Source organism: Mycobacterium asiaticum, assembly GCF_001673315.1.
Lineage (GTDB): Bacteria > Actinomycetota > Actinomycetes > Mycobacteriales > Mycobacteriaceae > Mycobacterium > Mycobacterium asiaticum_B.
The window spans coordinates 57672-103411 of the sequence record NZ_LZLQ01000059.1 but is presented as its reverse complement, the minus strand read 5'-3'; the positions used below and the strand labels follow the sequence as shown (position 1 = coordinate 103411).

The window sequence follows — 45740 nt, the reverse complement described above, 5'->3', positions numbered from 1 at the left end:
GTCGTATGCCTCCGCTACAGCACTGCACTGCTGATAGGCCTGCCCATGACCAGAAAACAACGCCGCCAGCGCCACCACCCAGCTCCGAGCCAGCGCCACCACCCAGCTCCGAGCCGGCGCCGCCACCCAGTCCCGAGCCCAGCGCGGAACCCGGCCCCACGCCCACCCCGTGATGTGGATCGGCTGGCTCGAGTTCGATGTTCTGCTCGGCGACGTGCGATCACTGAAACAAAAGCGCTCGGTGATCCGACCCGTCGTGGCCGAGCTGCAGCGCAAGTTCAGCGTGTCCGCCGCCGAGACCGGCTCACAGGATCTGTACCGGCGGGCGGGTATCGGCGTCGCCGTGGTGTCAGTCGACCGCGCGCATGCCGTCGACGTGCTGGATGCTGCCGAGCGATCGGTCGCGGCGCATCCGGAGTTCGAGTTGCTGTCGGTGCGGCGTGGGCTGCACCGAAGCGATGATTAGTTAGCCGTCGCGGCCCTCACGCTTGCGGCCCAACGGTGCCGGAGCTACCGCACCGGGCGCGAGGCGGCGGGCCGCAACCAGAAACGCGGTGTGCCCCCGCATGGAGTGCTGCGGCCGCACGGCGAGCCCCACGACATTCCAGCCGCGCTGCAAGGTTTCCCACGAACGCGGCTCGGTCCAGCATTGCTGGGCCCGAACCGCTTCCACGACTTTCGAGAGTTGGGTGACCGTTGCGACGTAGATCACCAGCACACCACCGGCGACCACTAGCCGCGATACCGCGTCCAGGACCTCCCACGGCGCCAGCATGTCCAGCACCGCACGGTCGAACGAGTCGTCGGGCAGGTCGGACTCGGCGAGGTCGCTGATGATGAGTCGCCAGTTCGCCGGTGGCGCGTCGTAGTAGGCGCTGACATTGCGACGGGCGTGCTCGGCGTGATCAGCGCGGGCCTCGTAGGACACCACCTCACCCTGCGGTCCGACCGCGCGCAACAAGGACAACGTCAGCGCACCGGAACCGGCACCGGCTTCCAGCACTCGGGCACCGGGAAAGATGTCCCCTTCGTGCACGATCTGAGCGGCGTCCTTGGGGTAGATCACCTGGGGCCCGCGCGGCATCGACATGACGTAGTCGACGAGCAGCGGCCGCAACGCCAGGAACAGCGCGCCGTTGCTCGATTTCAGGACGCTGCCCTGCTCCTGTCCGATGATCGTGTCGTGGGCGATCCGGCCGCGGTGAGTGTGGAATTCGGCTCCCGGGGTGAGCGTGATCGTGTAGTGCCGGCCCTTGGCGTCGGTGAGCTGGACGCGCTCGCCGACGCTGAACGGACCCGTTGCTGCCACGGCGTCCAGCGTGCCAGCCGACTCGCTGCAGTCGGTGCTTGGGGTTGTCGGTACCCCGTCCTAGGCTGCGAATATGACGGCCGTACCGCAGCCGGACGTGCCCCGCGCCCGCCCGGCGCTCTCACCCTCGCGGGCCGCGGATTTCAAGCAGTGCCCGCTGCTGTACCGGTTCCGGGCGATCGACCGGTTGCCTGAGGCGCCGTCCGCGGCGCAGTTGCGGGGGTCGGTGGTGCACGCCGCGCTCGAGCGGCTCTACGGTTTGCCGGCCGGGCAGCGCGGGCCGGACACGGCCCGTTCGCTGATCGATCCGGCGTTGGACCAGGTGCTGGCCCGCGACCCAGACCTGGCCGGTGATCTGGACGCCGAGCAGCGGGCCCAGCTACTCGACGAGGCACGTGCCCTGCTCGCGGGCTACTACCGGCTGGAGGACCCAACCCGGTTCGACCCGCAGTGCTGCGAACAGCGGGTGGAGGTGGAACTGACCGACGGCACGTTGTTGCGCGGCTACATCGACCGTATCGACGTCGCCGCCACCGGCGAACTGCGTGTCGTGGACTACAAGACGGGCAAAGCCCCGCCGGCCGCGCGTGCGCTGGCCGAGTTCAAGGCCATGTTCCAGATGAAGTTCTACGCGGTGGCGCTGCTGCGTTCGCGTGACGTGCTGCCCGCCCGGCTGCGGCTGATCTACTTGGCCGACGGGCAGGTGCTGGATTATTCGCCGGATCGCGACGAGTTACTGCGCTTCGAAAAGACACTCATCGCCATCTGGCGTGCGATCCAATCCGCCGGCCAGACCGGCGATTTCCGGCCCAAGCCGTCACGGCTGTGTGACTGGTGCTCCCATCAGGCGCTCTGTCCCGCTTTCGGGGGGACGCCGCCGCCCTATCCCGGCTGGCCCGAATATGCGCGTAGCGCGCCGGAGTCGCTGCCGACCGAACCGGCGGCGTGACGATCGCGGGTCAACGGGTTGGATCTGTTCTGCCCCTGGTGCTGCTCCATGGCGTGACGATGTCCGCTCGGGCCTGGGATCCGGTTATCCCGATGCTGACCCCGCATCACGACGTCATCGCCCCGACCGCCGCGGGCCATCGCGGCGGTCCGCCGCTCGTCGGTCAGGCAAGCATCCGGGCCCTCACCGACGAGACCGAACGCTTCCTGGACGCGCGGGGCTTCGACCGCGTCCACATCGCCGGCAATTCTATGGGTGGCTGGATCGCCATAGAACTGGCCCGCCGCGGCCGCGCCCGCTCGGTCTGCGCCCTATCCCCGGCCGGCTTCTGGACGCCTGGAACCGCTGATGAAACCCGCGCCACCAGAAAGATCCGCCGGAGCAAGCGTCTGGCACAGATCGCTGGACCGGTTGCCGGCGCGTTTCTTCGCTTCGGAGTCGTCCGGTCGCAGACCATGCGCGACATTGCCGAGCACGGTGACCGACTCACCCGCGGCCAGGCGCTCGCCGCAATGAGTGATCTGCTGGGCTGCCCCTGCGCCGACGATCTGCTGGGCACCCTCGAGAGCGTCGCCCCGCTGGATCCGCTGCCGTGCCCGGTGACGCTGGCATGGGCGGCCAGGGACAAGATCTTCCCGCCAGGCGTGAACGGTGTCGTTGCCCGCCAACGTCTTCCGCAAGCCACTTACGTACTGCTGCCCGACGTTGGCCACGTGCCGATGATCGACAACCCGCGCCTGGTTGCCGACACCATCCTGAAAGTCACCGGTGCGGCGGGCTGACCGCTCCGACGTCAGTCGAGCGGCGACAACTCCTGCAGCACGGTGGGAATCAACTCGCTGACCGTCGGATGAATATGCATGGTGCGAGACAGCGTGGTGTAGGGCGCTTTGGTCGCCATGACGTCGAGGATGCAGTGGATAGCCTCGTCACCGCCCACCCCGAAGACGGCAGCTCCCAAGATCTCGTGGGTGTCGGCGGCGACCACGATTTTCATAAACCCTTGCGTCTCACCCTTTTCCACCGCGCGGCCCACCCGGGTCATCGGGCGCTTGCCGATCAACGCCCTGCGGCCCGACTGACGAACCTGCTCCACGGTCAGTCCGGCCCGCCCCAGCGGCGGATCGATGAACAGCGCATAGGTGGTGATGCGGTCACTCACCCGACGTTGGTCGCTGTCGAGCAGGTTGGCCGCCACGATCTCGAAGTCGTTGTAGGAGGTGTGGGTGAAGGCGCCCTTGCCGTTGCAGTCACCCATGGCCCAGATGTGTTCGACGTTGGTCTTGAGTTCATCGTCGACGACGACGTAGCCGCGTTGATCGGTCTGCACACCCGCGGCTTCGAGGCCCAGGTCGTCGGTGTTGGGCTGGCGCCCCACCGCCAGCAGTAGGTGGCTGCCCGCCACCGGGGCCGCTCCGGCGCGAGGTGTTAACTCAAAACCGTTATCCCGCTTGGCGATTCGGATATCGTCGGCACCGACGACGACGTCGACGCCTTCGTCCTCCAGGATTTCGCGAATCGTGGCCGCGACGTCCTCGTCCTCGCGCGCCGCCAGTCGCGGGCCACGTTCCACGACCGTGACCCGGGCCCCGAAGCGCCGGTACATCTGCGCGAATTCCAGTGCGATGTAGCTGCCACCGACGATGACGAGATGCTCGGGCAGCGTGTCGAGGTCCAGGACCGACACGTTGGTCAGGTACTCGACCTCGGAGAGTCCCGGGATGTCCGGCACCACCGCGCGCCCACCGACGTTGAGGAAGATCCGGTCCGCGCGCAGCAGTTCGTCACCCACCCGAATGGTGTGTGGATCCTCGAAACGAGCGTGCCCGCGGAACACGGTGCACCCGTCCATGCCGTCCAGCCAGGATTGGACGCCATTGCGGTCGTTGAGCATGATCTCGTCTTTGCGGGCCTTGACCTTGGCCATGTCCACGCTGACCGGTCCGGTGCCCACCCCGAAGTCCGCGCCGCGACGCGCCAGGTGCGCGGCGTGGGCGCTGGCCACCATGGTCTTGGTCGGGATGCACCCGTAGTTCACGCAGGTACCGCCGACGTGTTGGCGTTCGATGACCGCGACCCGCTGCCCAGCGGCGGTGAGGCGACCCGCCAGCGGTGGCCCGGCCTGACCGGCCCCGACGATGATTGCGTCGAAGGTTTGCGCTGTCGAGGACGCTCCGGTCACAGAGCCGCCGCCGCGGCGACGATGGCAATGCCGCCGAGCACCGCCACTGCATCTTCGAGGAGCGCGATCGGCAGGTCACGCCCGCCGTTCTTGACCACGAGCGCGCGGCGCGCCCGGAAGCCACCCAGCGTGCCCAGCACGGCACCGACGATTCCGGCGCCGAGCGAACCGAACTTGTAGTTCCAGGCGGTGCCGATGACCGCGCCGGCGAACCCGCCCATGATCAGGCGGACAGCGAACACCGGCGGCGCGGTGCGCGGCGGCGTCTTGGGGAGTTTGTCGTTGACCAGTTCGGCTACCGCCAGCACGCTCAGGATCACCACCGTGACCAGGTTGCCGACCCACGATGCCCAAGTTCCGTGCAGGTTGAGCCAGCTGAGGAAGACGGCCCAGGAGACCGCGGCCGCAGCAGTCAGTGACCGCAGGCCGGCGACTACGCCGATCAACAGAGCCAACAACAGAACGAGAACTTGTGTCACAGCGATCCCTCCTGGGAAAGACGTCGGCCCGGCGACGATGACAGAACCCCGCGGGGGGTCGCGGGTCCCAGCGGGACGCTAACATAGCCGCGGCCGCGGCACAGGCTCAGAATCTGCAGAATCTGATGTCGGAAGCCAGGATCGCTTTGGCCCCAATGGCAGCGAGCCGGTCCATGATGCCGTTGACGTCGCGGCGCGGCACCAAGGCGCGCACCGCGACCCAGTCCGGATCGGCCAGCGGAGCAATGGTCGGGGACTCCAGTCCGGGCGTGATCGACGTGGCCCGGTCCAGTGCGGAGCGCGGGCAGTCGTAGTCCAGCATCAGGTACTGCTGACCGAACACCACTCCCTGTACCCGGGCCACCAATTGCTCACGGGCAGAATCGGATTCGCCGTCGTGGTCGGCCCGCTCAATGAGCACCGCCTCCGAATCACACAGCGGCTCACCGAAAGCCACCAGATCGTGCAGGCTCAACGTGCGACCCGAGCCGACCACGTCGGCGATAGCGTCAGCGACGCCGAGTTGCACGGAAATCTCGACGGCGCCGTCCAGCCTGATGACGGTTGCCGTAACACTTTTGGCAGCAAGGTCTTTCCGAACCAGATTGGGGTACGCGGTGGCGATCCGCTTGCCCGCCAAGTCGGCCACGGTCCAGTCCCTACCGGCCGGCGCCGCATAGCGAAACCTCGACGAGCCGAAGCCCAGTGCCAAACGTTCGCGTACCGGCGCGTCGGACTCCAGCGCCAGATCACGCCCGGTGATACCGAAATCCAGCTCCCCCGAACCGACGTAGATGGCGATGTCTTTGGGTCGCAGGAAGAAGAATTCGACGTTGTTGGCCGGGTCGATGACAGTCAGGTCTTTGGGGTCGGTGCGGCGCCGGTAGCCGGCCTCCGACAGGATCTCGGCGGCCGGCTCGCTCAGTGCGCCCTTGTTGGGCACCGCAATTCGCAGCATGTTCAGAGTTTCCGATAGATGTCTTCGAGGGACAGTCCGCGGTAAATCATCAACACCTGAGTCCAATACAGCAGTTGGCTGATCTCCTCGGCCAGCGCGTCGTCGGGTTCGTGTTCGGCGGCCAGCCACACCTCGCCGGCCTCCTCCAGGATTTTCTTGCCCAGCGCGTGCACCCCAGCGTCCAGCGCGGCGACGGTGGCACTGCCGGCCGGGCGGGTGCGGGCGCGCTCGCCGAGTTCGGCGAACAGATCCTCGAAGGTCTTCACGGCCAGCGATTGTGTCATGTGCAGGTCGACGAAGTCACTTTGGTTTGGCCGCGAGCGTCCCCAGCTGTACACGATTCACGGCGTGTCGCTGTACCTTTGCGGCCGCTCGCGGAAGCCGCTCGCGGGCGCAGGGCTCAGTCCTCGGGGTTGTACCCGAGGTTGGGGGCGAGCCAGCGCTCGGCTTCTTTCAGGGTCCAGCCCTTGCGCTTGGCGTAGTCGGCGACCTGGTCCTGGGCCATCCGCCCCACCACGAAGTACTGCGACTGCGGGTGCGAGAAGTACCAGCCGCTGACCGCGGCGCCCGGCCACATCGCCATTGACTCGGTCAGCTCGATGCCGGTCCGCTCCCGAACGTCCATCAGCTGCCACAGCGTCGCCTTCTCGGTGTGCTCCGGGCAGGCGGGGTAGCCGGGGGCGGGACGGATTCCGACGTACTTCTCACCGATGAGTGCCTCGTTGTCCAGGTGCTCGTCCGGCTGGTAGCCCCAGAATTCCTTGCGGACCCGTTCGTGCATCCGTTCGGCGAACGCTTCTGCCAGCCGGTCGGCGATCGATTCCAGCAGGATCGCGCTGTAGTCGTCGAGGGCGGCCTTGAACTCCGCGATCTTTTCCTGGCTGCCGAGACCCGCGGTGACGGCGAAGGCGCCGACATAGTCCCGCAGACCTGTTTCTTTGGGGGCGACGAAGTCGCCTATCGACCGATTCGGGACGCCGTCGCGGTGCTCGCCCTGCTGGCGCAGGTTGTGCAACGTGGTCAGCACTTCGGTGCGGGTGTCGTCGGTGTACACCTCGACGTCGTCACCGACCGCGTTCGCCGGGAAGAACCCGATCACTGCGTTGGCGGTCAGCCACTTCTCCTTGATCAGCGTGTCGAGCATCTCCTGGGCGTCGTCGTACAGCTTGCGAGCAGCCTCACCGGAGGCCGGGTTGTTCAGAATGTCGGGGAATCGGCCCTTCATCTCCCAGGCGTTGAAGAACGGCTGCCAGTCGATGTACTCGCGCAACTCGGCGAGGTCGTAGTCGTGAAAATCGCGTACTCCCGCACCTATCGCGGGCACCGGCGGTGTGTAGCCGTCCCAGTCGATCGGCGTCCGGTTCGCGCGGGCCTTCTCCAGCGTCACCATCGGCCGCTCGTTCTTCTGGGCGTGCCGTTCGCGCAGAGACGCGTAATCCTTCTCGGTGGCCTCGAGCAGTGCCGGACGCTGCTTGTCGTCGAGCAACGCGGCAGCCACGGGCACCGAGCGCGACGCATCTTTGACCCAGACCACCGGACCACTGCGACGCGGCGAGATCTTCACCGCGGTGTGGGCGCGTGAGGTGGTCGCGCCGCCGATCAGCAGCGGCATCTCCAAGCCCTCGCGTTCCATCTCGGCTGCGAAGTTGGACATCTCGTCCAGGGACGGGGTGATCAGCCCGGACAACCCGATCATGTCGGCGTCGTGCTCTTTGGCCGCGTCCAGGATTTTCTGGGCAGGCACCATCACCCCGAGGTCGATCACTTCGTAGTTGTTGCACTGCAGCACGACCCCGACGATGTTCTTGCCGATGTCGTGGACGTCGCCCTTGACCGTCGCCATCACGATCGTTCCGTTGGTGTCCTTGGACGAGACGCCGCCCGAGGCTGTGTTCTGAGCCTTCTCCGCCTCGATGAACGGCAGCAGGTAGGCCACGGCCTTCTTCATCACCCGGGCCGACTTCACGACCTGGGGCAGGAACATCTTGCCGGCGCCGAACAGGTCACCCACGACGTTCATGCCGTCCATCAGCGGGCCCTCGATCACCTCGATGGGGCGGCCACCCGCTGCGGCGATCTCGGCCCGCAATTCCTCGGTGTCGTCGTCGACGTGCGCGTCGATGCCCTTGACCAGGGAGTGTGTGATCCGCTCGCGAACCGACAGGCTGCGCCACTCGGCGGCGGCCGGGTCTTCCGACTTCTCCGACTTGTTGAAGCGTTCGGCGATTTCCAGCAACCGCTCGGCGGCATCCTCACGACGATTCAGGACGACGTCCTCGATCCGGTCCCGCAGTTCGGGGTCGATCGAGTCGTAGGGCACCAACGCACCCGCGTTGACGATGCCCATGTCCAGGCCCGCTTTGATGGCGTGGAACAGGAACACCGCGTGGATCGCCTCACGGACGGGGTTGTTGCCCCGGAACGAGAACGACACGTTCGAGATACCGCCGGAGATGTGCACCCCGGGCAGGTTCTCCTTGATCCAGGCGCAGGCCTCGATGAAGTCGATTCCGTAGGTCGCGTGCTCCTCGATACCGGTCGCCAGCGCGAAGCAGTTCGGGTCGAAGATGATGTCCTCGGCCGGGAAGCCGACCTCTTCGGTCAGGATCCGGTAGGCGCGCCCGCAGATTTCCTTGCGGCGCTCCAGGTTGTCGGCCTGCCCTTGCTCGTCGAAGGCCATCACGACTACCGCGGCGCCGTACTTGCGGCACAACCGTGCCTCGCGGACGAACTTCTCCTCGCCCTCCTTCATCGAGATCGAGTTGACGATCGGCTTGCCCTGCACGTTCTTCAAGCCAGCCTCGATGACCTCCCATTTGGAGGAGTCGATCATCACCGGGACCCGGCTGATGTCGGGTTCGGCCGCGATCAGCTTGGTGAACCGATCCATCGCGGCGACACCGTCGATCATGCCCTCGTCCATGTTGATGTCGATGACCTGCGCACCGACCTCGACCTGCTGCAGGGCCACCGACAGCGCGGTGTCGTAATCCTCGGCCTTGATCAAGTTGCGGAACCGGGCGGAGCCGGTGATGTTGGTGCGCTCACCGATGTTGACGAACAGGGAGTCGTCGGTGATGTTGAGCGGCTCGAGACCCGAAAGCCGGGTAGCTACCGGGATCTCGGGAATCTCGCGCGGCGATTTGCCCTCGACGACCTTGGCGATCTCGGCGATGTGCGGGGGTGCCGTTCCGCAGCAACCACCGACCAGGTTGACCAGGCCGGACTCGGCGAAAGCGGCGATGTAGCCGGCCTGGCGCTCCGGAGTTTCGTCGTACTCGCCGAAGGCGTTGGGCAGGCCCGCGTTCGGGTAGCAGGAGACGAAGGTGTCGGCGATCCGCCCCATCTCGGCGATGTAGGGCCTCATCTCCGGCGCGCCCAGGGCGCAGTTGAGGCCGACCGCGATGGGCTTCGCGTGCCTGATCGCGTTCCAGAACGCCTCAGTGACCTGACCGGACAACGTCCGTCCGGAAGCGTCGGTAATGGTGCCCGAGATGATCAGCGGCCAGCGGCGTCCGCGGTCTTCGAAGAGTGTCTCGACGGCGAACACTGCCGCTTTGGCGTTCAGTGAGTCGAAGATCGTCTCGATGATGAGGATGTCGGCGCCGCCGTCGACCAGGCCGTTGGCTGCTTCCAGGTAGGCGGCGACCAGCTGGTCATAGGAGACATTGCGGGCTCCGGGGTCGTTGACGTCCGGCGAAATCGACGCGGTTCGCGTCGTCGGGCCGATGGCACCGGCGACATAGCGAGGTTTGTCCGGGGTGCTGTACTCGTCGGCGGCCTTGCGGGCCAGGGCGGCGCCGGCGTAGTTCAGCTCGTAACTCAGATCAGCCATGTCGTAGTCGGCCAGCGAGATCGCGTTCGCGTTGAACGTGTTGGTCTCGAGGATGTCGGCGCCCGCCTCGAGGTATTCGCGGTGAATCCCCTCGATGATGTGCGGCTGCGTCAGCGTGAGCAGATCGTTGTTGCCCTGAAGAGCGGTCGGCCACTCCGTAAATCGGTCGCCGCGGTAGCCGGCCTCATCCGGGCGATCCCGCTGGATCGCTGTGCCCATCGCGCCGTCGATGACAATGATCCGCTGGCGCAGAGCAGCCGTCAGTTCTTCGGTGCAGTCGGGGCGGATGTGCGGCTCGAAGGTGTTCGGCTCAGAGTTTTTCGACTCAACGACGTTCACATACGTTCCTTCCATAGCGGAAGGCGTCCTTGACTCTGCCGAGCGTGGCGGATACCAGGGGGAACCCAGGACCCCCGATAGCCGTTGCAACGCCTCTCGACGGTGAAAAGTCTACGTCGTCACCCGACGTCTGGACGCCTAGCTCGACCCGACCCGCGTGCCGATGGCTCCGCCCTCCGAGCGCCAGCCCGCAGATCAAGTCGACGATGTCCGTAGTTAGCAAAATCAACCAGACTGCAGCCGAACATATTTCAGCTCGACCACTGCCAAGGATAGTCCGCCTATGCATATGCATCGGGCGTTAATAGGTCCTGGCTGAGTGACGACGACCACGCTCACCACTCATGCAACGTTGGTTTGATCACACCTGCCACAGGCGTGCCATCCGACACGGTCACCGGCTCGGGCTTTGACGCGCACTCCCACACCCCACGTGCGCGACAGGGGCGGCCCCTCACGCCGTAGGCTGGCTAGGTGACTTTGCCGGATGGCGGGCCGCACGACGACGAGATGCTGCCCCAACTGCACAACACGGTCGTGGTGGCGGCTTTCGAGGGCTGGAACGACGCCGGCGACGCAGCCAGCGACGCGGTAACCCACCTGGCTGCCATCTGGGACGCCCTGCCGATTGTGGAGATCGACGACGAGGCGTACTACGACTACCAGGTCAACCGCCCGGTCATCCGCCAGGTCGACGGCGTCACCCGGGAGCTGGAATGGCCGGCTATGCGAATCTCGCACTGCCGTCCGCCCGACAGCGACCGGGACGTGGTGCTGATGCACGGTGTCGAGCCGAACATGCGCTGGCGCACCTTCTGTGACGAGCTGTTGGCAATCATCGACAAGCTCAATGTCGACACCGTGGTGATCCTGGGTGCGTTGCTGGCCGACACCCCGCACACCCGGCCGGTGCCGGTGTCGGGCGCGGCCTACTCGTCGGAGTCGGCGCGTCTGTTCGGCCTGGAGGAAACTCGGTACGAGGGGCCGACGGGAATTGCCGGGGTCTTCCAATATGCCTGTGTGGCGGCCGGGATCCCGGCGGTGACCTTCTGGGCGGCGGTGCCGCATTATGTGTCGCACCCACCCAACCCGAAGGCCACGGTGGCGTTGCTACGCCGCGTCGAGGAAGTGCTCGACGTCGAGGTGCCGTTGGGCGAACTGCCGGCCCAGGCCGAGGCATGGGAGCGCGAGATCACCGAGATGGCTTCCGACGACGAGGAACTGGCCGACTACGTGCAGTCCCTCGAGCAGCACGGCGACGCGGAGATCGACGTCAACGAGGTAATGGGCAAGATCGACGGCGACGCGCTGGCCGCGGAGTTCGAACGCTACCTGCGCCGCCGTCGGCCGGGCTTCGGTATCTAAGCGTCGCTGCCGCTGCGCAGCATCGCGATCACCGCGTCGGGTTCGCCGACCATTGCGGCGACGACACGCCTGTTGACGCCGGGAATCCATACCGACCGCAGCGCCGTACGGCGCAACCACAATTGGAACGACGACGTCGGCAAAAATTGGTTGGCGGCGTCGCGGCCAGTTTTCTGCTTCTCCTCGATCACAGGCCGCCACAGGCGTTCGTAGAAGTCGAGCGCACGGTCCACCGACGAGGTGCGGCGCAACTGCTCGGCCAGCACATAGGCGGCACCGATCGCCAGCGAAGCGCCTTGACCAGCCAACAGTGAAACCGCAGCGCAGGCATCGCCGATCAACACAACCCGGTTCCTGCTCCAGCGGGGCATCTCGATCTGGGCGACCTGGTCGTAGTAGATCTCCTGAGACGGCGGACAGCGCTGCAACGCCTCGGGCACCAACCAGCCAAGGTCCGCATAGCTGGTCTGCAACGCCGCGCGGGCATCATCAGGCAATCCTGGATCCGGCGTGCGGTGCACCGCGAACACCGCGATCCGGCCGTCGCGCAGGGTGTAGAAGCCCATCTGACGGTCGATGGTGTCGGTGAGAGCGACGTTATCGCCGATCGCCTCGCGGATGGTGGGAGCGTCGAATATGAAAGCGGCGGTATGGAATCCGAGATATCGCAGATACTGCGCTTCGTCCCCGAAAACTAGCGCGCGCACCGTCGAGTGGACTCCGTCGGCGCCGACGAGCAGATCGGCTTCCAGCGTCTCGCCACCGGCCAGCGTGATGGTCACACCCTCGCCGTGGTGGGTGACACCGGTCAGCGACGCACCGAAGCGCACCTGGACGTCATCGGACAGATTGTCCCGCAACACGGCTTCCAAATCGGGCCGCATCACGCTGCACAGCCGCCCGCCGAGTGCTTTGTCGATCTCGCCATACCGAACCGCGGCTCGACGGCGGCCTTCCTCGTCGACCAGGCTGGCTTCGTCGAAGTTGTATCCGACGTCTCGGATCGCGGGCAGGATGCCGACGGCCTCCGCGGCGTCATAGCCGGCGCCGAAGAAGTCGATCATGTAGCCCTGCGTGCGGGGCTGCGGCGCGCGCTCCAGCAGCACCACCTCGGCGCCCAGGGACGACATGCGCTCGGCTGCGGCCAGCCCGGCGATCCCGGCGCCGCAAACGGCCACCTTCACGGTGTCACTGGGACTTCGGCGGGGTCTCTAGTCCGTGCGTGTAGGCGCTCATGTAGCGACCGAGTTCGAGAACCTGGGCGTCCATCTTCGGTAGCACCTCGGCTGCGGCCCTAGACACCACGAGTTCGCCCGCACGGCTGGCCAGCACCGGCTTGAGCCAGCGGAACAGCACCACCCAGGCCGGGCAGTACACCTGCGACTTGCGGCCCTCGATTCCCTTCACCAGGGCCGTAGCGCACTTGGTGACCGAGGTGGTCTTGTTCAGCGGCCATGGCAGCTTGGCGAGCAGTTCCCCGAATGCCGGCAGATCGCCCTTGGTGTCGCGGACCAGCGCCGTGTCGATCCAGGACATGTGCGCCGAGCCGACACTGACGCCGAGATGACTCACCTCCAGCCGCAGTGCGTTGGCGAGGTGCTCGTTGCCGGCCTTCGACATGTCGTAGGCCGCCATCCCGGGCGCCGCGGCAAAGGCGGCCAGCGACGAGACAACCAGCACGTAACCGCGGCGCTCGATGATCGACGGCAGTGCGGCGCGCACAGTGTGGAAGACGCCGAGCAAGTTGACATCCAGGACCCTTTTGAAGGCGTCCGGGTCGATGTTGAGTACCGAGCCATAGCTGGCAATGCCGGCATTGGCGACGACGATGTCGATTCCGCCGAACTTTTCGACGGCCTGGTCGGCGGCGCCCTGCATGGCGGACATGTCGCGCACGTCGGCGACGACGGTCAGCACGCGGTCATCGCCGCCTAGTTCGGCGGCGATCGTCTTCATCTCCGCGTCGCCCACGTCGGTGAGCACCAGCTTGGCGCCCCGATTGTGCAGCCGACGTGCCACCTCCGCGCCGATCCCGCGGCCTGCGCCGGTGATCAATACGACCTTGCCCTGCACCGAAGTCATGGCGGAAAACGTACCATCGCGGCCCTACAGGGCGACCCCCAGCAGTGCGTCGACGGCGGTCGCGACCAATCGGGGCGCCGCCGCGTCATGACCGCCGTACTCGAGCGCGTCGGTTGTCCAACCATCAAGTGCGGCAAGCGCTTTAGGGGTGTCGAGGTCGTCGGCCAGGTACCGCCGGAGCCGTCTGATGAGGTCGCCCGCGTCCGGCCCGGCGGGAAGGGCGGCGGCAGCGCGCCAGCGGTGCAGGCGGTTTTGCGCCTCGTCGAGCACCTGCTGGCTCCAGAAACGGTCGGCGCGATAGTGCCCGGACAGCAGTCCGAGCCGGACCGCTGCCGGATCGACGCCCTGGTCGCGCAACTTCGACACCAGGACCAGGTTGCCGCGGCTCTTGGACATTTTGTGCCCGTCCCAGCCGATCATTCCGGCGTGTACGTAGTGCCGGGCGAATCTGCGTTCACCGCTGACACATTCGGCGTGCGCGGCCGTGAACTCGTGGTGCGGGAAGATCAGGTCGCTGCCACCGCCCTGAATGTCAAGGTTTGTTCCGATGCGGCTGAGCGCGATCGCGGCGCACTCGACATGCCAGCCCGGTCGGCCGGGTCCGAACGGGGAGGGCCAGCTCGGCTCGCCGGGCCTGTTGACCCGCCACAGCAACGCGTCGAGTTCGTCGGTCTTTCGGGGCCGGCGCGGGTCGCCGCCGCGCTCTTCGAACAACGCGAGCATCGTGTCGCGGTCGTAGCCGGACTCGTAGCCGAACTGCAGCGTGGCGTCGGCCCGGTAGTAGACGTCAGGGTGCTCGTCGTCGAGGACATACGCGGCACCCGAAGCGACCATTTTCTCGACCAGCTCGACCATTTCGGCGACAGCCTCGGTGGCCCCGACGTATTCCTGCGGCGGCAGCACCCGCAGTGCGGTCATGTCTTGGCGGAACAGCTCGGTTTGTTCGTCGGCGAGATCGCGCCAGTCGACGCCGTCGCGCTCCGCACGCTCGAACAGCGGGTCGTCGACGTCGGTGACGTTCTGCACGTAGTGCACTTCGTGGCCGAGATCCAGCCACAGCCGATGGATCAGGTCGAAGGTGAGGTAGGTGGCGGCGTGGCCCAGGTGCGTTGCGTCATATGGGGTGATGCCGCAGACGTACATCGTGGCCCTGTCGCCGGGCGTCACTGGCCGCACCTGACGGTCGGCGGTGTCGTAGAGGCGCAACTCCGGACCGCGTCCCGGCAGTGCCGGGAACGCTGGAGAATCCCACGACCGCATGCGTCGACTTTAAGCCCGGCGACGATGCGCTTGCCTTGGCGGGGCGAGGAGGAGGTAGCTGATCGGCTTTGAGCTTGGCGATTGTGGGCTTTGTCTCCGGCGGGACTGAGGAGGCGGGGGCTGATCGGCTTGAGCTTGGCGACTGTGGGCCTTGTCTCCGGCGGGGCGAGGAGCAGGCGGGGGCTGATCGGCTTGAGCTTGGCGACTGTGCTGTTTAGCGCGGCGGGGTCGAGTGTGCAATTGCGGCTTCGACAGTGAAGCTGCGGCGGAAAAATCGCGATTTCACCGCCATGGCCGCACACTCACTGCCACAACTGCACACTCACCGCCACAGCCGCACACCCACTGCCACAACTGCACACCCACCGCCACAGCCGCACACTCACCGCCATAACTGCACACCCACTGCCACAGCTGCACGCCCGAAGGCGGTGATGCTCCGCTAGTACCAGGACCGCTTGATCGCGTCCAGCAGAATCGGCGCGACGTCCCTTCGGCACATCACGAAGTCGGGCAGATACGGATCCAGCTGGTTGTAGAGCAGCGGCGACCCATCCAATCGCGACGCATGCATCCCGGCCGCCAGCACCACCCCGGCGGGTGCAGCCGAATCCCACTCCCACTGGCCGCCGGCGTGCAGGTACGCATCGGCGACGCCGTCGATCACGGCCATGGCTTTGGCTCCCGCCGATCCGATCCGCACCAGCTGAATGTCGACGAATTGCCGGATCCGGTACAGGATCGCCGGCGGCCGGGTAGCGCTGACGGCGATCCGAACGACATCCGGGACGCCGACGGGCGCGCTGTCGGCGGTGACGGTGTCGCTGCGGTAGACAATGTTGCCGCGCGCCGGCAGGGACACCGCTGCGTCGGTTATCTGTCCGCCGCCGTCCGCGGAGCGTTGCCACAGGGCGATGTGCACTGCCCAGTCGTCACGGCCAGGGATGGAGAACTCTCGGGTGCCGTCCAACGGGTCCACGATCCAGACCCGGTCGCAGCGCAGCCGGACCAGGTCGTCGTGCGCTTCTTCGCTGAGTACCGCATCGCCTGGCCGTTCGGCTCGTAACCGGCGCAGGATCAGCGAGTTCGCCCGACGGTCACCGGCATCGCCCAGTTCCCATGGGTAGTCGAAACCGACTTCCTCGCGCACGGCGAGCAACAACTCCCCCGCGTCCGCGGCGAGTTCGGCGGCCAGCGCAGCGTCCGTCAGGTCACGCGTGGCCGGGTTCACCGACCCAGTATCGCCGACGGTATGCAACCGCTCAGAACGCCGGCCACGGGATGGGTCGATGCCGGTTGGGTTCAGGCATCACCGGATCGCGGAGCAGTGCGTGCGCGCGCCGGCTCAACGCCGCTATTTCGGTGCTGGTAATGCATCCTCTGAGTTCCTCGGCAAGCGGGCCGCGCAACGCGTCGACCAACCGCTCGACCGCTTTCAGAGTCTTGTCGTCGATCGGATCACCGGCCCAACCCCAAAGGACGGTGCGCAGCTTATCCTGCACATGCAGGCTCACCCCGTGATCGACTCCGTAGACATTGCCCTCGAGGTCCACCAAAATATGGCCGCCCTTGCGGTCGGCGTTGTTGACCAGGATGTCGAACACCGCCATCCGCCACAATCGGATGTCGTCGGCATGCATCAGCAAAACCTCATCGCCGGTGTAGTCGTAAGCCCGCAACACCGGCAGGTAGCCCGGTTGCGGCTTTCTCACCGGAAAAAGATCAACCAGGTCGGGACCCTCGGGGGGATCGGAGTCGACCGCGTCGCCAGGCTGCTGCACCCACAGTTGCAGCATGCCGGGGCCGGCTGGCCCGTTGCGAATTATGGTGTGCGGCACAATGTTCCAGCCCAGATAGGTCGACACCAGGTAGGCGCCAACCTCGCGTCCGGCCAATGTCCCGTCGGGAAAGTCCCACAGCGGCTGCTCTCCGGAGACGGGCTTGTAGACACAGTGCACGACGTCGGAACCCAGCGCTGCCTCACACAGGAAGGTGGCGTTGCTCGCCGAGCGGATCCGTCCCAGAACGGTCAGCTCGCCGTCGCGCAACACCTCATGTTTGTCATTCCTCGGCGTCATCGCTGGACCCGAAGAGCGCTTCGCGCCGGTAGCCGTTGGTGCGTGCGCAGATGTGGCCTTCCGGGTCCAGTGGTTCCTCGCACAACGGGCATGGCGGGCGGCCGGCCGAGATGACGCGGTTGGATCGGGTGGCGAATTGCCGCGCCGACTCCGGCGTCAGGAACACCCGCACCGCGTCCGGTCCTTCGTCGGTGTCGTCAAGCACGACGGAGGCATCGAATTCCGCGTCGGTGACGGCCAGTAGTTCCACCACGACCGTCTGCGCTTCGGAGTCCCAGCCCAGCCCCATCGTGCCGACCCGAAATTCGGCATCCACCGGCATGATCAGCGGGCTGAGATCGTCGACCTCGGTGGGCTCCGGCGGTACCGGGGTGCCGAACCGGCGATTGACTTCGAGCAGCAACGCGCCGATTCGTTCGGCCAGCACTGCGACCTGCTGCTTTTCCAACACCACCGACACAACCCGGGAGTCGTGCACCGCCTGGATGTAGAACGTGCGATTTCCTGGCTGACCGACGGTCCCGGCCACGAAGCGGTCGGGTGTGCGGAAGACGTGAATAGCTCGGGCCATGGCAATTCCAAAATACCGTGCAGGCGCCGCCGCCGTGCGACTCGCACTCCTGAGGAGACGACGGCCCGACCCGCGAGAGTGCACCGGTGGTACGGGATCTCCGGCGTGTCGGTGTACCGGAGTGCACGTTCGCGCGGGAGAGCCGGACGTTCAGCCGCGAGCTTCAGTGCCGGGCGATCCGCCGAGAGAGCCTCAGTCGCCGGGAGACCCGAGTGAGTCAGTCGGTCGAGCCGCCGACCACCGCGTCGCCCTGCGGCACCTCACCGTCGGGCGCATCCTTCTTCGGTTCCGGCGGCGGCGGCGCGGCACGCAATCCGGCCGACAGCCGCGCCCCGGTGTGGTTGACGTGCAAGACGAATGGTCGCAGCGGCGTGTAACGGATCACGCTGACCGACGCGGGATCGGCGTTGACGCGCTGGAAGCTGTCCAGGTGCATGCCGTAGGCATCGGCGATGATCGCCTTGATCACGTCGCCGTGCGTGCAGGCCACCCAGAGCACGTCCCCGCCGTGCTGCTCGCTGAGCCGCCGGTCGTGCTCGCGCACCGCGGCGACCGCGCGGGCCTGCACCTGCGCCAGTCCCTCCCCGCCGGGAAACACCGCCGCACTGGGGTGGGCTTGCACCACCCGCCACAACGGCTCGTTGGTCAATTCGCTGAGCTTGCGACCCGTCCATTCGCCGTAGTCGACTTCGGCGATTCGCTCCTCGATCTGCGGCTCCAGACACAGCGCCTCTGCCAACGGTTCGACGGTCCGACGGCACCGCAGCAGCGGCGAGGACACCACAGCCCGGATCGAGAGGTCGCCGATGCGGTCGATCAGTCCCGTCGCCTGCTCCCGGCCTTTGTCGTCGAGGTCGACACCCTCGGACCGGCCGGCCAGCACTCCCGCCGTGTTCGACGTGGACCGGCCGTGGCGTAACAGCAGGACGGTCATGTCGCCGCTACCGTCCCGGTCGCCAGCAGGATCAGTACCGCGACTCCGGCGACAACTCGATAGCCCACGAACCAATACATGTTGTGCCGCACCAGAAATCGCAGGAACCACGCGACGGCGGCCAGGCCGATGATGAACGCGATCACGGTAGAGGCCAGCAATTGCGGGCCGGTGGCGCTCATCCCTTCAGTCACGGGGTGAAATGCGTCAGGCAGCGAGAACAACCCTGAAGCGAACACCGCCGGGATGGCCAGCAGGAAGCCGAACCGGGCGGCCAATTCGCGTTCCAGCCCCAGGAAAAGGCCGGCGCTGATCGTCGAACCGGAGCGCGAGACGCCGGGCACCAGCGCCAGGCATTGCGCCGCGCCCACCACGACAGCGTCGCGCCAGTTCAATCGTTCGATGTCACGGGTCTGGCGACCCAGGTACTCGGCCAGCGCGATCACCGCGGAGAAAACCACCAACGCCGTCGCGACCACCCAGAGGTTGCGGACCCCGGACCGGATCACATCCTTGAACAACAGGCCGAGCACACAGATAGGGATGGTCCCGATGATGACGAACCAGCCCAACCGGTAATCGGCATCGCGCTGCGATTTCACCAGCAAGCCGTGGAACCAGGACCGTAGGATCCGGATGATGTCACGCGCGAAGTAGACGAGCACGGCCGCTTCGGTGCCCAATTGGCTCACTGCGGTGAACGAAGCGCCGGCGTCGCCGCGGAAGAAGACTCGCGACACGATCGCCAGGTGCCCCGACGATGAGACCGGGAGAAATTCCGTCAGGCCCTGGACGACGGAAAGAACGACGACCTGGCCCCAGGACATCGGCACCACCGCAGACACGACGACGACCGTACCCGGTGCGGTTGGTCGCTACCGGATTCGACTCTCAACGAGCGACGGGCACCGCGCAAGCTACGGAGTCACGGACCGCTGCGGCTACGCTGCGCTCATCGGTGAGGTCGATGTCACGGACGCTGCGAACTGCGCGTGCGACGACGTCTTCGGCGTGCGGGACGGGCCCGGCCAACCGAGGCCGGTAAATTTCGACGATCAGCGAGTGGTGTTCCACGTGAAAGGAAAAACTGCGTCCATCTCCCACTTGTCCGTACCCACTGGCGTAGATACCCGCAGTCATGTCTTCGACAGCAAACTCGCGGTTTGTGGTATGCCGGTCAGCGGTGACGGTCATGTCGGCAGAGTACCTCCGCTGCAGCGCTTTACACCTCCAACTTGCAAATTGGGCGCGATAACGTTCCTTAGAGTTTCATTTGAGCTTCGTCGATACGGGAGATTACGGTTGCTGTTTGCTGTTCATAAGCGCGTTTATCAGCGCATTGCCGTCGGTGTTGTTTTGCTGACTCTAGTGGCGGCGTGCTCGTCGAATCCGCTGGACACAGCTCCCCGAACCATCGAACCCGCCGCGCCGGCCGCCTCACCGCCGGCTTCGGATCCCGCCGGTGTGGTACGGCCGCTGGGCGGTCACGCCCAGAACGCGCTGTTCGACGGGGGGTCACGCCAGCTGGTGGTCCTCTCCCCCGGCGCTGACCCGACGGGTCCGGCCAGCATCACCATGTTCGCCGGCGCGGACCAACTGAGCCCGCCGCGCGTCGTCGGACTGCCGGGACCAGCTACCGCAATGGCCGGCGACGGACGCGGCACGGTGTACCTGTCCGGACGCGGCGGCTACCTGACGCTGGACCTGTCCACCGGGGCCAGCAGAACGACACCGGTTGCCGATGCCGCCAGAACCGAATTCACCGCGATCGCGCTGCGCGGCGACGGCAGGTTGGTGCTGGGCAGCGCCGATGGCGCCGTCTACACCCTCGCGGCCGACGGTTCGGTCACCGAACACAGCAAGATTTTTGCCCGCGTCGACGCGCTGGTGACACAGGGAAACACCACCGTGGTGCTGGATCGGGGTCAGACGTCGGTGACGACGCTCGGCGCCGACGGCCATGCCGGGCAGGCCCTGCGGGCAGGTGCGGGCGCCACCACGCTGGCAGCCGATCCGCAGGGCCGCGTGCTGGTGGCCGATACTCGCGGTAACCAGCTATTGGTCTACGGAGTCGACCCGCTGATCCTGCGGCAGGCCTTTCCGGTGCGCCAGGCGCCCTACGCGTTGGCCGGGACACGCGACCTGGCCTGGGTGACCCAAACGGCAGCCAACACCGTTATTGGTTACGATCTCAGCACCGGAATCCCCGTGGAGAAGGTGCGTTACCGAACCGTGCAGCAACCCAACTCGCTGGCCTTTGACGAGTCAGCAGACACCCTCTACGTGGTGTCGGGGTCGGGTGCCGGGGTCCAGATCATCGAGCACGCCAAGGGCAGGCCGTGAGCGTCGGGCGGGCCCCGCGATGGAGTCGGCTGCCCGCCGGGTGGGAAGCGGAGATGTCCGACGAGTACGAGTGGGCGCCGCTGCGGCTACCCCCGGACGTGACCCGGCTCAGCGCGTCCACGCGATTGTCCATCGAAGCGGAGTACCGCGGCTGGGAGTTGACCCGGGTACGCCTCTACACCGACGGCAGCAGACGGGTTTTGTTGCGTCGCAAAAAATCTCGCCTCGAGCAAGTACCCGATCAGCCGGAATCATGACGGTGACCGAAGACCGTCATCGCCTGTACGGCGTGCTGCGCAGCCTGCTGTTCACGGTTTCCGCCGAACGGGTTCACACCCTGGTGTTCGCCACGCTGCGGGGCGTCACAGCGGGTGCGCCGGTGCGACGCGCGCTGCGGCGTCGGCTGGCACCGACCGACCCGGTGCTGGCCAGCACGGTATTCGGAGTGCGCTTCCCCGGTCCGCTCGGCCTGGCGGCCGGATTCGACAAGGACGGCTTAGGGCTATCCATCTGGGGCCCTTTGGGTTTCGGGTATGCAGAAATCGGCACCGTCACCGCTCACGCCCAGCCGGGCAACCCGGCACCGCGGCTGTTCCGCCTGCCGGACGACCGTGCCCTACTGAACCGGATGGGCTTCAACAACCACGGCGCCGGGGCGTTGGCCGCGCGCCTGGCACAGCACGTCCCCGACGTCCCGCTCGGCATCAACATCGGCAAGACCAAAAAGACGCTCGCCGCCGATGCCGTCGACGATTACCGGGCCAGTGCCCGGCTGTTGTCTCCCCTGGCGTCCTACCTCGTGGTCAACGTCAGCTCACCGAACACCCCGGGACTGCGCGATCTGCAAGCGGTCGAGGCGCTGCGGCCCATCCTGTCGGCGGTGCTGGCCGAGGCTTCCTCGACGCCGGTGCTGGTCAAGATCGCGCCGGATCTGGCCGACGCCGAGATCGACGACATTGCGGACCTGGCCGTGGAACTGGGACTGGCCGGCATTGTCGCGACCAACACCACCATCTCCCGGGACGGGTTGCGCACCCCCGGCGTGGAAGCGCTCCGTGCCGGCGGCATCTCCGGGCCGCCGGTGGCCGGCCGTGCGGTCGAGGTGCTGCGTCGCCTCTATGGCCGGGTCGGTGACCGGCTGGTTCTGATCAGCGTGGGCGGAATCGAGACCCCGGACCAGGCTTGGGAACGAATCACCGCGGGAGCGTCACTGCTGCAGGGCTATACCGGTTTTATCTACGGCGGCGGCTTGTGGGCCAAGGAGATTCACGACGGCATTGCGCACCGGTTGCACGAGGGCGGGTTCGCCTCCTTGCAGGACGCGGTGGGGTCGGCGGTTGCCCGGCCGGAGAACCCGCCGGGTTGAAGTCAGCCCGCCGGGCCAGGAGGTCGGAGAAACGGGCTGGTCAACTCATACCTGACCATCGCGATTCGAGCCTCTACTTGCTCCAAGCCATGCAGCAGCCACACCGCGTCCGATGTGGCTACACCTCGGTCAATGGCCGCACAGAGCCGATCTAACGCCGCATCAAGGCGGTCAGATATCAAATCAACTTGCTCGTAGGTGTTTTTCGAACGCATGCCCGGAAGGCTAACCAGGGCTACCGACAATTCGGTTCAGTACGCTGGCGTCAACCGTGGCACAGCTGGTCTGCGACGAAATCCATTGTGCGAGCGTGCCATTCACGCCAACGGCGCACCATGTGGTGGCCCACACCGTCGATGCCCACCCACTGCGCATCCAGCCCGCGCTGCCGGGCCCGCAGCGTCTGCGCACGCGAAATCTCGGGGTCGGTTCGGGTGTCGGCGGTACCGTGCACAACCAGCAGTCGCGTCCCCACCGGGATCAAATCGGCTTTGTCTCCGTACCACCACGGCGCCAGGGCTACCACAGCCGCGATGCCACCTTGGGCGGATAACTGCGCAGCAACCCGCGCCCCCATTGAATGACCTACCAAAACAACGGCTTTCGGCTCATAGCGGGCGCGAATCCCGCGCAGCACATCCTCGGCATCGCGGACCGGGTCCTGCCGCGGGCTGTTCCAGCCGCGCAGGCGGTACTGCACCCGCACCACTTTGACGTCGCGTCCCAGCCGGCGCTGTAATGCGCGGGCCAGCAACATCATTCGCAAGTTGGCTGGGTGCCACCACCGCGACGGCTCGTCGCTGCGCATCCTGCCGCCCGGCAGAACCAGCACACAGGCGCGCAACGTCGCGGTTATGTCTGTTCGTAGGTCGCGTGGATGACGGCCCGGGCGATGGCGTGCTGGAACAGGTTGAAGCCCAGATAAGCCGGGGCGGCGTCCTTGGGAAGATCCAGTTTGTCGACGTCGACCGCGTGCACCGCGACGTAGTAGCGGTGCGGGCCGTGGCCGGGAGGCGGTGCGGCACCGATGTAGCGGCGCTGCCCGGCGTCGTTCGCCAGCGTCAGCGCACCACCGGGCAGGTCGCTGCCGTCGCCGGCGCCGGCGGGCAAGTCGGTGACGTCGGCGGGCAGGTTCGCCACTGCCCAGTGCCAGAACCCGGATGCCGTCGGGGCGTCGGGGTCGTACACGGTGACTGCGAAGCTGCGGGTCTCCTCCGGGAAACCAGACCAGCTGAGTTGCGGGCTGACGTCCTGCCCACCCGCGCCCATGATTCCGCTGACCTGGGAGTTGTCCAGCGGCTGCCCGTCGGTGATCGACTCCGAGGTCAGGGTGAACGACGGCAGCTCGGGCAGCGCGTCGTAGGGGTTGGGCACGGTCATGATCGGTCCTCTCGTGTGATCAGCAGTGGGTAAGGAAGTGCGCCAGCACCTGGGTGCCGAACCTCAACGCGTCGATGGGTACCCGTTCGTCGACGCCATGGAACAGCGACGAGAAATCCAGGTCCGGCGGCAACCGGAGCGGGCTGAAGCCGAAGCAGCGAATTCCCAAGCGCATGAAGGACTTTGCGTCGGTACCGCCGGACAGCATGTAGGGCACCGTCCGGCCGTCCGGATCGACGCTCAACACGGCGGCGTTCATCGCGTCGACCAGTTCGCCGTCGAAGGATGTCTCGTAGGGCGTCAGGTTGCGGATCCATTCGCGGGTGACGTCGGGTCCGAGCAGCGCGTCCACCTCGGCCTCGAAAGCGGCCAGCCGTCCGGGCAGCACGCGACAGTCCAACACCGCCTCGGCCGTTGCCGGCACCACGTTGGCCTTGTATCCGGCCTTGAGCATTGTCGGGTTCACGGTGTCGTGCAGTACCGCCTTGAGCATCCGGGCCATCGGCCCGAGTTTGTCGATCACGCCGTCGAGGTCGGGTGACTCGATGTCGAACGTCAGGCCGGTCTCGTCGCTGACCGCCGCCAGAAACTCGGCGACGGTGTCGGTGACCACCAGCGGAAACTGATGCCGCCCCAGGCGCGCGACGGCTTCTGCGAGAGCGACGACCGCGTTCTGATCGTGCACCATCGACCCGTGTCCGGCCCGGCCACGGGCGGTGAGCCGCATCCACTGGATGCCCTTCTCGGCGGTCTCGACCAGATACAACCGACGCTCACCGCCATCGCGGCGTGGCACCGTCAACGAGAACCCGCCGACCTCGCCGATTGCCTCGGTGACCCCTTCGAACAGATCGGGCCGATTGTTGACCAGCCATTGCGCCCCATAGGCGCCCCCGTGTTCCTCGTCGGCCAGGAATGCGAAGACCAGGTCGCGGGGTGGCACGATGCCGGCCCGCCGGAAGTGCCGGGCCAGCACCAGCGTCATGCCCACCATGTCCTTCATGTCGACGGCGCCGCGACCCCACACGTAGCCGTCCTCGATCGCCCCGGCGAACGGGTGCACGCTCCAATCGGCGGGCTCAGCCGGCACCACGTCGAGATGCCCGTGGATCATCAGCGCACCGCGCGACGGGTCCGCGCCCGGGAGGCGGGCAAACACGTTGCCTCGGCCCGGTGCGCCGGACTCGACGTACTCCGTCTCGTAGCCGACCTCGGCGAGTTGCTCAGCGATCCAGTGGGCGCACTCGGCCTCGCCTTTTGTCGTCGCAAGGTCGCCGGTATTGGTGGTATCGAACCGAATCAACTGGCTGACCACTTCGGCCACATCATCGGCGGGGTCGCTGGGGCGGTCGCCCGATGGGGCATTCGCTCCAATCTCACGGGTCACAGTCACCCTTACTACCACTGGTCTGGTGATGGCGGCGAGGCGGCAGGCGAGTTACCGCCGAGTCCGTTTGGGGCGGTGCGCGGCGATCCGATAGCCTTAGCTGCCAACTCAGGTTGGTCTGGTCCGAGTGGCGGAATGGCAGACGCGCTAGCTTGAGGTGCTAGTGCCCTACTAATGGGCGTGGGGGTTCAAGTCCCCCCTCGGACACAAAATCCCCGGCAGCATCAGTGCAGCTAGACAGCGGTTATGCGACGTGTACCGCGCCGGTCGACCGGCTCTTTGGACACGCTTTGGACACTAACTGCAATTTTCGCGTCCAGATTGACGGCCACCGCATCGAGGTCACTGTCGAACAGGTCGGCGTAGATCCGCAGCGTCACGCTCGGATCCTGATGACCGAGCATCCGAGACACCGCAAGGACGTTCGCGCCTGAACTGACCGCCAGACTCGCGCACGTATGCCGAAGATCGTGCGGCGTGATGGTCTGTACTTCGGCGCGCTCTACGGCCCTGTTGAACCACCCCGTCGAGTCGTAACTCGGCCGCTTCATGTAGCCACCCCCGCGGGCAGGGAACAGCAGATCGCCGGCACCGCGATCCTCGCACCGGACCGCCAGCCGGGACAGCACCGACGCCGCAACCGGCACCATCCGGCTTTCCTTGCCCTTCGTCTGCCCGACCTCGAACTCTTGCCCGACCTGAACAGCATTGCGGTGCACAGAGATTCGACGTTTCAGGAACTCAACGTCGGCGACAGTCAGCGCGATCGCCTCACCCCACCGTAGGCCGGTGAACGCCAGCGTCAGCACCAGATCGGCGTAGCGGCCGGACTCTTCGGCGAGCCGGCACACGTCTGTCTCGGTGAGGTAGACGTGGCGCTTCGGCGCCTTCGTCGGCTTCTCGCCGCGCTTGAACCGGCGGGCCGGATTGAACGCGAGCGCGCGGTGCTCGATCGCGTCGTCGAGGATGCCGGCCAGGATGCCGACCGCGCGGTTGACGACGGTGGCGCTGGCCCCGTCGCGGGTCATGGCCGCGGCCCACGCCTTCACGTCCAGAGTGTCGACCTTGCCGACCGGGACGCCGGCCCACTTCGGTTCGATGTGTTTGCCGTAGGCGTACGCGATGGTCCGGTAGTACGACGGCGAGAGCGTCTGTTCCTGTCGTGCCAGCCATCCGACCGACAGGTCGCCGACCGTCACCCGGCCGCGCGCCGGCGACACGTAGGCCCCTTCGGCCTTCGTCGTCTCGACCTTCGATGCCCACGCGGACGCGTCGCGCTTCGTCGTGAATCCGCGCTTCCGACTGGTGGCGCCGTTCGGCTGCCGGTATCGAACTTCCCACCGTTCGCCCGCGGCCGTCGGGTAGCGCTTAATCGTCGCCATTGGGCGAATCCATCTGGTCGATCATCTCGCGCATGGCTGACCTGAGCCCGCGTTCGCTGAGTAGTCGCTGCTCCATCGTCTTCGCGGCCCACGTCGGCACCGCGCGGGCATAGAACGCGAGCGCGGATTCACCCGAGTCCGGCAACGGCAGGTCGCCACCTATCCACTCCCATGCGTACCCGGCAGGCACCTGCTCGTTGCACCCGGTGAGCGTCACCGCATCCTCAGCGCTAGCGCTTTCAGGCATCAAGAGCGTGGCGGGTGAAACCCCAAGCGCCACAGCAATACTCACTAGATCGTCAACGTCCACCCGACGCGTCCCATCCTCGATCCTTCGCAGACCCAACGGTGGAATCGGCCGGCCGAGCGCTTCCAGTCGACGCGAAAGCTCCGTGACCGGGATGCCCAGCACGTCGTCTCGGATACGCCTGATGTTCGACTGCACCGTCTCGCCGGTCGCGTCGAGCCGGCGACCCGCCTTGTCCTGACTTTGCGCCATGTCACACGACATTAGGTGATCAGATTTGATCTGTCACCTACTCACTCTTGACAAACTACACACCTGTGATTCAACCTGATCGCCATGACGATCAAAACTGATCATCTCGACGATCAATCCCGAAAGGGCAGCTGGTGACTATCCCGATGACTCCGACCGCGCTGGACCGCCTCATCGCCGACCTCGAACGGTCGATTCCCACAGAAGCACTCCCGCCAGTGGCGACCGGCAAGCACGTCGCCGCGGTCATGGGCACGACCGAGGGCGCGCTCGCACAGGACAGGTATCAGGGCAAGGGAATCCCGTACACCCGCATCGGAAGCCGGATTCGCTACCTCCGGGCTGACGTGCTCGGGTTCCTGGCGTCGAACCGTGTCGACGGCACCCGGTGAGAACCGCCGAAGCGCACGTGATCGCGGCACGCCTCGCGGGAGCGAGTGAAGTGTTCCCGATCAAGCAGGCCGACGACTGGGATTCGACCGCGCGCGTCACCGCGACCGGCGACGCGATCACCGTCGTAGTGACGGACCACATGGGCCGAGCCACGCGCGAATACCGGGCGGTCATTCAACAGGTCGCCGCGGGCCCGTAGGCGCCGCGGCCCGATGAATCACTTTCTCCCAACGATGAAGCGAAGGACGCGTGATGGCAGGCGACGAGTTCGGCGGGCTCGCCCCCGTTGACCGGGAACGGCGCACTGGCCCATGCGACGTTGGCCTGGCCGGAACGAACGGTCAGCCATGACAAGCGCGGCGACGTTCAACAGTGCGGCGTGGCGCCGGCGAGTGATCGCGATGCCCAAGGGCGCCCTATCGCCCTCGCAGAAACTCGTCCTCCTGATGTTGGAGACATTCGCCGACTACCGGGACGGAACCAACGCCCATCCCGGCATTCAGATGTTGGCCGAATTGTGCGGGCTGACAACGAACGCCGTCGGGCCCGCGCTGCGTCATGGCCGCGATTTGAACCTGATCGAGCGGACCGAAGTAGCAAACCGCGGGGGCGGCAAAGCCGACGTCTACCGACTCATTCTTGCCCCCACGGCCGTTGGGGTAACTGCGCCACTTACCCCCACGGCCGTTGGGGTAAGTACGGCCGATTACCCCAACGGTGACGATGCGATTACCCCCACGGCGACGGCCCGATTACCCCAACGGCCGTTGGTACCACCAACTCAAGACCAACTCAATACCAATGGGTTGTCGCCTCAGCCGGGTACGTCACCAGGGCAGCCGGGTCGGTCGACAGACGAAACGACGGAACCGGCGGATCGGCAACCAGCGAACCGCAAACCGCCGTCATGGATTCGCGGACCCTTCGGGCCGCGCTGTCGGGCCCACGGCCACCACAAGACCGCACCCGCCGACTGCGATCGCGGCCAGGACGCCGCGATCGCTGCCAGGAAGTCCGCATGAGCCGGCCGATCCCAGCGGCGTACCGCGGCGCCATCGAATCGCCGTGCCCGACGTGCGGCGCCGAACCGGGAGAGTTCTGCCTCATCGACGACGACCGCCGCGGCCCGCGCCGGCGACGGGTGCCGTGCGTCCGCCGGTGCCCGCCAAGCCCGCCCGACGTCGAGCACCAGGCCGCGCCGGCTCACCTGACCCGCTCGTTCAGCGAGCCCCTTCGTCCGCACTATGACAGCCAGGAGTAACCCGTGACCATCGAACCGTTCGCCGACGAACACGCGGCGCTCGAAGCCGGCGAGTCACGCCACTCGGAGCTCGAAGCATGACCAACTGGAACACCCTGCAACCGCTGCTCGCCGGCATTCCCGCGCTGCCGGGTGCGCGGTGCAAGGGCCGCAGTGATCTGTTCGAGCGGACCATCCGCCAACGCGGCGCCAGCGGCCGACTCGACAGTGCCGAACTCGAGAACGCTCGCTGTGAGGCGCTGCGGCTCTGCAACGACAGTTGTCCGGCACTTGCTGCCTGTCGTGCGTGGCTGCAACGCCTGCCGGCGACACGGCGCCCGCGCGGAGTCGTCGCCGGCCTGGTCATCACGTCGTCCGGGACGCCGGCCAGGCGCACCGACTCCGGGGCGGAACCGTGAGCGACGAGTCTGGCCTGACGCGCGTCGGTCCCGTCGTGGTCCTCTCCGGGTCCGCGCTGCGGTTGGTGCTCGAATGCGCCGCGATCGCCGTCCGGCACCGGAAGATGACCGCCGGCCTGCCGTTCTCGACGCAACCCTACGAGCTTCTGGCCTGCGAACTTCGCGCCGCGATGGCCGCAGACGGTCACGCGGACGTCCGCGCTGGCGCCGTCAGCGATCCTGTGCCGGTGGACGAACAACCGACCGTGCCGCTCGCCGAAGCAGCTGCCTTCCTGGGCATCTCGCACAGGCAGGCCCGCCGGCTCGCCCCCCAACTCGGAGGCCGCAAGGTCGCCGGCAGCTGGTTCGTCGAAGAGACGGCCCTACGCCAACACATCGAAGGAAGGCCATGAACCGACAGGAACGAGCCCGCGTGATCGCCTCGTTGACCGACGACGAGCTACGGCAGCTTCGCGGACGTCTGAAAGACCCCGACACGCGCGACGCCGACAAGCGGTTCGCGCAAAACCTGTTCACCGGATCGAACGACGCCGGCGACCAGGACGACGACGACCAGGACGACGGCGAGTACACCGACGAACAGCGGCAATGGGCGCGAGAACTGTTCGCCACCCTCGACGACGAGAACGACGGCTTCGCCGGCCTCTCGAACGGCCGAAACGTCTCCCGCACGACACCCTGACCGCCACCCGCACACACCCGAAAGGACTCCCCCACATGATGCGAATCTCGGCTCACACCAGGGCCCAAGCCGTTACCAATGCCGCCAACACGCTCCACGTCGCACTGCCCCCCGCCTACGTCGAACAGTTCGCCGAGGCGGAAGCGTTCACGGAAGCGGCCAACCAGACCGTTTGCAAGCCCGAGACTCTGCACCGCGCCGTCCTCGACGCCATCCAGGAAGGTCGCAACTACGTCACCGACCCGGTGATTCGGATGATGGCGCTCAACGCGCAACTCACCGAGGGGAACATCCTCGCCGCCGCACGCAGCCGCGCCGAGCAGTTGAAGTTGGCCGCACTCGGCGATCACGCCGGCGACATCCTCGACGGGTGGGCCGACGCGCTCGACGAGCACTCGGCGAAGCTCGCCGCCGCCGCGGACGCCGGCGTGAACCTGAACGACGCTGCCGGCGCCGTCGCACGCGGCGGCGCCATCATGTCCCACCTGCACAACGCGCAGGTCGCCGTGCGGGCGTGGACCACGGCGACGAACGGCTTCTACGCGCTGGCCGCGGTCGCCGGCGTCAGAAACAGCGCCGACTCAGTGACCGTCCTGACCCCCGCGCGTCTCGCCGACCTGGCTCCGGCGTACGAGATGGCGCGAGACGAGCGCGCCCGCGAGGTCGGCGTGTGGGTTCTCGCGCGCTGCGGAATCCCGCTGCGACTCGCGAATCTCGACGAGTTCAAGGCGCGCGCCGCGCAGATGAAGGCAGACGCCGAAGCCGAGGCCCGCGGCCTCGCCGCACGCGCGAACGCCGCCGGCTTCAACCGCCGGTAGGGCAACCACGATCACCTGACGGCCGGCGCGGGACGGAAGTCCCGGTTACCTTCCTGGCGCGCCGGCCGTCAGGCCCAGCACCACGACGAGGACCAGGCCGTGAACACAATCCACGAACAGCGCGAAGCGTTCGCGCTACTCGACGACGCGATCGGCGCACTGCTCGCCACCACACGCGACCCCAACGCCGCGACCGTTGACGCCGTGCTGATCGTCGGGGTCCAGCGCGCCGAAGACCACGGCGCCCACGTCGACCTGTTCCCGCGCGCCGGTGCTCAACCCGCCGCCATCCGCTGGCTGATCGAGAAGGCCGGCAAGCTGCTCGACGACGAGCACAACGACATATGCGCGCACTGCGGCCACGCGCCCGCGTACCTGCACGGGCACAACGGCAACGTCGTGACCCACTGGCACACCGCGCAATCATGCCCCGACGGCTCCGGGCGCACCGCCAGCCTGCCCACCGATCAGGACGACGCGACGACGTGAACACACCGCCCGCCGACTGGCGTCCACGCTGCGACGCCTCGCACCCCGAGCCCCAAAAGCCGCCAGCGCCGACCCGCAACGCGGCACACAGGCACCCAGGGCGGGTGACCCCTACCCCGGTCCCGCAGCGCCCCCCGAGGCATTGGCGCTGCCCCCTCCTCGTTTCCCCACAAAAAAGACTGCTGGAAAGGAGCGAGCCGTGCCGCGCAAAGCTGACGTGCCGTGCGTCGTCTGTGGCCGGCTGGTGCCGACGTACCGGGACTCTGCGCCGGCCGATCGCCGGCGTTGCGGAGTGTGCGTGAAGGCCGCGTCTGAGCAGTGGGAGCACGGCACCCGCCGGGGGTACCGGCAGAAGCGGTGTCGCTGCGACGAGTGCCGCGCGTGGAACAAGACAACGCAGACGGCGTACGCGGCCGGCTACCGCGCTCGGACTGGTGTCAGCGTGCGCACAAAGTATCGCCGAACGGCACAGGACGCGATCGCGGCGACGCCGATCGAGCCGAGCAATTGAGCACCGGCCGGCCGCGGCGACGCCCCGGTCCTGGTCGTTGTCGCAGGCGCCGTCCTGGTCGTCGGCGTGGGTCCGCCGGGCTGGGCCCACGCGGCTGCATCCTTGAGGAGTGACGTCGAAGCGCGCTGAGTACATGTTCGCGCTCTACTCGGGTTCGCTCGCCGATCCGGGAGACTGCAACCCGTATGCCGGCGGCGAATCGCTGTTGCTGCCGAAGCTTTGGATGCGCGGTTACATGCGGATGCTGCGGGTACGGATCGAAACCGGGCCTGCCATGCAGACGTACCGCGGGGCGGACACCGGCCGCGACCCAGCTGGCTGATTACGACACCGGTAGGACCTAGTGCTGAGCGGGGGTGCCGTCCGGTGCTTGGCGCGGCTAAGTCCTGCGGCCCGCGCCGTCACCCGGCGCGCCGTTAATGACGTCGATCAGTGCATCCTCGGCGGCGCCGATCGCGTCCCAGGTCTCTTGAGTGAAGACACCGACATGCGCCAGCAGCGCATTGAACACCTGCTCAGCTGCCTTTCGACCCTCCTGATCGAGCACCATGCACACCGTCGAAAGGGTGCGTCGAACATCGGCGGTTTCCGACGGTAGAAGGTCCGAGTAGTCGGCGCCGTCGGGCACTTGATCTCGACTCTCGGTCGCCAACATCCAAACGGCCGAGACGAATTCAGCGCCAAGCTCGCGGCGACGGTCCAGAACCCGCGCCTGGTGCTCGAACTCGCGGTTCGCCGCCGCGATTCGATCCTGGCGCGCATCGGCCCGCCGCTGCGTGTACACGACCCCGCCAACACCGACGAGAGCGACGAGCAACGCGGGGATGCCGCCGATCAACACACTGGCGAGTGTCACATCTGCCACAAGTCGATTACTCGTTGTCGGCGTCGGCGAGTTGTCGACCGGCCTTGTCGGCGTCAGCTAGCTCGTCCAGCAGATCGCGGACCCAGACCTCGGTGGGTCTCATCACGGCCACCCCGTCGACTGTTTGACCGATCGGGAAGCCCTCGTCGTGGGTCATCAGGTAGCTGCAACCGAGCCGAACGGCTGCCGCGAGGTGCGTCGCATCTGCGCCGCCGAGTCGCTTGCCGGGGGCGCTGAACTCCTGCCACAGCCGGGCCAGGCGGGCAGCATCGCGGCCCAGGAATCGGTCAACGTCCGTCCACACCGTCGAAGCGGCGGTAAACCATCCGCGGACTTGCTCGTTGACCGACTCGTCGCCGTCCCGCACGATCGGAATGCAGTTCACCTCCGCCTCAAGGAGCGCCGACGCCGCGAGGGTGATGCGGTCGGCGTTTACGGCATCGAGGAGCGCTTTTGCGCTCTCCCAGCGCGGTCGCTGTGTTTCCTTATGCTCGGCTTCGTTCTTGGCGAGCAGGTCGATATAGACGCACGTGTCGATGTAGACGAGCGGGGTCGGTTCCGATGCGCTCGACGTCCATGCGAATGGCCTGGCCGCGAGCATTGCGTTTGATTTTCCCGCCGAGCGTCACGCGGCGACGCCACACGTCCCCCGCCACATCGGCGAGGGACGCAGGCGCCTCGCCGTCGATCGCCGCCCGAGTCAGTTCGTCACGGATCGTCAGCTTCACCCGACCGGCGCGTAGCTCCTTGACCCCAAACACACGGCCGGTGACCGTTCCCCACGAAATTTCAAATGGCTTCACTGCTGCGGCGGCGTTGTCCTTGACCGACTCGTCGAGGTCGACCTTCTCGCCACGCTCGCCGTTGTACGTCGCTAGCGAGACGCTTTGAACGCCGTCGCGCGGTACAGAAAGGCCAGCGAGCCGGTTCACGGTGGCCGGTGTGAAAAGCCGCGGCACGGCGGGAACCGATTGGAGGACGTGAGCACCATCGACGAGCGCCTGGACCGGCACGAGCATGTCCGATAGATCCCGCTTGGCCTGCACGTTGCGCGCCTCAAGACGCACGATCAAGTTGCCGCGGCGATGGCGCAGGGACGCAAGAACCCATGTCGCTCGCGTCTCGTTGGCGATGTACACCTCGTCGATCTCGCGTAGCGACCGCACGATCTCGTCGAGCGTGCGTGTGAACCGCGACACCTCGGCGCGTTCGCGTCCCTGGTGCAGCGTCACCTCCAAGCCCGTCGCCGCCATGCGCCCACGGTAGCGGCGCGCGGTGACTGTCGGGCCGCAACGAGGTACCAGAAGAGAAACGTAGTGGGTAGCCATTCGGCGACCACCAATTGGGCGGACCTCGACAGTGCGCTGACTTGGCATTCTCGTCGGTGGATTGATGCAGAATGCGTTCGTGCCGTCCGCCACGCCCGTGCCGGGTCAATCCTTTGCCGACTACTACCCCGAAGTCGCCGCGCAGTGGCACCCGACGCGCAATGGTGACCTCAAGCCAACGCACGTCAAGGCGGGCAGCAATAAGCGAGTGTGGTGGCAGTGCGTCGAAGGGCACGAATGGTCGGTCCGACCGGCCGACCGCCGGCGAGGCGAGCAGTGTCCTGAATGCGCTGAGCGTCAACGTCATGTCGCGAAGGCGACGCCGAAACCAGGCCGGTCACTCGGCGACCTTTTTCCTGAGGTAGCCAAAGAGTGGCACCCAACCAAGAACCTCACTGTGACCGCGTTCGACGTCAACCCCGGCAGCAAGCAGCGCCGGTGGTGGCGGTGCGCTGATTGCGGCCATGAATGGCAGACCGACCCCGATCACCGCACCCGAGGTGGACGACGTTGCTCCAAGTGCGCATACCGCAGCATCAGCGTTTCAAAGGCAGTTCCGAAGCCGGGTGAATCACTGGCAGAAAAGGCTCCGGCCCTGGCCGCAGAATGGCACCCCGACAAGAACGGCGCATTGACGCCTTTCGACGTCCGACCGCGAGGCCGGGCTTCCGTGTGGTGGCGCTGCAAGTTCGGTCATGAGTGGAAGGCGATGGTGGCGCCTCGGGCAGTCGGAATTGGATGTCCCAAGTGCTCGATCATCGGGACGTCCGAACGGCAAACGCGTTTGGAATGCGAACTAGCGGCGGCCGGGCTCCCGGTCGTTCAGGATCATCCGCCGATACCTGTTGAGGGCCGGCGTCCTGTCCGCGCTGACATCGTTATGCCATCTCTGCATTGCATTGTCGAGTACGACGGCTCGTACTACCACGCAAAGAAGGTTCGGGCCGATCGCGCGCAATCAGCAGCGCTTGAGGCCGCTGGGTGGTTAGTGGTTCGAATTCGCGAACAGCCGTTGCCGTCGATCGGTGGCCTAGAAGTGGTGGTGACGCCAACTGAGTCAATCAAGTCGGTTGCAGTCAAAACGCTTCAGCTACTGGCCCGCGCCGGGTACAGCGCGCGTCATCTCGCACGCTACGTCGAAGACAAAGGTCTATGGGGCACCGACGCCGCCGCGACAGCGCTGTACAAGCACCGGGCAGTGAGCTTGGCAACTGAAAACCCGGACCTCGCAGCCGAATTCCACCCGACCAAGAACGCTGACATCACCGCGGGTCAAGTCCATCCCGGCAGCAACACCACCTTCTGGTGGAAGTGCGGAGCCTGCGGACACGAATGGCAGCAAAAGGTATCCATCCGTGCGAGAGGTCACGGGTGTCCTCCTTGTGGAGTCGAACGACGTGTCAGGTTGCGCGCGCTTCCAACACCGGGCAACTCATTCGCTGATCTGTTCCCCGAAGTCGCTAAGCAGTGGCACCCGACGCGTAATGATCTGGGACCCGACGAGGTTGCAGCGGCGAGCGGCAAGGTGGTCTGGTGGAGGTGCGCCAACGGCCATGAATGGCAGGCCAAGGTTGTCGTTCGACGGGTGCACGGACGTTGCCGCCAATGCCCACCTTCCGAGGGCGGGTCGCTGCGACGACGAAGGGTCGGTCGCGGCCCGGCCACTTCCTAGCAGCCATGGTGGTTTCGGCCGGCGCTGACCACCGGCGGGCCGTGCCGCGGATGTCCAGAACGTGACGGCGGTGGTCGGGCGCCTGGGCGAGTGCCACAACATCAGCCGACGGAGGTCACGCCAGCGACGGCCGTGGACACCGTTTGGACACAAACTTCCTCGATTCACAGATAGTTCTCGTGAACTGCCGTGACCTGTTTTCGCAGCTAGAGTCGGTTTCGGCGCCCTGACCAGGAACCTCTTTGGGGGTTCAAGTCCCCCCTCGGACACGTCCGGCGACACGACTTAAGTCGGCAGTCGCCGTGACTCGCTGAAGATGCGGGTCGTAGTCGAGGCGCAGGCCCAGGCTTGCGTATACCTGAGCGCGTTCCGCCCCGGTTGCCTCACCAAGCACTGCTGACAGCCCGCCCAATTCCTCAACCAACTCGCTGATTTGTGCGGCAGTCATGACGCGAGGTCGCTCCGCTTGCTCAAGACGGACCTTCAGCTCGTCGCGCTCGGCGGTGCGGCGGCGCAATGCAACAGTCAAATCCTCAACGGCCACACCAGACTCCACGGCGGTAACCAGAGCAGCAACCTTCGCATTCGCCTCGCTGAGCTGGCGCCGCAAGGCCGCGTAGCCAGCCCCTGCTACCGGGTCCGCGTCTTGCCCGCGTGCCAAGTCGGCCGGATCGGCCAGGGTGGCGATCCATTCGTCAAGTCGCGCAGTCACCTCATCTTCACGGAGGTAGACGGTGCGCGGGTGATCACTCAGGTCCGCGGGTACCGAACGCGACTTACCGAGCTCACAACGGTAGAGGATGCGTGTTGTTCGCTTCCCGGCGCGGGCAGCGCCCTGCATCCGCCGTCCACATGCGGCACAGAACAGCAGCCCACGCAGTGCATATGGCACTGTTGACTCTCTGCTGCAAACAAGACCGGGACCCCGCCGCGCCTGCATCCGAAGACGAACAGCCTGCGCTAGTTCGTCACGGATCAGCGCTTCATGCGTGCGGCGTTCTGGTGCGATCCAGTCGGCCTCATCACGCCACCGCATACGAGTCTCATACCCCGCAGCGACATCATCGGGGTTGACCAGAACCTCGTATTTCTCCTGCTTGCCCCAAACACGGATACCGCGGTACGCCGGGTTGTCGAGTATCGCGCGGATCGCCGAATGGGACCATCCTCGTGGGTCACGATGCCGATTCCGTGCCGGGTCGTACTGGCTCGGTGACGGTACACCATCGTCGGTGAGCCGTTGCGCGATATAGCGCAGGCCCGCTCCGTCGGCGTACATGCGGTAGATCCGCTCGACGACCGAAGATGTCGCGGGGTCGGGTTCGAGGCGGTGAAGCCGCTGCCCAAGATTGGCCTTGGCAGGGTTTGGATGCGGGCCGGCATCGACGAGCCGGTAACCGTAGGGTGGTCGACCACCGAGATATCTGGCGGTGTCGTGCGCGAGTGCTGACATCGCCGTACGGACGCGCATCTGGATTCGAGCGCGCTCTCCCTTGCTCATGCCGCCGAACAGAGTCATCACCAGGTCGTGTGCCTCGGAGCCGGGATCGACCGCTCCGCCGACCTCGGGTACCCACAGGCCAACTCCGTAGTGCGTGAGGACAGGGAAGGTGAGCGCAAACTGCGGCCCGTAGAACGCACGGGCGGGTTCCCCAATCACTACGGCATCAAAGCTACGGTCCCGACAAGCGACATCAGCAAGCAGACGTGACGCCTCTGGCCTGCGCTTCCACGGCAGTGAACGGCTCTGTCCCACATCGAAGTAGTCGGCGGCGATGAATCCGCCGTGCGGAGTGATCAGGTCCATGGCACGCCGCTTCTGCCAGCTGCGGCTCGCCTCCGGGTCTTGAGCGTCCTCCGTGCTCACTCGGCCATAGAAGGCGAACCTCAGGCTCACGCCACTCCCCTCCCTGATCCAAGCATCCGGTCCCGCACAGCCATTATCACGTGTACCAGCGCGCGGTTGGCCTCGGACGGAAGTCGATATTGGTTGGGCACAACAATTTCAACACCCCCCTCTGACACCGTCGGCGCATCGGGACGAGCGTCACACCCGGAGCGAGCACGTGCTGCTCGGGACCTGTCAGCCATCGCTTCCCCCTGGCGGATCCCATTGTTGATTGCGGGCTTGGCCACGGACTTCGATCAGTCCGATGCGGCGGGTGTGGATGTGTTGGACGGCCGCGGAGTAGATGAGGGTCCGGTCGCCGAGGCTGGTGGGGCCGGCACGATCGAATTCCCATGCCACCAGATCATCGCCATCGGTGGAGTCGAGGCCGAGATCATGTTGGTGCGCAGTGCTTTTTAAACGTTGTTCACGGGTCCAGGCCGCGCGACGTTCGCGCAGCGCGGTCATCGTGGTGGAATAGCGGCGGGATTTGCTGGTGATGTGGCCCCGGTAGCCCAGGGTGTGCAGCCACCGACCGACACCGGCCAGTCCCTTATCGGCGAGTTGGCTGATGGCGGTCAGGATCGCCCGAACGTGGTCGCAGACATCGAGGTCAGCGATGGCCTCGGTGGAGATGCGTCGCGCGCTGATCCCGACGTCAGCTAAGGATTTGGTGACGTATTTCGCGAGGTAGCGAGCTACGCGGCGGCCTGGAAGAACCCCGCCGTGTGGTGAATCCTCCTGCACAGCAGAGCCGTCCGTGCCGGCGTGCCGGTTGTCGATGGGTTGGGTGTCGACTTGTGTGCCGAACCTGATCACCCGTGTCGCTGTATTTGAGGATGAGTCGGTGACCGTCACGGCCACGGTTCGAACGGCCTGTTGGATGATGGTGGCCAGTTCGGTTGCCGCAAGGGGCGCATGCCAGTCATGACCGCCAGAGTCATCGCTGTCGGGCGGGTCGAGGCGGATCAGGGCATGAATGTGCGGGATGAGCCGGGCTTGCAGTTCGACGACTTTGATGAAGCTGACCTGCACCGCATCCGGGTCGGCGCCCGAAGCACGTAGCTCTCGGCGCAGTGTGCGTCGCAGGGTGATGGTGAAGCGTCGCCACAGTTCGGGCAGGTGCCATGTGAACAGGACATGCCCGGTGTAGTCGTAGCAGTCCGCGCAGATCGGCTGTCCCGCATAGATATCACCTTCGCCGTGGGTTGTGCTGCACCACAGTGGTTTTCCATGCGGGCATCGGCGGTAGCCGCCAGTGTGGTGGTGGTCGCGACACACACGCTGCTTCTTGTCGCCTGCACGCGCGGCGGCGTGAACAGGCCCGTAGCTAGGTGCGGTGAGGGTGACGAACACCTGCGGACGATCGGCCACTGCTGCGGGGATGTTGTGGTGGCCGCCGGCGGTGCCAGCGTGCACGAGCTGCCACGTGTCGCGGGCGTACAGGTCTGAGCACGATGGGCATACCTGTGCGCGGCGGTTGTTGCACCGTGTCCACACCACCCGATCGCGGCCTATCTCGTCGGTACCTCTGAGTTGGATGGGGTGGGCGCAGAAGCCAACAGATTCCGCGCGCCGCCACCACGATTCGAACCCCGTCGAGGACGCGCGGCGCACCATCTGATCCACCACCGCATTGGTGTCGATCGAGCCGGGAACCCCGGGCAACACCAGCGTGGGGGCTGTCGTTGCAGTAGTCACCGTTGACCCCGGGCGGTGTCGGTGCGCCCGCTGTTGGACTGGTTGGTTCGGGTCGCGGCACGAGGTGGCCGGAATCGTGCTGCCAGAGTGGCGATGTCGTGGTCGGCGACGTGAAATGCCCGTACCCGCACCGGTTGGGCCGTGCCATCGATCATCATGTAGCCCACACCGGGAGTGGTGTCGGGGATGTGATCGCAGTCGGCCCCCGCGTCGCGGGCGCCCTGGCCCAAAACCATGGTGGTTTGGGTGGCTTCGGTCAACCGCAACCCGATTCGCACGGTAAACAGCTGCCGCACCGGCAGGGTGTCTTTGGCCGGATCTTGCACCGCTGCCACCACCGAAATGCCGACGGCCCGGCCTTGGGAGAGCAGCAGGCCCAACAGCTGTTCAATTTCGCTGCGCACCTTGCGGTCGGTCACATACGCAGTCAGCGCGGCGATCTCATCGATCACCACCACGAATAACGGCTCAGTCGGAGTCGGGGTGTGCATGCGCGTCTTGCCCCGTAACCGATTGGCGCGGGCGTGCATCACCTCCACTAGTTGCCGCAGCAGGTACAGGGTGGTGCCAGTGGCGTCGTGGGTGAACACCGTGAACATGGGTGCTCCGGCGCCCAGTTCCATGCCGCCTTTCGGGTCGATGACGCAGAGCCGCACTTGTCCGGTTTTCACGGCGGGGGCGAGGCCAGCGATCAGTGACCACAACACTGAACCTTTCCCCGCGCCGGTCGCGCCAGCCACGAGCAGGTGGTGGCCAAGCAGAGGTAGGTGCCACCAGTGGCGGGTTTCGGTGATCCCGACCCGCACCGACCCCACATCCACCGCAGTCGCCGTCGTGGGCATGGGCAGGGCAATCGGGTCGGCCAGCACGTCGCCGCGCATCAGGGTGATGCGTAGCTCTCCGGGCGCGGTCGCGCGGATGGCGATCCGGTCGGCACGCCAGGCGGCGGCTAGCGCCTCGGATTGCTTGTGCCAATCAGCCAGGGAGTGGCCGGTGACCACTCGCAGCGCCAGGACGTCGGTCGTCTTGCCGATGCGCACCGACTGCAAGGTCGGCACCAAGGTGCGTTCGCCAAGTGTGGCGGTCAGGCCGTGCAGGGTGCACACCGATTGCCAGGTGCGGGTGTAGCGCGACCAGGTCAACCAGCGCCGCCGCACCGGCTCGGTGACCCATCCGTGAAACGATCGCGGGTCCAGCCACGCCCAGCCCGCATACGCGGCAGCGAAAGCAATACCGATGATCAGACCCGCGCGTGAGCCATGGGTAATGGCCATCGCCACGCTGGCGATGATCGGGATGCTGATGGCCGGGAACAGGACCGCCCACCACAGCAGATACCCGGCCGCTTTGAACAGTGAGAGGATGAGGTCGGTGATCCAGTCGTCGTCGTTGGATTGAGAGTTCTTGCTGTTTTTGTAGTTTGATGCCATGACAGGCGTCCCTCTGGTGAGTGAATGGTCGATAGCAGCTCACGTGCTGGGGCGCGACACCCACGAGCGCCGCGCCCCAGCAAATGGGGTTATTTCTGCGCGCGGGACGCTTGATCGCTCGGCGCAGCCGCGGGGTTGGTGGGGGTGATGGCGTCGGCACGGAACGCCACGCCGCTGCGATCACCTTGAGCCCAAGGGATAGCAACCAGACCCGCGACTGAAACAGGTTGGGTGACTGTCACTTTCGGATCCCCGGCGACGGTGACGTTGAGCACTTCACCACCGGTGTCATCCAACGCCAACAGCTGCGCGGCATACAGTGGCACGCCGGTGGCGGTGTCCACTTTTGGGCTGCCGGTCTCGAAGTTCAGCCGCGGCTCGGCCGCTCGGGTGACGATGAACCGTGTGCCTGATGTGTCGATTCTTAAACGCATTGTCCCGCTGTTCCTTTCGTGATCTGTTTGCGCCCGTTGCGGCGCTGGGCTCAGTTCACGTGGACATCGCGGACGTAGCGAGGGACGTTGGCAGGCATTGCCGACACTGCCGCAGACATTTCGGACACGACAGGGACATGCCCGTGGGCATCGGACGGGCATCACCGCCGCGGGGCGGCGGCAGTCGCATGGCAAACTAGGAACCACGCGCTGAGGATGGACAGGGATGACACGGAAAGATGTGCGCTGAGACGACGGGCGATCAGGACGGCGACGCCGAGGCCGCCACGATCCCCAACGATCGCCTCACCCAACGGCTGCACGCCAAGGGACTCTCCCCACAGAGGTTCGCCACTGCGGTGGGCGTGGATATCAAGACGGTGCGCCGCTGGCTGGCCAACATCGACTACAACGTCCGCGAGGACAACGCCCGCCGCGCCGCTAAGCTGCTTGGCTGCACACCGCACAACCTGTGGCCCAACCAGTATCCTGCCCCTACCGCGAGCGCGCTGGCGACGACGTCGCTGGGTGGTCCGTTCACCGCGACGCTGTATGCCAGCCGCACCCAGCTGCCGATCACGACGTGGCAGCAGCATTTCGGCGACGCCACCACCGGCATCGACATCCTCGTCCTGGCGGCCACGTTCCTGTTTGACACCCTCGACGGCTTCCTCGACATTCTGCTCGACGCCGCCGCCCGCGGTGTGGCGGTGCGGTTTCTCGTCGGGGATCCTGACACTGCCACCACGATCCTGCGCGGCAAGGAGGAAGGCATCGGCGAGGCCGTCATCGCCCGCTGCCGCACGTCCGTGGAGTTGCTCGCCCCGCATGCCGATACCCCGGGGCTGGATATCCGCACCCACGACACCACGCTCTACACGTCGATCTTCCGGGTCGACGACGCCATGATCGTCAACTTCCACATCTACGGCTCACCCGGGCGCAACAACCCCGTGCTTGTGCTGTCGCGCCACCACGAACCACGGCTCTGGGCCACCCTCGAAGACGCTTTCACCCAGGTCTGGGATCGCGCCAGACCGCTCAGCGCGAAAGGCTGAACCCTATGCGAACCGACTACTACAACGACCCCAACGCCCCGCTGCCCAACAGCGTCGTTCCGTCAGCCTCGGCCATCGTCACCGACGAACAGGGTCGTATCCTGCTGATCAAACGCCGCGACAACACCCTGTGGGCGCTACCCGGCGGCGGACACGACATCGGCGAAACGATTGCCGACACCGCCGTCCGGGAAGTCAAAGAGGAAACCGGGCTCGACATTGAAGTCACCGGCCTTGTCGGTGTCTACACCAACCCGCAGCATGTCGTCGCGTTCACCGATGGCGAAGTCCGCCAACAGTTCTCTCTGTCCTTCACCACCAAGGTTCTCGGCGGTACCCTGGCCATCGATCACGAAAGCACCGACATCGCCTGGACCGATCCCGACGACATCCCCAATCTGGACATGCACCCGTCGATGCGACTGCGCATCGAGCACTACCTGCAACACCGCGACAGCCCCTACCTCGGCTAACCGGCTGGGTTTACAGCCAATCGCGTACCCGTCGGACCGCCGCCAACAGTTCGTCGCGCCCCGCGTCGACCGCGCGGTGCACCGGGTCCTCGGGTCCATAGCGGCCCAACACCTCGATCAATCGATCTCGCGGTGATACCGGCGCCCCGTCCGGCCCGGTCGTCAGATCGCAAAAGGTCAACACATCCAGAACATCGCTGGGCGGATCGCTGAACGCCGCTAAACCTGACAAGCCGCGCTCGGCAGCTTCCGCGTGCGCCCCAGTATGGAACGCCACCAGGGAGGCGACCAGCTCCCGAAAACCCGCCGCCCGGGCAAACTCTGCGCCATCGAGCGGATGAAACCCGGTCCGGCGCAACGACGGTGCGTAGCCGATATCGTGCAGCCACGCCGCTGCCACCAAAGAGTCCGCTGTCTGGGCATCGAACCGCCGACTCAGCCGCTCGGCAGTCGTCGCGACACCCCGCACATGCGCCAACCGCCGCAGCTGCCCCACCAGTCGCGTCTCGGCCTCTCGCCGTGCACGCTGCGCCAGCATCCCGCTCACAACCGCCATCCTACGAGTCCCATCGCCATGGCGCAGACCCGCAACTGATGCTCAGCGGAGCCCGGGCCGCCATAGCCCGCGAGGAACCGGCGGCTACCTGCGGGCTTCGCTACACTCCCTCTGCTCCCGTCCGCTGGCGCTCCCGTCCGCGCCGCTCGCTACGCTTCGCCCTCCGTCCGCCGCCACACAAGCTTGCACACGACGACGAGCGCTGTACATCTCAACGGCCACGGCATCCTGGCACCACGACAAGCCAGGACTGTCCTCGCTCCTCGCCGCATCGAGACGCCGCGGGCAGCAGGCGCGACCAACGCCCGCCTGACCGCCGCTGGCCTGCGATGTGAGAACTTTCTTTACTGCTATCAAGTCGATGGCGGCACGTTGCCACCAGCTCGACACCGCAGCCGCCCGACTCGAACGCCACGTCGACACCATCACCGCCACCGCCGCACCCGAGCTACAGCGTCGGGCCCGACACCGCTGCCACGCTGCTGACCGCCCTCGGCGACAACCCCGCTCGGATCGGCAGCGACGCCGCTTTCGCCAAACTCTGCGGGGTCAGCCCACTGGAAGCCTCCAGCGGCAAAACGATCCGCCACCGGCTCAATTGGGGAGGCAATCGCGACGCCAACCGTGCCCTGCACGTCATCCTGGTGGTGCGCATGCGCCGTCACCAGCCCACCCGCGACTACTTCGTTCACCGCCTGGCCGAAGGCAAAACCAAGAACGAGATCATGCGCTGCATCAAGCGTACATCGCCCGCGAGATCTACCACGCCCTCCGCCAACCCAGCAGAAGAACCAACGAACTCATTGCCTGAAGAACTCATTGCCTGAAGATAGGAGCATCTGGTATCAACTCCCGAAGGGCACCCGATCCGCAATGTCCACCCATTTCGTGGCGATATGGCACCTCTGTAGATGCCATCAATCCTCCCAGGTGAGTAATGTGCAGGTGGCTAATCGTTCAGGGTCATAGGGAACGCGAGATGATTTCCTTCATCACCTCATTTGTGCCGGCGTAGATTTTCTGCACGCGCTGGTCCACCCACAATCTCGAGATGGGGTACTCGGTCATGTACCCATATCCGCCGTGGAGCTGCAAACAGTCATCGAGCACCTTCATCGCTCGCTCAGTGGTCCACCATTTCGCCATGGCGACGGTCTGGACGTCGAGTTGGCCCGCGAGGTGTAGGTCGATGCAGTAGTCCAAAAATACTCGTGCGATGCGCGTTTCGGTTGCAGCTTCGGCCAAGATGAATTTCGTGTTCTGGAAGCCGAAGACGGGCCGTCCGAACGCTTCCCGCTCACGGGTGTATTTGAGTGTCTGCTCCACGGCAAGTTCCATCGCCGCGACCGCCCCAACCGCGACGATGAGCCGCTCTTGAGGTAGCTGCGTCATCAGCTGAATGAAACCCTGACCCTCGGTCTCGCCCAGGAGGTGCGAGCGGGGCACTCTTACGTCGTCGAAGAACAACTCGGAGGTGTCTTGTCCGCGTTGGCCGATTTTGTCGAGGACCTTGCCGCGCCGGAATCCGGGTCGATCGGCTTCGGCGACGATCAGCGAGATGCCGGCGGCGCCCTGACTTGGATCTGTCTTGGCGACGACGATGATCAGGTCGGCTTGCTGACCGTTGGTGATGAAGGTCTTTGCGCCGGTGATCACGTACTCGTCACCGTCAAGAATTGCTTTGGTCTTGACACTCTGCAGATCAGAACCGGTCCCTGGCTCCGTCATGGCGATAGCACCGATCATTTCGCCTGAGGCCATCTTGGGCAGCCACTGCCTCCGTAGTTCTTCGGCCGCATACTGGAGGATGTAGTGCGCGACGATTCCGCTGTGCAGCCCTGCGCCCCATGAGCTGTCCCCGACTCGGGCTTGCTCTTCGAGTACGACGGCTTCGTGCGCGAATGTGCCGCCTCCCCCGCCGTATTCTTCGGGTATGGACATGCAGAGCAGGCCTAGTTCGCCGGCTTTGTGCCACAATTCTCGGTCAACTTGGTGCTGGTCTGCGAAACGTTGCGCATGTGGGGCCAATTCGGTCGAGAAGAACTTCGCGGCAAGGTCACGAAGCTCGAGCAATTCGGCGCTCATCCAGGGAGAAATTGATGCTGTCACAGGATTCCCTCTCGGCTGTTCAATATCAATGGGTTTGATTTCTTAGGACGTTTCGATCTGATACTCGCCGGCGGAGTGACGCGCGCGTATGGCCTTCTTGTCGTATTTCCCGACGCTTGTTCGGGGAATCTCAGACACGAAGCTCCACCGCTCCGGGATCCACCACTTGGCGACCTTGTCCAACAGAAACGCGCGCAGTCGGTCGATGTCGACCTCGGCTCCACGGTGAACCACGACCAGGGCGAGCGGTCTTTCCTGCCATTTGTCGTCGGGAACTGCCACCACCGCAGCCTCGTAGATCGCCGGGTGACCAATCAGCGTGTTTTCCAGCTCGACTGAGGAGATCCATTCTCCACCTGACTTGATGACGTCCTTCGCACGATCGGTCAGCGTGAGATACCCGTCCGGGTCGATCCGGCCGACGTCGCCGGTGCGCAGCCACCCTCCGTCGAACTTGTCCGGATCATCGTCGCCGAAGTAGGCGCCGGTGATCCACGGGCCTCGCGCCTGTATTTCACCCGCTGATCGACCGTCCCACGGCACTGTCTTCTTGTGGTCGTCACGCAACCGGATCTCGACACCGCACATCGGCCGACCCTGGCTTTCGCGCATCTCCCACGCACGGGTCTCGCCTACTCCGTGCGCTGCGCGTGCGACGGTAGCCAGCGGCGAGGTTTCGGTCATGCCCCATGCCTGCACGATAGGCACGTTGTACTTGTCTTCGAATGCCCGCATCAGCGAGACGGGGACTGCCGATCCCCCGCAGGCAACCAGCCGAAGTGAGGAGATGTCCCGGGCGGGATTCGATTCCAGGTATCGATCGACATCGTTCCAGATCGTCGGCACTGCACCGGCGATAGTCGGCTGAGTCTCTTCGATGATCGACACCAGCGGCGCGGCTTGCAGATGGCGATCGGGTAATACCAAGTCCGCACCAGACATCAACGCCGCGTAGATCAGTCCCCACGCATTGGCG

General features: G+C 65.9%; 51 protein-coding genes and 1 tRNA gene (1 of these 52 only partly in view). 22 read left to right on the top strand and 30 right to left on the bottom strand.

Translation table 11 applies throughout. From position 1 onward, the window contains the following. Nucleotides 1-172: 172 nt before the first annotated feature. On the top strand, nt 173-466 hold the full coding sequence (locus A5636_RS09545; RefSeq protein WP_065158389.1) for a DUF503 domain-containing protein: 294 nt from the start codon (nt 173-175) through the stop codon (nt 464-466). Here A5636_RS09545 and trmI read toward each other — a convergent pair whose 3' ends face one another. After that, nucleotides 467-1309: a tRNA (adenine(58)-N(1))-methyltransferase TrmI gene (gene trmI, locus A5636_RS09540; RefSeq protein ID WP_065158388.1), complete on the bottom strand. Its 843-nt coding sequence runs from the start codon at nt 1307-1309 to the stop codon at nt 467-469. A 73-nt stretch (nt 1310-1382) separates the two neighbouring features. Between trmI and A5636_RS09535 the strand changes: the two genes are divergently transcribed. Both A5636_RS09535 and A5636_RS09530 read left to right on the top strand, forming a co-directional pair. After that, nucleotides 1383-2258 carry a RecB family exonuclease gene (locus tag A5636_RS09535; protein WP_065158387.1) on the top strand — a complete coding sequence of 292 codons (876 nt, stop codon included), beginning with the start codon at nt 1383-1385 and terminating at the stop codon, nt 2256-2258. Then, the gene (locus A5636_RS09530; protein ID WP_301336701.1) at nt 2255-3040 is read left to right on the top strand and encodes an alpha/beta fold hydrolase; all 786 of its coding nucleotides are present in this window, start codon (nt 2255-2257) and stop codon (nt 3038-3040) included. Before A5636_RS09535 ends, A5636_RS09530 begins: the two co-directional genes overlap by 4 nt. 11 nt (nt 3041-3051) lie before the next feature. Here the strand turns inward: A5636_RS09530 and A5636_RS09525 are convergent, their stop codons facing one another. The 5 genes from A5636_RS09525 to metH form a co-directional block, all read right to left on the bottom strand. Beyond that, complete coding sequence (locus A5636_RS09525; RefSeq protein WP_065158386.1) at nt 3052-4440, bottom strand: FAD-containing oxidoreductase; 1389 nt, start codon at nt 4438-4440, stop codon at nt 3052-3054. Beyond that, nucleotides 4437-4919 (bottom strand): DUF4126 domain-containing protein, encoded by a 483-nt coding sequence (locus A5636_RS09520; protein ID WP_065158385.1) that lies wholly within the window; start codon nt 4917-4919, stop codon nt 4437-4439. Before A5636_RS09520 ends, A5636_RS09525 begins: the two co-directional genes overlap by 4 nt. Nucleotides 4920-5025: 106 nt before the next feature. Next, a complete protein-coding gene (hisG, locus tag A5636_RS09515; RefSeq protein WP_065158384.1) occupies nt 5026-5877 on the bottom strand; it encodes an ATP phosphoribosyltransferase in 852 nt (283 codons plus the stop codon). 2 nt (nt 5878-5879) lie between these two features. After that, on the bottom strand, nt 5880-6161 hold the full coding sequence (locus tag A5636_RS09510; protein WP_065158383.1) for a phosphoribosyl-ATP diphosphatase: 282 nt from the start codon (nt 6159-6161) through the stop codon (nt 5880-5882). Nucleotides 6162-6277: 116 nt separating this feature from the next. Then, the gene (gene metH / locus A5636_RS09505) at nt 6278-10066 is read right to left on the bottom strand and encodes a methionine synthase (RefSeq protein WP_065158382.1); all 3789 of its coding nucleotides are present in this window, start codon (nt 10064-10066) and stop codon (nt 6278-6280) included. Between the two features lie 495 nt (nt 10067-10561). On the opposite strand from metH, the gene A5636_RS09500 reads away from it, so the two are divergent. Next, a complete protein-coding gene (locus A5636_RS09500) occupies nt 10562-11416 on the top strand; it encodes a PAC2 family protein (protein WP_065158399.1) in 855 nt (284 codons plus the stop codon). On the opposite strand, the gene A5636_RS09495 is transcribed toward A5636_RS09500, so the two are convergent. The 9 genes from A5636_RS09495 to A5636_RS09455 form a co-directional block, all read right to left on the bottom strand. Continuing rightward, nucleotides 11413-12600: an FAD-dependent monooxygenase gene (locus A5636_RS09495; protein ID WP_065158381.1), complete on the bottom strand. Its 1188-nt coding sequence runs from the start codon at nt 12598-12600 to the stop codon at nt 11413-11415. The genes A5636_RS09500 and A5636_RS09495 overlap by 4 nt on opposite strands. A 4-nt stretch (nt 12601-12604) precedes the next feature. After that, entirely contained in the window at nt 12605-13498 is an 894-nt protein-coding gene (locus tag A5636_RS09490) for an SDR family oxidoreductase (RefSeq protein WP_065158380.1), read from the bottom strand. 24 nt (nt 13499-13522) lie between these two features. Further along, nucleotides 13523-14758: a cysteine--1-D-myo-inosityl 2-amino-2-deoxy-alpha-D-glucopyranoside ligase gene (gene mshC / locus A5636_RS09485; protein ID WP_065158379.1), complete on the bottom strand. Its 1236-nt coding sequence runs from the start codon at nt 14756-14758 to the stop codon at nt 13523-13525. A gap of 442 nt (nt 14759-15200) precedes the next feature. Further along, nucleotides 15201-15989, bottom strand: a complete 789-nt coding sequence (locus A5636_RS09480) for a 3'(2'),5'-bisphosphate nucleotidase CysQ (protein ID WP_065158398.1) — start codon at nt 15987-15989, stop codon at nt 15201-15203. Between the two features lie 31 nt (nt 15990-16020). Beyond that, the gene (locus tag A5636_RS09475) at nt 16021-16836 is read right to left on the bottom strand and encodes an SCO1664 family protein (protein WP_065158378.1); all 816 of its coding nucleotides are present in this window, start codon (nt 16834-16836) and stop codon (nt 16021-16023) included. After that, nucleotides 16820-17407: a DUF3090 domain-containing protein gene (locus A5636_RS09470; protein ID WP_065158377.1), complete on the bottom strand. Its 588-nt coding sequence runs from the start codon at nt 17405-17407 to the stop codon at nt 16820-16822. The genes A5636_RS09475 and A5636_RS09470 overlap by 17 nt, the downstream gene beginning before the upstream one ends. A 217-nt stretch (nt 17408-17624) precedes the next feature. Next, nucleotides 17625-18341 carry a histidine phosphatase family protein gene (locus A5636_RS09465; RefSeq protein ID WP_065158376.1) on the bottom strand — a complete coding sequence of 239 codons (717 nt, stop codon included), beginning with the start codon at nt 18339-18341 and terminating at the stop codon, nt 17625-17627. Then, the gene (locus tag A5636_RS09460) at nt 18338-19168 is read right to left on the bottom strand and encodes an undecaprenyl-diphosphate phosphatase (RefSeq protein ID WP_065158397.1); all 831 of its coding nucleotides are present in this window, start codon (nt 19166-19168) and stop codon (nt 18338-18340) included. The genes A5636_RS09465 and A5636_RS09460 overlap by 4 nt, the downstream gene beginning before the upstream one ends. 64 nt (nt 19169-19232) lie before the next feature. Beyond that, complete coding sequence (locus A5636_RS09455; protein ID WP_065158375.1) at nt 19233-19535, bottom strand: hypothetical protein; 303 nt, start codon at nt 19533-19535, stop codon at nt 19233-19235. Between the two features lie 111 nt (nt 19536-19646). Between A5636_RS09455 and A5636_RS09450 the strand changes: the two genes are divergently transcribed. The 3 genes from A5636_RS09450 to A5636_RS09440 are packed head-to-tail and all read left to right on the top strand — an operon-like array spanning nt 19647 to nt 22050. Further along, on the top strand, nt 19647-20684 hold the full coding sequence (locus tag A5636_RS09450) for a hypothetical protein (protein ID WP_216638823.1): 1038 nt from the start codon (nt 19647-19649) through the stop codon (nt 20682-20684). Nucleotides 20685-20737: 53 nt separating this feature from the next. Beyond that, nucleotides 20738-20941 (top strand): DUF5703 family protein, encoded by a 204-nt coding sequence (locus tag A5636_RS09445; RefSeq protein WP_065158374.1) that lies wholly within the window; start codon nt 20738-20740, stop codon nt 20939-20941. Continuing rightward, nucleotides 20938-22050 carry a quinone-dependent dihydroorotate dehydrogenase gene (locus A5636_RS09440; protein ID WP_065158373.1) on the top strand — a complete coding sequence of 371 codons (1113 nt, stop codon included), beginning with the start codon at nt 20938-20940 and terminating at the stop codon, nt 22048-22050. The genes A5636_RS09445 and A5636_RS09440 overlap by 4 nt, the downstream gene beginning before the upstream one ends. A 265-nt stretch (nt 22051-22315) precedes the next feature. On the opposite strand, the gene A5636_RS09430 is transcribed toward A5636_RS09440, so the two are convergent. The 3 genes from A5636_RS09430 to A5636_RS09420 are packed head-to-tail and all read right to left on the bottom strand — an operon-like array spanning nt 22316 to nt 24817. Then, nucleotides 22316-22882 (bottom strand): alpha/beta hydrolase family protein, encoded by a 567-nt coding sequence (locus tag A5636_RS09430; RefSeq protein ID WP_253900548.1) that lies wholly within the window; start codon nt 22880-22882, stop codon nt 22316-22318. Nucleotides 22883-22902: 20 nt separating this feature from the next. Continuing rightward, nucleotides 22903-23433: a YbhB/YbcL family Raf kinase inhibitor-like protein gene (locus A5636_RS09425; protein WP_155763721.1), complete on the bottom strand. Its 531-nt coding sequence runs from the start codon at nt 23431-23433 to the stop codon at nt 22903-22905. 16 nt (nt 23434-23449) lie between these two features. Next, nucleotides 23450-24817 carry a M20/M25/M40 family metallo-hydrolase gene (locus tag A5636_RS09420; RefSeq protein WP_065158369.1) on the bottom strand — a complete coding sequence of 456 codons (1368 nt, stop codon included), beginning with the start codon at nt 24815-24817 and terminating at the stop codon, nt 23450-23452. 121 nt (nt 24818-24938) lie between these two features. Between A5636_RS09420 and A5636_RS09415 the strand changes: the two genes are divergently transcribed. Continuing rightward, nucleotides 24939-25024: transfer RNA gene (locus A5636_RS09415), tRNA-Leu, on the top strand. Nucleotides 25025-25050: 26 nt separating this feature from the next. Here the strand turns inward: A5636_RS09415 and A5636_RS09410 are convergent. Together A5636_RS09410 and A5636_RS26795 are read right to left on the bottom strand one after the other, a co-directional pair. After that, entirely contained in the window at nt 25051-26199 is a 1149-nt protein-coding gene (locus A5636_RS09410) for a site-specific integrase (RefSeq protein WP_065158368.1), read from the bottom strand. Beyond that, complete coding sequence (locus A5636_RS26795) at nt 26186-26698, bottom strand: helix-turn-helix domain-containing protein (RefSeq protein ID WP_065158395.1); 513 nt, start codon at nt 26696-26698, stop codon at nt 26186-26188. Before A5636_RS26795 ends, A5636_RS09410 begins: the two co-directional genes overlap by 14 nt. A gap of 134 nt (nt 26699-26832) precedes the next feature. Between A5636_RS26795 and A5636_RS09400 the strand changes: the two genes are divergently transcribed. From A5636_RS09400 to A5636_RS09355, 10 genes are all read left to right on the top strand, one after another. Beyond that, nucleotides 26833-27090, top strand: coding sequence for a helix-turn-helix domain-containing protein (locus tag A5636_RS09400; protein ID WP_253900547.1), 258 nt, complete (start codon nt 26833-26835; stop codon nt 27088-27090). Further along, entirely contained in the window at nt 27087-27290 is a 204-nt protein-coding gene (locus A5636_RS09395) for a hypothetical protein (protein ID WP_065158367.1), read from the top strand. The genes A5636_RS09400 and A5636_RS09395 overlap by 4 nt, the downstream gene beginning before the upstream one ends. A 148-nt stretch (nt 27291-27438) precedes the next feature. After that, entirely contained in the window at nt 27439-28113 is a 675-nt protein-coding gene (locus tag A5636_RS26065) for a hypothetical protein (RefSeq protein WP_155763719.1), read from the top strand. Beyond that, nucleotides 28110-28352, top strand: coding sequence for a hypothetical protein (locus tag A5636_RS26060; protein ID WP_155763718.1), 243 nt, complete (start codon nt 28110-28112; stop codon nt 28350-28352). Before A5636_RS26065 ends, A5636_RS26060 begins: the two co-directional genes overlap by 4 nt. Before the next feature lie 77 nt (nt 28353-28429). Continuing rightward, entirely contained in the window at nt 28430-28750 is a 321-nt protein-coding gene (locus tag A5636_RS09385) for a hypothetical protein (protein WP_065158365.1), read from the top strand. Next, entirely contained in the window at nt 28747-29142 is a 396-nt protein-coding gene (locus tag A5636_RS09380) for a hypothetical protein (RefSeq protein ID WP_065158364.1), read from the top strand. The genes A5636_RS09385 and A5636_RS09380 overlap by 4 nt, the downstream gene beginning before the upstream one ends. Further along, complete coding sequence (locus tag A5636_RS09375; RefSeq protein WP_065158363.1) at nt 29139-29432, top strand: hypothetical protein; 294 nt, start codon at nt 29139-29141, stop codon at nt 29430-29432. The genes A5636_RS09380 and A5636_RS09375 overlap by 4 nt, the downstream gene beginning before the upstream one ends. 35 nt (nt 29433-29467) lie before the next feature. Continuing rightward, entirely contained in the window at nt 29468-30250 is a 783-nt protein-coding gene (locus A5636_RS09370) for a hypothetical protein (RefSeq protein ID WP_065158362.1), read from the top strand. 99 nt (nt 30251-30349) lie between these two features. Next, on the top strand, nt 30350-30739 hold the full coding sequence (locus tag A5636_RS09365; RefSeq protein WP_065158361.1) for a hypothetical protein: 390 nt from the start codon (nt 30350-30352) through the stop codon (nt 30737-30739). Nucleotides 30740-31359: 620 nt separating this feature from the next. After that, entirely contained in the window at nt 31360-31572 is a 213-nt protein-coding gene (locus A5636_RS09355) for a ribosome modulation factor (protein ID WP_253900546.1), read from the top strand. Between the two features lie 57 nt (nt 31573-31629). On the opposite strand, the gene A5636_RS09350 is transcribed toward A5636_RS09355, so the two are convergent. Genes A5636_RS09350 through A5636_RS26055 form a run of 3 tightly spaced genes read right to left on the bottom strand, consistent with a single transcriptional unit; the run spans nt 31630 to nt 33368 of the window. Next, a complete protein-coding gene (locus tag A5636_RS09350; protein ID WP_065158358.1) occupies nt 31630-32115 on the bottom strand; it encodes a hypothetical protein in 486 nt (161 codons plus the stop codon). A 7-nt stretch (nt 32116-32122) separates the two neighbouring features. Continuing rightward, entirely contained in the window at nt 32123-32716 is a 594-nt protein-coding gene (locus A5636_RS25370) for a type II toxin-antitoxin system VapC family toxin (RefSeq protein WP_081287696.1), read from the bottom strand. After that, on the bottom strand, nt 32601-33368 hold the full coding sequence (locus A5636_RS26055; protein ID WP_065158356.1) for a hypothetical protein: 768 nt from the start codon (nt 33366-33368) through the stop codon (nt 32601-32603). The genes A5636_RS25370 and A5636_RS26055 overlap by 116 nt, the downstream gene beginning before the upstream one ends. A gap of 139 nt (nt 33369-33507) precedes the next feature. Between A5636_RS26055 and A5636_RS27720 the strand changes: the two genes are divergently transcribed. After that, on the top strand, nt 33508-35115 hold the full coding sequence (locus tag A5636_RS27720; RefSeq protein WP_065158355.1) for a zinc-ribbon domain-containing protein: 1608 nt from the start codon (nt 33508-33510) through the stop codon (nt 35113-35115). Nucleotides 35116-35365: 250 nt separating this feature from the next. On the opposite strand, the gene A5636_RS09330 is transcribed toward A5636_RS27720, so the two are convergent. The 4 genes from A5636_RS09330 to A5636_RS09315 form a co-directional block, all read right to left on the bottom strand. Further along, nucleotides 35366-37012, bottom strand: a complete 1647-nt coding sequence (locus A5636_RS09330) for a recombinase family protein (RefSeq protein ID WP_012394803.1) — start codon at nt 37010-37012, stop codon at nt 35366-35368. A gap of 186 nt (nt 37013-37198) precedes the next feature. Then, complete coding sequence (locus A5636_RS09325; RefSeq protein ID WP_012394804.1) at nt 37199-38704, bottom strand: replication initiator; 1506 nt, start codon at nt 38702-38704, stop codon at nt 37199-37201. Further along, nucleotides 38701-40134, bottom strand: coding sequence for an FtsK/SpoIIIE domain-containing protein (locus A5636_RS09320; RefSeq protein WP_012394805.1), 1434 nt, complete (start codon nt 40132-40134; stop codon nt 38701-38703). Before A5636_RS09320 ends, A5636_RS09325 begins: the two co-directional genes overlap by 4 nt. Nucleotides 40135-40223: 89 nt before the next feature. Beyond that, nucleotides 40224-40568 carry an SCO3933 family regulatory protein gene (locus tag A5636_RS09315; RefSeq protein WP_011893911.1) on the bottom strand — a complete coding sequence of 115 codons (345 nt, stop codon included), beginning with the start codon at nt 40566-40568 and terminating at the stop codon, nt 40224-40226. Between the two features lie 239 nt (nt 40569-40807). Here A5636_RS09315 and A5636_RS09310 point away from each other — a divergent pair, with 239 nt between their 5' ends. Both A5636_RS09310 and A5636_RS09305 read left to right on the top strand, forming a co-directional pair. Next, nucleotides 40808-41626 (top strand): hypothetical protein, encoded by an 819-nt coding sequence (locus tag A5636_RS09310; RefSeq protein WP_012394806.1) that lies wholly within the window; start codon nt 40808-40810, stop codon nt 41624-41626. Nucleotides 41627-41631: 5 nt separating this feature from the next. Beyond that, complete coding sequence (locus A5636_RS09305; protein ID WP_012394807.1) at nt 41632-42099, top strand: NUDIX hydrolase; 468 nt, start codon at nt 41632-41634, stop codon at nt 42097-42099. Between the two features lie 10 nt (nt 42100-42109). Here the strand turns inward: A5636_RS09305 and A5636_RS09300 are convergent, their stop codons facing one another. Further along, complete coding sequence (locus tag A5636_RS09300) at nt 42110-42646, bottom strand: HD domain-containing protein (RefSeq protein ID WP_012394808.1); 537 nt, start codon at nt 42644-42646, stop codon at nt 42110-42112. Nucleotides 42647-43002: 356 nt separating this feature from the next. On the opposite strand from A5636_RS09300, the gene A5636_RS27180 reads away from it, so the two are divergent. After that, on the top strand, nt 43003-43482 hold the full coding sequence (locus A5636_RS27180; RefSeq protein WP_078321963.1) for a transposase: 480 nt from the start codon (nt 43003-43005) through the stop codon (nt 43480-43482). Nucleotides 43483-43618: 136 nt separating this feature from the next. Here the strand turns inward: A5636_RS27180 and A5636_RS09290 are convergent, their stop codons facing one another. Continuing rightward, on the bottom strand, nt 43619-44740 hold the full coding sequence (locus A5636_RS09290) for an acyl-CoA dehydrogenase family protein (RefSeq protein WP_016889182.1): 1122 nt from the start codon (nt 44738-44740) through the stop codon (nt 43619-43621). A 66-nt stretch (nt 44741-44806) separates the two neighbouring features. After that, a protein-coding gene (locus A5636_RS09285) for a fatty acid--CoA ligase (protein WP_016889183.1) crosses the window boundary here: on the bottom strand, nt 44807-45740 show its 3' portion. Its footprint extends 692 nt past the window's final position; 934 of the gene's 1626 nt are visible here — the last part of the coding sequence; its start codon lies off the right edge, out of view; it ends in the stop codon at nt 44807-44809.

Bases quoted from the DNA above. Each gene is read 5' to 3' on its own strand.
- A5636_RS26795 (WP_065158395.1), bottom strand. From the start codon at position 26,698: ATGGCGCAAAGTCAGGACAAGGCGGGTCGCCGGCTCGACGCGACCGGC.
- A5636_RS09320 (WP_012394805.1), bottom strand. From the start codon at position 40,134: ATGGCATCAAACTACAAAAACAGCAAGAACTCTCAATCCAACGACGAC.
- A5636_RS09385 (WP_065158365.1), top strand. From the start codon at position 28,430: ATGACCAACTGGAACACCCTGCAACCGCTGCTCGCCGGCATTCCCGCG.
- A5636_RS09500 (WP_065158399.1), top strand. From the start codon at position 10,562: ATGCTGCCCCAACTGCACAACACGGTCGTGGTGGCGGCTTTCGAGGGC.
- A5636_RS09475 (WP_065158378.1), bottom strand. From the start codon at position 16,836: ATGACGCCGAGGAATGACAAACATGAGGTGTTGCGCGACGGCGAGCTG.
- A5636_RS09310 (WP_012394806.1), top strand. From the start codon at position 40,808: ATGTGCGCTGAGACGACGGGCGATCAGGACGGCGACGCCGAGGCCGCC.
- A5636_RS09460 (WP_065158397.1), bottom strand. From the start codon at position 19,168: ATGTCCTGGGGCCAGGTCGTCGTTCTTTCCGTCGTCCAGGGCCTGACG.
- A5636_RS26065 (WP_155763719.1), top strand. From the start codon at position 27,439: ATGACAAGCGCGGCGACGTTCAACAGTGCGGCGTGGCGCCGGCGAGTG.
- A5636_RS27720 (WP_065158355.1), top strand. From the start codon at position 33,508: ATGCAGAATGCGTTCGTGCCGTCCGCCACGCCCGTGCCGGGTCAATCC.
- A5636_RS09510 (WP_065158383.1), bottom strand. From the start codon at position 6,161: ATGACACAATCGCTGGCCGTGAAGACCTTCGAGGATCTGTTCGCCGAA.
- A5636_RS09455 (WP_065158375.1), bottom strand. From the start codon at position 19,535: ATGACCGTCACCGCTGACCGGCATACCACAAACCGCGAGTTTGCTGTC.
- A5636_RS09470 (WP_065158377.1), bottom strand. From the start codon at position 17,407: ATGGCCCGAGCTATTCACGTCTTCCGCACACCCGACCGCTTCGTGGCC.
- A5636_RS09290 (WP_016889182.1), bottom strand. From the start codon at position 44,740: ATGAGCGCCGAATTGCTCGAGCTTCGTGACCTTGCCGCGAAGTTCTTC.
- A5636_RS09535 (WP_065158387.1), top strand. From the start codon at position 1,383: ATGACGGCCGTACCGCAGCCGGACGTGCCCCGCGCCCGCCCGGCGCTC.
- A5636_RS09440 (WP_065158373.1), top strand. From the start codon at position 20,938: ATGACGGTGACCGAAGACCGTCATCGCCTGTACGGCGTGCTGCGCAGC.
- A5636_RS09465 (WP_065158376.1), bottom strand. From the start codon at position 18,341: ATGACCGTCCTGCTGTTACGCCACGGCCGGTCCACGTCGAACACGGCG.
- A5636_RS09410 (WP_065158368.1), bottom strand. From the start codon at position 26,199: ATGGCGACGATTAAGCGCTACCCGACGGCCGCGGGCGAACGGTGGGAA.
- A5636_RS09305 (WP_012394807.1), top strand. From the start codon at position 41,632: ATGCGAACCGACTACTACAACGACCCCAACGCCCCGCTGCCCAACAGC.
- A5636_RS09370 (WP_065158362.1), top strand. From the start codon at position 29,468: ATGATGCGAATCTCGGCTCACACCAGGGCCCAAGCCGTTACCAATGCC.
- A5636_RS09375 (WP_065158363.1), top strand. From the start codon at position 29,139: ATGAACCGACAGGAACGAGCCCGCGTGATCGCCTCGTTGACCGACGAC.
- mshC (WP_065158379.1), bottom strand. From the start codon at position 14,758: ATGCGGTCGTGGGATTCTCCAGCGTTCCCGGCACTGCCGGGACGCGGT.
- A5636_RS09315 (WP_011893911.1), bottom strand. From the start codon at position 40,568: ATGCGTTTAAGAATCGACACATCAGGCACACGGTTCATCGTCACCCGA.
- A5636_RS25370 (WP_081287696.1), bottom strand. From the start codon at position 32,716: ATGCTCGCGGCCAGGCCATTCGCATGGACGTCGAGCGCATCGGAACCG.
- hisG (WP_065158384.1), bottom strand. From the start codon at position 5,877: ATGCTGCGAATTGCGGTGCCCAACAAGGGCGCACTGAGCGAGCCGGCC.
- A5636_RS26060 (WP_155763718.1), top strand. From the start codon at position 28,110: ATGAGCCGGCCGATCCCAGCGGCGTACCGCGGCGCCATCGAATCGCCG.
- A5636_RS09445 (WP_065158374.1), top strand. From the start codon at position 20,738: ATGTCCGACGAGTACGAGTGGGCGCCGCTGCGGCTACCCCCGGACGTG.
- A5636_RS09490 (WP_065158380.1), bottom strand. From the start codon at position 13,498: ATGACTTCGGTGCAGGGCAAGGTCGTATTGATCACCGGCGCAGGCCGC.
- metH (WP_065158382.1), bottom strand. From the start codon at position 10,066: ATGGAAGGAACGTATGTGAACGTCGTTGAGTCGAAAAACTCTGAGCCG.
- A5636_RS26055 (WP_065158356.1), bottom strand. From the start codon at position 33,368: ATGGCGGCGACGGGCTTGGAGGTGACGCTGCACCAGGGACGCGAACGC.
- A5636_RS09545 (WP_065158389.1), top strand. From the start codon at position 173: ATGTGGATCGGCTGGCTCGAGTTCGATGTTCTGCTCGGCGACGTGCGA.